A 55783-nucleotide genomic window follows, 5' to 3' on the forward strand; every position below is an offset into this window, starting at 1 on the left:
CCCGGCGGCACCACCTTCATGGAGGACTACACCTACCACCTCGGCCCCGGCACCCCACGCGTCCTGGGCGCCCACATGCTGGAGGTCTGCCCCTCGGTGGCCGCCGCCCGCCCCAGCTGCGAAATCCACCCGCTCTCCATCGGCAACCGCGAGGACCCGGTCCGCCTGGTCTTCGACGCCGCCCCCGGCCCCGCCCTGGTGGTCGGCCTCTCCGACCTCGGCGACCGGTTCCGGCTGACCGCCAACGCCGTCGACGTGATCGCCCCCAGCCAGCCGCTGCCCCTCCTGCCCGTCGCCCGCGCCGTGTGGGAGCCACGCCCCTCACTCGCGGAGTCGGCCGAGAGCTGGCTGCTGGCCGGCGCCCCGCACCACACCGTGCTCAGCTCCGCCGTCGGCCTCGAGACACTCACCGACTACGCCGCCATGACCGGCGTCGAACTGCTCACCATCGACGAGAACACGACCACCGGCCAATTCGCCAAGGAAATCCGCTGGAACGCCGCCTACCACCGCCTCGCCCAGGCCCTGTGACGTACGACCAGCACGAAGGAGACCAGCGATGACCGTACCCGTCCGTGACGGCCTGCGTCAGGAGGTCCTGGCGGCGAACCTCGCCATCCCCCAGGTCGGCCTCGCGACCCTGACCTGGGGCAATGTCAGCGGCGTCGACCGCGAGGCAGGCGTCTTCGTCATCAAGCCCTCCGGGGTCCCCTACGAGGACCTCGCCCTGGACCACCTGGTGACCGTCCGCCTGTCCGACGGCGAGGTCGTCGACGGCGAACTGCGCCCCTCCACCGACACCGAGACCCACCGCTGCCTCTACCAGGCCTTCCCCTCCATCGGCGGCATCACCCACACCCACTCCACGCACGCCGTCGCCTTCGCCCAGGCCCGACGCGACATACCCGTCCTCGGCACCACCCACGCCGACACCTTCAACGGCCCCATCCCCTGCACCCCCGACCTCACCCCCGAACAGTGCGCCACCGACTACGAGTACAACACCGGCCGCATCATCGTGGACCTGCTCAAGGAGGACGACCAGCGGGCCATCGAGGTCCCCGCCGCCCTGGTCGCCAACCACGGCCCCTTCACCTGGGGCCCGAACGCCCGAAAATCCCTCGAACACGCCATCATCTGCGAGGCCGTGGCCGACATCGCCCTCCACACCCTCGCCCTCGCCCCCACCGCCCCACCGCCCCCACACCTCCTGAACCGCCACTACACCCGCAAACACGGCCCCGACGCCTACTACGGGAATCCGGACATGCCGGCAGCCACCGGCTGACGCTGAACGGGGGCACAGTTTCGCTCCGGTACGGAAACGGTCCTCACCCTGGACGTCCCACTGACCCGGTCCGACGGTCGGACGGTCAGACGTCGTCCAGGCGGCGAATATCCTCCTCGTCCCAACTCGAGGAGGATGGTGCCGGCCATGGTCCCGTAGTTCTTGTCGTACGAGGCGAAATTGGCGACGTAGAACGCGAACCCGGCGGACGCTGCCAGCCCGATCCCCAGGGCCAGCACACTGCCGGGGATGATCCACCGGAAGACCTTGACCTCGGCGATCGACCACGCTGTCGGTGAAGACCACGAGCAGTGCGCTGATCGCCGACAGCAGCATGAGCACCACCGTCACACCGACCCGCACCGGCAGGACCTTCCACACGGGGCGGCCCTCCGACATGTCGTGGACGATGTCGCGTGCGGAGCCAGGGGCAAGCTGTCCGAGATTTCGACAGCACCTTGTCGGTGGCCGACTTCCCGGTCTTCAAGCTGCCGTTGAGCACCGCGGCCCAGACACCCTTCGGAGGCCTCGTCTCGTCCGTCCTCTCGTCGGGCAAGCCCGCCCACGCCCCGTGGAGGTGTGGCCTGCGGGGCGGGCCGCCCCTCGCCGGAGTCGGGTCTGGTGCGACAGGCGCCGGATGGCGGTCAGTCGGCCTGGTGGGCGGTGAAGTCGTATGTACCGGGAGGTAGTTCGGAGATCGTGACACGTCCGTCGACGATGCCGACCGTGTCGTCCGGGCCACGGTGGCCGTCCCACACCGGGCGACCGCCGCCCCGCACGGTCAGGCGACGGCCCTCCCCCGGCAGGACGACCGTTGCCCGTGTCCCTCCGGGGACATCGAGGGTGAGGCGGAAGGTCCGTGTGGAGTTCTGCCAGGCGACGCGCAAGGCGCCGTGCGGGGTGGGGAGTTGGCCCTGCGCCCAGGCGACGTCGCCGGGATGCGGACGCACCTCCCAGGTGGCGTATCCGGGGGATGTCGGTCTCGCGCCCAGCAGTTGGTGGGTCAGCGCCGGCAGGACACCGGTGGACCAGCCGTGCGCCATGCTGGTGTAGGCGTCCTCGTACAGCGATCCGTCGGGGCCGATGCCTTCCCAGTGCGTGATGCCGGGGTCATGGTCGTCCATCCAGCCGTAGGTGCGCCGGATCTGGTCGAGTGCGGAGTCGATGGGCCCGGCGGTGAAGCGGGCCACGATCTCGGGATAGGAGGTGAAGGCGTACACCCGCTGGGAAGCGCCGTCGAAGAGTGTGTCGTTGTCCATGAACGCGTTGCCGTAGGGGCGTTGGGTCGTGGCGTCGAAGTGGGCGAGGGCCGATGCCGAGCGGTCGGCGTCGGCGACGCCGGTGGTGATGGCCAGGGCGTTGCCGTCCTGTGCGTGACGCACCGGGCCGGTGGCCGAGTCGAGGTAGGCGCCCGCCGCCGCGTCCCAGAGGTGCGTGTTGATCGCGTCGGTGACCGCGTCGGCGCGTTGCGTCCAGCGCTCCGCGTCGGACGCGTGGCCCATCAGCCGGGCGAGCCGCGCGGCGTCCCTGAGCGCCTGTACGTACAGGGCGTTGTAGTAGGTGACCCTTCCGCCGCGTCCCAGGAAGGCGTAATCGCCGTATCCCCCGGTGTCGTTGAGTCCCTTGTTGAGCAGTCCGGCCTCGTCCGTGACGCTCGGGTACCAGACGTCCAGCACCTTCAGCAGGTTCGGGTAGTAGCGGGCCGCGTACGCCCGGTCGCCGGTGTACAGCACATAGTCCCAGCTGCAGGTGACCCACCACAGCGGATAGTCGAACAGCGGAAGTGCGTAGGCGGCGATGGAGGCCGGTGGGATCCAGCCGTCGGCGCGCTGGTGGTCGGCGAGGTCGGCGAGCACATTGCGTGCGGCGGCCGCCGCGTCGTCATGGGTGAGGTACAAGGTCCTTGCCGATACGGCCAGATCGCCCACGTAGGGGTCGCGGTCGCGCTTGGCCCCGTCGTGCAGGACGAGCTTGCCCTCGAGTGAGGCGCTCCAGGCGTTCCGCGGATCGACGTCGTCCTGGCGGAAGGTGTCGGTGACGAGTTCATTGGTGTACGCCGCCCCGTACCAGAAGCGGTTGAGATCGTCGTCGGAGCAGAGGAACCATCCGCGGTAGGTGCTCGGTGTGCCCAGATAGGCGGTGAAGTCCAGGCTGACGGAGTCGATTTCGACCGTCCCCCAGGGCTGGGCCGCCGGGGCGTCGGAGTCGAGGGCGTCGAGTGTGATCCTCAGGTAGCGGAAGCCGTGCAGTCCGTCGGCGTAGACCTTGTCGTCCGTCTGGAAGCCCTTGCGGTCGGTCCAGTCGGCACCCTGGGCCGGGACGGCGAACTGGTCGGTTCCCCGGCCGGCGCCGCCGGACTGGTCGGAGCGCGTGAAGTCGGAACGCTCGGTGAGGAACTGGCGTGTCTCGGAGAACGCCAGGCGCACTCCGGGCGAGTTGTCCGAGGCGGAGGTGAAGCGGACGCGCGGATACCCTACGACGACCTTGCCGAAGTCGATCGTGACGCTGGGCGGTGTCGGCGGTTCGACGGGCTCGGGCCACACTTCGTTGATCCGGGTGAACGCCCCGCGAGGGGTGTCCTGGACGGCCGTCACGCTGATGCGCACCCTGCTGGTCGACACCGGGGTACGGAAGGGCACCGCCCGCTGGATGACATCGTTGTCGGAGATCGTGGCCACGGTCGTCCAGGCGCCCTCGGTCCAGGTGTCGACCGTGAAGGCGGTGGGCACTCCGTCGCTGTTGGAGATCACCGTGATCCCGGACATCTGCCGAGGCTCGGGCATGGTGATGGTCAGGGTGTCGGGGAAGGCGGCCGGCGTGTCGTCGTTCCAGAAGGTGTCGGCGTCGCCGTCGATGGCGTTGGCCGCGTCGTAGGTGCGCGGTCGTCCGTCGTTGCCGTTGTTGCCGGCGTGCGCGGTCGAGGCTTCCGCCGTGCTGCCTTCCGGCCAGCGCGGTGCGGGGCTCGGCTGGGGACGGTGCAACACCGTTCTGGCGCCGCCCGGCTTCAGCAGTGCCTCGGGGCTGCGCACGTCACCGGCCGAGTCGAGGACGCGCTCGGGCCGCACGGTGCGGGACCCGGGCCCTTGGACGTAGCGCTGCCAGCCCGCACCGACGCGTGGCGCGCCGGGCGCGGGAGCCGTCCGCGCGCCCGCCCTCGGGGCCGCGACGGCCGGGGTCGTACCCGCGGGCCCGACGGCCATGGCCACGGCGCCGGCCACGATGACCGTGCGGCGGCGGGGGTTGGGGTGTGCGGGGCCCTGCGATGTACTGCTCGATGTCATGGCACCTCGTCCCTCACAGACGACTTGAAACGATTCAATACGTGGGAGCAGGGCGACGCTATATCAAGACGGGTACGGCGTACAGATTCCTGGCAACTTCTCTGCCCTGACCCGGCGTTGCGCGGTCAGCGTGCGATGCGGTGCTTTCGGCCGCCGCGGCGGAAGCGCACGGCGGCGTAGGCGAGGTCGGCGAGCAGCACGACGGCGCCGATGACCAGGAGATAGAACAGGCCGTGTGCGGCGAATCCGATGATGCCCAGGACGAGGGCCACGAGGACGAGGAAGAGGAAGACACTCATCAGCACTCCCGGCGGCTCGGTTCGTACGTCGTGGGTTCGTTCAACGGCGGGCCAGACGGCGTTCGCCGCCGGCTCCCGGTACGTAGTCGAGTTCGTAGTGCGCGAAGATGGCCGGCTCGTCCGAGGCCGGCAGCTCGCCGTCGGTGTCGATCGCCGGGGCCTGCTTCACCACGTCCCTGGGGTGGGTGATCTTGAGGTAGCCGGGCCCCACGGTCGCACCGGTCAGAGGCACGAACACCAGCCGCCGGCGAGTGGGAAGACCCACCGTCACGGTCGCGAAGAAGGGCTGATCGGTCGCGGTGTCCACGTAGATCGCCTCCAGGACACCGATCTTGCGACCGCGCGGGTCGACCACGTCGTGACCCCGCCATTCGCGAATGTCGCCTGCCTCGAACATCATGGGCCTCCGTGGTGGGGGTACCCCTGATCGCGCTCCTGATGTCTCGGAAGCCGTACGTGGAGGCTCACTCGTCGGAGTCGATGCCCGTGATCACCGCCGGGCCGAGAGGTGCGTCGTTCCGGTCCAGGCCCACGGCGTCCAGTGCGGCCTCCGCATACCTACGGGCCTCCCGCTCGGCCTCGGGGCCACTGTCCGCGTCGATCGTGACACGAGCGGTGAAGGTGCCGTCGTCGTTGACGCTGAGGACATCGAGATCCGCCTCGTTACCCAGACGCGTGTGACGCGGATCCGCCGGGCGCAGCGCCCGGACCAGCTCGGCCTGCGTGTCCTGTCCGACGGCGCCGGTGAACGTTCCCGGCACTGAGATGACATACGTCGTCATTGCGGTCCTCCCTTGCTCCCTTCCCGCCTACCCCGCAAGAACGACAAGATCCCGGAGGAGACGGGCGCGCCGGCGTTGTGCGGGCCCGTGCGCGCGACCGCGTCAACAGCTGGGCAGCGGGGGGCAAAGGCAGGGGCAAGGAAGGCGGCTGCGGCCTGCCACACGTGGCTCAATGGCCAACTGGCAACGCAGCGTTCACCCCAAGGCCGCCAGGGAACGCCAGGGTGCCGTCGTTGACAGCTCAACAGCTCGTCAGGGAGGGCATCATGACCGCAGGGGCGGGGACAACGGGCGGGTCGCAGAGGTCTTCCGAGGGGGTCAGCCGTCGTCACGCGCTGGGTCTCCTCGGCACGGCGGGGGCCGGTGCGGCCGTCACTCCGCTGGTGGGAGCGGGCACGGCAGAGGCGGCCCCGCTTGCCGCCCCGGCCTTCCATCTCACCGCGGACTCGTCCGGGGCGCCCCCGGTCCAGGGACTGCACCTGACCTTCGGGGCCGATCCGCGCACCCAGATGACGGTGTCGTGGATCACCGACAGACCGGTGAACAGACCCGCGGTGCACTACGGCACCCTGGAGGGCGGCTTCGGCTCCAGCGCCAAGGCGCGGACCGTGACCTACGTGGACGGCACCTCCAGCCGTACCGTCTACGTCCACCACGCCGAGCTCGACCGGCTCGCTCCGGGCACGGAGTACGTCTACTTCGCCACACACGAGGGCACCACACCCGACAGCGGCTCGTTCCGTACCGCTCCGCGCGGGCGGTCGCCGTTCACCTTCACCAGCTTCGGCGACCAGTCCGCCCCGCAGGTGACCTGGGCCGCCGACGGCACCGTCGCGCTCGACGCCAACTCCACCCCGGCGACGAAGGACATCGTCACCGGCATCGAGCAGGTCGCCCCGCTCTTCCATCTCCTCAACGGCGACCTGTGCTACGCCAACCTCGACGTCGACCGGGTCCGTACCTGGAACAACTTCTTCGCCAACAACAGCCGTTCCACCCGGTTCCGTCCGTGGATGCCGGCGGCCGGCAACCACGAGATCGAGAAGGCCAACGGCCCGCTCGGGCTCGGCGCCTACCAGACCTACTTCGACCTGCCCTCCACCGAGACGGACGCCGAACTCGCCGGGCTGTGGTACGCGTTTACCGTCGGATCGGTCCGGGTGATCGTGCTGCAGAACGACGACAACTGCCTCCAGGACGGCGGCGACGTCTATATCAGCGGCTACTCCGGGGGACGCCAACTCGCCTTCCTCGAAAAGGAGTTGAAAGCCGCGCGTACCTCCGGTGACGTCGACTGGGTGGTCGTCGCCATGCACCAGGTCATGATCAGCTCCTCGGACGCCAACGGCGCCGACCTGGGCCTGCGCCAGAAGTACGGGCCCCTGTTCGACCGCTACGGCGTGGACCTGGTGCTGTGCGGCCATGAGCACAACTACGAGCGGTCGCTCGCCGTGCGGGGCGTCGTCAACGGCAGCGAGACACTGACCCCCCACCCGGTCTCCCAGGCCACCGACTCCATCGACACCGGCCTCGGCACCGTGCACATGATCCTCGGCGGCGGAGGCGTCTCCGGCACCACCAACCAGAAGTTCTTCACCGACGGCACCGCCAAGGTCATCACCGCCGTCTCGGCCTCCCCCGGTGCCAACGGCAAGCGCACCTCCACGTACACCAAGGAGGAGGCGGTCTGGACGGGCGTACGGGACGTCGAACACCCCTATGGCTTCGCCGCCTTCACCGTCGACCCCGGCCGGCACCCCGGTGACACCACCCGCATGCACGTGACCTACTACAACGTCGACAAACCCCACGGCGAGCTGTCGGTCTTCGAGACCTTCACCCTCCACCGCCGCCGCTCCGACGGCCACGCCGGGTAACGGCCGCACAGGCGGCTGGTTCACTGCGCACGCGCGTCGATGTCGCCGTTGACCGTGGTCAGCGTCATCGTCGGGCCACGGCCGGCGTTCCGCTCGGGGACGGCGGTCGTGGCGCGGCCGTTGACCGTGTCCGCGGTGACCCGGTAGGCGGGGGCGGTGTGCGGGACGGTGACGTCCACCGAGCCGTTGGCGGTCACCGCCGTCACGCTCGACGGCGCCGTGGTGCAGGCGAGGATCACGTCCCCGTTGGTGGTCGCCGCGCGCAGTCGGCCCGCGTCCAGGTCCGTCGCGCGCACCGAGCCGTTGCGTGTGGACAGCAGTACCATCGCGTCGCCGTGCCCGGAACGGGTCACCGTCACATCGCCGTTGACCGTCGCCAGGTCCAACGCGGCGTCGACGCCCGCTGCGTCGACGCCCGCGTTGCGGGCGCTGACTGTGATGCTGAAGCCGTCCGGGACCTTCACGTAGGGCATGCGGGGGCAGGTCGTACCGCTCCGGGTCCGGTCGGGGCACGAGAGGTCGAGGGTCCATGTCCGGCCCTTGCGGGACCAGGCCGCGTCGACACGGTCGTCCACGGTGACCCGCCGGCCGTCGGTCGGGCGCAGCCGCAGCCCGGCGTCGGTGGTGACGACAAGGCGGGACGCGCCGGTCGCGGAGGCTTCCGGCGCGGTCAGGGCGCCGGAACCCGTGCGATCGTGACCGCGACACGCCACAGCGGCGCCGAGCGCGCTCAGCACAACGGCCGGAACCAGCACCCGCCTTGTCCGCGTCGCCTTCATGCCGGTACGACTGCCCCGATCCGGCGCCACATCACCCCTGCCGACGCCGGCCGGCGGCTCACCGTGATTGGCTGGCCCAGGTCACTCCCCACCGACACGCAGAAGGACACCGCAGCCATGAGCAACGCCTATGCCTACGAGTACAAGGTCGTCACCTTCAGGGAGTCGCTGATCGGCGACGCGCTGGACAGCGACAAGCTGGAGAAGGTCCTCAACAAGCACGCGGAGGACGGCTGGGGGCTGAAGGCCATCACCTCGGCCGACGTCAAGGGCCGTATCGGGCCCGGGTCGGTCGAGGGTCTGCTCCTCACCTTCGAACGCCCCCGCGCGTAGCCCTCCGGAAGGTGCCCCACACCTGTGGGGCACCCCCTCCCCCGGTCACGAGCGCCCGTCCGCGCCGGCTCCCCACACCAAGCATGGCGTGCGCCCGTGTCTGAGATGCCCGTGGCATCCGGTTCGCCGGCCGTGTCCGGCACAAGGAACATAAGGCCGAACGGGCGTACCGCCGCGATTTATTGCATGCTTCCGCCACTCGTTACGTATCGGTGGAAAACATCTACCATTCCCGTATGGCAGAGGGCGCGACAGCGCGCACACGGGGGCGGCCGCCGACATCTCCCTCCCGAGCGGGCAACTCCCTCACGCTCACCTCTCGATTACGGTGCGCATGGCTCCTGCGGGTGTGCCGCCTGCACGGCCGGCGGCGGTGGCGCAACCAGACGGCGTTCGCCCAGGCGCTCAGCGCGCTGCGATTACAGGGGGTCCACCCGGCCACCGTCTCCCGTTGGGAACGCGGGCTCAGCGCCGTGCCGTACGACGCCGTGCGCGGCTACGAACTGCTCCTGGAGCGTCCGAACGGCTCCTTGACGGCCGTCTTCGACACCGTGCTGCGGTACTACGCGCCGGTCTCCCGCACAGCTCTTCCGCTGTCCCGGCTCCATCCCGACGAGCGCACGGCCTGGCGGCGGACCGAGGAGATCCTGCGCCGCGCGGCGGGCGGGGAGGTCCTCGACGGGAGCGCGTGGGACGAGCTGACCGCGCTCACCTTCTCCGCCCCGCGCTTCTCCTACGGGACCAGCGAACTGTGGCAGACCGCGGCCCAGCGCCTCCTCGGCGAGGTGCTGATCACGGACGGCGTGGACTGGATGGAGCGCTTCGAGGCGTTCAACCGCATGCTCGCCCATCCCGTGCTGGGCGCCGAAGCCGTGGAGGTGCTGCGGGCCGTCGTCGCCGACCGCAGCGTCCAGAGCCTGATCGGCACGGTCTGTATGTACGACGGAAGCGAGCGTGCCGACGCGGGACTTCAGGTGATGCGCCATCTGCGTTCTCCCGCGGACGACCGCGTGTTCAAGGGCGCGCTGATGGCCTGCGTACGAAAGATTCACTACGGGCATTTCAACGGCGCGCAGCTCACCGCCCTGTCGCAGACCCTCGCCGGGGTACTGGCCGATTCCGGCGCGGATCTGAACGCCGAGACACGGGAACTCGTCGTGTCCGTGCTGCGCCAGATACCGGCGCCCCGGCAACACCGGCACGCCGTGCACGTGCTCACCGAAGAGCAGCAGGAGAAGGCCCTCCCCGCTCTTCGGCCGGCGGCTCGCGACAACGCCCGGATCGTCTCCCAGCGTCTCGCGCATGAGGCGTGCGCGCGCATGGACACCCCGCCGGACGGCTACCACGACCTCATCCTGCCCGCGCTGATCGAGGAAGCCCTCTTCCATCCGGTCTTCGACGTGCGCCTGTACGCCGCCACCCTGATCCACGCCAGCCCCTACCGTGCTCCTGTGGCGCGCACGCTGCTGAAAGAGCTGTCCGCGACCTGGCTTCTCGGTGACGAGCTGTGGGTGACCACCCTGCTGCAGGCACTCCGCAAGCTGGGAGGGCCCACCGAGCGGTGGGCGGTGGAGGCCCTGGTCGTCGATCCCCGCGCCTCGACGACCATCACGGATGTGGCCGCCCACGCCCTGGGGCACATAGGCGGCACGAGTCCTCCCGCCTTCTGGACGCGGGCTCTGGGGCGCCACCGCACCGCCTGGCACCAAGGAAGCCGTCCGGGTCATGCCTCCGTGCTGGACCGGCTGGTCTACGCGATCGGCAGAGCGGGCGAGTCGGGGATTCTGCACACCGTGCGGAAGGACACCGCCATGCCTCCTGCCGTACGGGTGTCCGCTCGCTGGTGGCTGCAGACTCCTCGGACATGACCGTCGATCGGCGGGGCGGCCGGGCCCTGTCGTGGCACTGTGGGGGTGCAGCGCATGTCAGGGAACGGGACCGGGGAGCCCGCTGGCCGGAGGGAAGCACATGGCCGTCCTCGTATGGATCGTCGAAGGCACCTGGACCTCGTGTGTGGACGCCGCCCGTACGCACGTCGGAGCGGACACGGACGTCGTCCTGCTGCATGTGAGCGGGCACGAGGTCCCGGACATCGCGCATGGTGCCTTCGCCGGTCTGCTCGGGCGCGGTCATCCGGAGCGCGATCCCGGTATCCAGGTGGAGCATCTGGCCGCCGAGTCCGCCGACCGGCTTCTGCGGGCCGCGGCCGACCGGCTGGGCCGACCGTGCAGCCGCATCGAGCGCGGTGGCCGCGTCGAGCGGGAGGTCGTGCGGGCGGCCGAGGGCGCGGAGTTGCTCATCCTGGCCCGGGACGGGGACCGCGGCCGGCTCGGGCCGAAGAGTCTGGGTCCGGCGAGCCGTTTCGTCGTCGACCACGCGCCCTGTCCCGTCCTTCTGGTCTGGCCCGAAGCCGCCCCCGACGTCGCCGAGCTTCCGCCTCCTCCCCCGCCTGGTCGGTAGACGTGTGATGAACGGTCGCTCCACCGACGGGTGCCGCTAAAGTGAGCGGTCCATGCCACAAGCATGTTCATGACCGTCCAGGCCAGACCCGGTGAAGGAGCTTCGGTGACCCTGCGCGAGGACGATCCGCGGTCTGTCGGCGGATACCGGATCGAAGCGCGCATCGGGACCGGCGGGATGGGAGTCGTCTACCTCGGCAGGTCGGTGTCGGGCCGGTCCGTCGCCGTCAAGGTGGTGCACGCGCGGTACGCGGACAACGCCGAGTTCCGGGCCAGGTTCCGGCAGGAGATCGCGGCCGCGCGGCGGGTCAGCGGCGCGTTCACGGCACCGGTCGTGGACGCCGATCCCGAGGCGGCGCGGCCCTGGATGGCGACCGCCTTCGTGCCGGGCCGTACGCTCACCGACCGTGTCTCCGAGTCGGGGCCGCTGGACTGGTCCACGCTGCGCCGGCTCGGCACCGAACTCGCCGAGGCGCTGCGGGAAATCCACCGTGCGGGGGTCGTGCACCGTGATCTCAAGCCCGGCAATGTGCTCCTGTTGGAGGACGGCGGCGAGGACGGCGCGGTGCGCGTCATCGACTTCGGCATATCGCGTGCGGCCAGCAGCGACGTCCGCACCCAGACCGGGGTAGTGATGGGTTCGCCGCCGTTCATGGCGCCGGAGCAGTTCAACCGCCCTCGCGAGGTCGGTCCCGCCGTGGACGTCTTCTCCATGGGCGCGGTGCTGGTGTACGCGGCCACGGGGCACAGTCCGTTCGAAGCGGAGAACGCCTATCTCGCCGCGTACAACACCGTCCACAGCGAGCCCGACCTGGGCGAACTGCCTGCGCCGCTGCGCCCGTTGGTGACGGTCTGTCTGGCCAAGGACCCGGCGGACAGACCGACGTCGAGTGAGGTGTTGGGGGCGCTGGCAGCCCTGCCGGAGGAGCTGCCGGAGGACGAGCCCGCCGACCAGCCGGCCCCGAGCCCGGCGATCGAACTGTCGGAGACTGCGCAAGTGCCGTCCCCGACGGCCGCCGTGGCGGCGGAGCCGAAACCGCGCGGGAAGCGGTGGCTGTGGGGGGCCGCGGCCCTCGTCGCCGTCGCGGGAACGGTCGCCGCGCTGGTGGTCGCTTCTCCGGCGGACCGGAGCGACGCACGGAACCCGGCGGGCGCGCGGGCGAGTTCCTCGGCGCCTGCGGGGTGGAAGCCGTGGCACAACGCGCTGAAGGTGGACGACGACAAGGCGATGGACATCAAGCCGACGTGTACGCCGGACGCGCTCGGTGTCTTCTGTTCCTCCCCGCAGGTGGCGTTGATGCGGCTCAGTCCCGCGACGGGCCGTACGGACTGGACGAAGCCGATGAGCAAGAAGCGGGTCAGCGGTTTCTCGCTGAACGCACCCGTGGTGCTCGACGGGGTGGTGTACGTCAACAGTGCCGACCGTTCCGAGGGAGTGGACGCCTTCGACGGCCGGACCGGGAAGCGGCTGTGGCATCTGAAGGGGCCGTTGGGCGGGTTCTCGGCACTGGGCGGCGTGCTCCTCGTGCGACTCGACGCGCTCGGGCCCGCCAAGAGCGCGCGCTATGCGGCGTACGAGCCGCGCACGGGTGAGGAGTTGTGGCGGCGGACGGTGGCCGCTTCCTCGGCCGAGCCGTTCCACGAGGGGTCCGCGGGGGTGCTCTACGCCGACCTGCGCGGCGGATCCGGCGGTATCGCCCGCGTCGACGCCCGTACGGGCCGGACACTGGGGACGGTGGACGCGCCCAAGGGTGACCTGTGGCTGGCCACGGTGCACGACGGCACGGCGTACTACGCACGCTGGGAGAACGACAGCGGGGTCTCCGCCGCCTTCTTCATCCAGGACCTCGGCAGTGGGAAGACCCGCCGTATCGACTTCCCGTGGAGCGTCGAGCCGGAGGCGCCGCCGCTCGTGCGCGGCGACACCATGTACATCTTCGACTACGGCAACGAGACGCTGCTCGCCCTCGACCTCAAGCGCGGCAAACCGCTGTGGACCAGCTCGAGGGACCTGCGCATCTTCAGCGAACCGGCCCTCCACAACGGCCGGTTGTACGTCAACCTGCCCAACACCAGCGTCCTCGCCCTCGACCCGCGCACCGGCAGGGAGATCGGCCGCACCGCCCCGTCCTTCGACACCGAGGGCGAGTCCTTCGAGCAGCTGTCCCCGAGCGGCGTGCCGCCGCTGCTGGTGGGCAAGGTGCTGTACGCGGTGAGCGGGCCGGGGGTGTTCTCGGTGGCCGACGTCGCCTGAGCACCGGGGGTTCCAGGGTGCCCCTTACGCCCCCCTCGCCCGTGCCATGAGGCTCGTCGGTCGGGTGCGCAGCACGGCCTGGACGGAGGAGAGCGCGAAGCGGACCGCGCCGGTGAGGACGGCGTCGTCGCCGAGGGCTGACAGCTGCCAGCGCGGCGGATCGATCAGGAGGCTCGCGGCGTGCCTGCGTGCGGCGTCCATCAGGAGGGCGGCGGCCGGGTCGGCGTCGGCGGTCCTGAACCGTCCGGTGCCCAGCACGACCAGGGCCGGGTCGAGGGCGAGCAGGACGGGGGCGAGCCCCGCGGCCAGGCGTCGGCCGTACGACTCGACGGCGGCCACCGCGTCGGCATCACCTGCTGCCGCACCGGCGATCACGGAGTTCGCCAGGGGTTCCAGACCGGGACCGGCGGCAGATCCGGAGCGGGACCCGCGCGCGAGGTCCGCAGCGTCGGGGAAGCGGATGAAGCCGATCTCGCCGGCTGCCCCATGATGGCCGCGCAGGAGCCTGCCCCCGGTGATGACACCGGCGCCGAGACGTTCGCCGAGGAGGACGAACAGCATCTCCTCGGCCGTCTCACCGTTGTCCTCGTCGGCCTCACCGGTGTCCGGCGGCTCAGCACCAGTGCCGACGGACGCCTGTCCGACACCGCGCCACTGCTCCCCGAGCGCCGCGAGGTTGGCGTCGTTCTCGACGGCCACGGGGCAGTGCAGTTCCTCGCGGAGGATCCCGACGACGTCGGTGTCGGCCCAGCTGTGCAGATTGTCGGCCTGGCGGACGCGGGCGTTGAAGCGGTCGACGAGCCCGGGGGTGCCGATCGTCGCCGCCCAGACACGGGTCGCGTCCACCTCGAGGCGGACCATGGCGGACCGGACAGCCGAGGTGACGGCATCGGCGCGGGCCGCGCCCGGGATGTCCGCGCGGACTGTCAGGCGATGCACGGCGACCTGTTCCCCGTCCAGGTCTGCGAGACAGGCGGTGACAGACTGGGGACGGACGTCGACGCCGACGACGAAGCCCGCGTGCGGGCGGAAGCGGAACCGGCGGGCCGGGCGGCCCGGAGAGCGCTGGCCCCGGGCGGAGAGCGCGGGCGCGACCTCGATCAGGCCGCAGTCCGCCAGTTCCTCGGCGATCGCCTCCACCGTCGGGCGTGACAGGCTCGTCGCCTTGACCAGCTCGGACAGCCGCGGGTGCGGATCCGCCGATCGTACGACGGCGAGTACGGCCGCCGCGTTCGTCGCGCGTAGATCCGCCACGCCCACCACGGCCGGGGCCCCGGTCGCCACCGGTCTGTCGGCCCCACTCAGCGGCCAGAGGACCGTCTCCGGCTCCGGAACTGCCACCGCCACCTCCGCAAGAAGTCTTGACGCCCCACGACGCCGTGTTGATTATAAAACGCAACTGCTTTATTAAAAGCCCTCGTGTCACGCTGCCTCTCCGTGTCCCCCACGGCATCGCTCCGGGCCGGCCCCCCACCCGACGCCCTGCACCCCTCCTTCTCCTCTCCGTCGCCCCAGGAGATAGCGCCATGACCCACAGCCGCCCTCCCCACCCCGTCCACCTGCCCAGACGAATCTTCCTCGCCGCCGCCGGATCCTCGGTGCTGGCCGCGTGCGGCAGTTCCCTCACCCCCGGCGCCACCGGGTCCTCCGCCGACAGCGCGTCCGGTCCCGTCGCCACCGCCGTTCCGACCGACAAGAAGATCACCCTCGTGGTCGCGGACGCGGACGACACCACGATGACCCCGGATCTGCTCGCCGCCTTCCACGCCAAGCACCCGAACGTCACCTTCAAGCGCCAGTACACGGGCTGGGACGACTACCTCAAGAGCATCGACACCACCATGTCGGCCGACACCGCCCCGGACATCGCCCAGTTCGTCTCGGGTATGAACAACCTGGTCAAGGGCCGGTTGCTGCTCGACCTCGGCGCGTACGGCAAGGCCTACGGGTGGGCGGGGAAGTTCCCCGGCCTCGACCAGATCACCTTCAGCTCCGACGGCCGGACCACCGGCACCGGTGCACTGTACGGTGTGCCCGGCGGGCTGTCGTTCGAGGGCGTCTACTACAACAGGGCCAAGGCGAAGAAGCTCGGGATCACCGTCCCACCCGCCACCATCGGCGAGTTGGAGGCGATGTTCGCCAAGGCCAGGGCGGCAGGCGAGACCGCGCTGGTCGCGGGCAACCTCGACGGCGGCCTCAACCACCCGTTCAACGTCCTGCTGTCGGTCCATATGAAGCCCGCCGACCGCGAGGCATGGGCCTTCGGCCACAAGGGCGCCAGGATCACCGGAGCCGAGGCGGTCGCCGCGGCGGCCACCCTCAAACGCTGGGTGGACAAGGGCTATGTGACACCGAAGGTCAACGGCGTCAGCGACAACGACGCCACCGCCTCCTTCGCCAAGGGCACCGGCGTCTTCCGCATCAGCGGCAACTGGGCCGCGTCCGCGGTCGCCAAGGGGCTCGGCGACGACGCGGGCCTGTTCAACGCCCCGCCCGCAGACAAGGGCGGCACCCCGCGCACCACGGGCGCCGGTGTCTACTACTGCGTCTCCAGCAGGTCGAAGAACGCGGCCGCGGCCGCCGCCTTCCTCGACTTCTGCGCGAGCGCCGAGGCCGCGCCCCTCGTCGCCAAGTCCGGCTTCATGGCCCCCGACGCCTCTTCCATGCCGCGGCAGAGCAGGCTGCTCGGCGATGTGAGCGGCGGCTGGCAGGCCGTCGTCAAGGACTCCGGTCTGGAGCCGTTCATCCAGAACGCCTCCACTCCGACGATGCCCGACACCCTCACCACCCAACTGCAGCTGCTGGCCGGCGGAAAGGTCAGCGTGGAGAAGTTCCTCGCCAACCTGCAGACCGACTTCGACCGTTACCACGCGTGATGACCGTCGCCTCACACCGTCCCCCGCCCGTGACGGCCGACCACGCCCCGGCCCCGCCCGGACGTCCGGGCGGGGCCGGTCGCCGGCACCGGCGCAGGCGGCGCGCCGTGGCGCTGCTCTACGTGCTGCCCGCCCTGCTGCCGTACACGCTGTTCGCCGTGCTACCCGCCTTGCACGCCGCCTACCTGTCGCTGTACGCCTGGGACGGGGTGACCCTGCCGTCCTTCACCGGGCTCGCCAACTACCGCCAGGTCTTCGCCGATCCGCAGCTGCGGGCGGCGGCCTGGCACGCGGGCGCGCTGATCGTCTTCTTCTCCGTGCTGCCCATCGGCCTGGGCCTGGTGGCGGCGGCCGTCGTCGCCCGCCGATCCGGCCGACGCGGCATCACGGTCGTACGGACGCTGCTCTTCCTGCCGCAGGTCGTCCCGCTGGTCGCGGTGGCCATCATCTGGCGCTGGGTGTACGCCGAGGACGGCACCCTCAACCAGGCACTGCGCGCCGTCGGTCTCGGCCGCTTCGCCGACTCCTGGCTGGGCAGCTTCACGTGGTCGCTGCCGGCCGTCGGGCTGATCGGCACCTGGGTGGTGGCCGGGCTGTGCATGGTGCTGTTCCTGTCCGGCACCCAGCGCATCGACCAGGAGATCTACGAGGCCGCACGGATGGACGGCGCGGGCCCGCTGCGGGAGTTCTGGTCGGTCACCGTGCCCCTGCTGCGGCCGGAGATCGCCGTGGCGCTGTCCATCACCGTGATCGCGGCCCTGTCGAGCTTCGACCTGATCTACATCACCACCGGCGGCGGGCCGGGCAACAGCACCGTGGTGCCCGGCATCCTCATCTACCGGCTCGCCTTCGGGGGCGGTCAGGTGGGGCTGGCCAGCGCGCTCGCGGTGGTGCTCACGGCGGTCATCTCCGTCGCCGTCCTCGTCGTCAACCGCCTCGCCAGGGAGACCCCGTGACGACTCCCGTGCCCCGGCGTGCCGGGCGAGGGCTCGCCGCGCCCGCCGTGCTGGCGGTGTTCTGCGCCGCCGTCCTCGTCCCGTTCCTGTCGCTGCTGCTGGCCTCGGTGCAGCCTTCCGGAACGCCGCTGACCGGGCTTGCCCTGCCGACTCACGGCATCCACCTGGAGAACTTCGTGCACGCCTGGTCGCGGGCCGGGTTCGGGCCGTTGCTGCTCTCCAGCGCGGTCATCGCACTCGCCGTGGTCCCGGCCGCGGTGCTGTGCGCCACGCTCGCGGGGTACGCGCTGGCCACCATGGACGTCCCCGGCGGCGGGAAGCTGTACGGCTATCTGCTGCTCGGCCTCGCCATCCCGACCGAGGTCACCGTCATCCCGCTCTACTACGACCTGCGGGCGCTCGGGCTGACCAACACCGTGCCGGGGCTGGCGCTCGCGGAGATCGCCGCCTTCATGCCGTTCGGCGTGTTCTGGATGCGGGCGCACTTCGCGACCATGCCGCGCAGCCTCGTCGAGGCCGCACGGCTGGACGGGGCCTCGCCGTGGACGACTCTGTGGAGGGTGCTGATGCCGAGCTCCCGCCCGGCCGTCACCACCCTCGGTGTCCTGTACTTCGTGTGGAGCTGGAACCAGTTCCTGCTGCCGCTGATCCTCGTCCAGGACCCCGGCAGGCGCACCGCGCCGGCCGGACTCGGCTTCTTCACCGGCCAGTACGACGTCGACGTGCCGCTGCTCGCCGCGGCCACGCTGATCGTGATCGCGCCGGTCGTGGTCGTCTACCTCTTCTTCCAGCGGCACTTCATCAACGGCGTGCTCAGCGGCGCGCTCAAGGGCTAGGAGGCCCACAGCAGATGGCACAACTCGACGTGGCGCTGATCGGCGCGGGCGGCATCGCGCGCGCCCATCTATCCGCCTGGAGCGCGCTCGGCGCCCGGGTCCGCATCTTTGCCCCCGACGGCCAGGCCCCCGCTCTGGCACGGGAGTTCGCGGCCACCGCCGTCTCCTCACGGGAGGAGGCCATGGCCGGCGCCGATGTGGTGGACGTGTGCACCCCCACCGACACCCATCCCGAAATCGCGCTGTCGGGCCTCGCCGCAGGGGCACATGTGCTGTGCGAGAAGCCGTTGGCGCTCACCGAGGCGGACGCCGAACTGATCGCGGGCACGGCGGAGGCGGCGGGTCTGCGTCTGTACCCCGGTCACGTGGTGCGCTTCTTCCCGGCCTACGCCCGGCTGCGCGAACTCGTGTCCGTCGGCACGTTGGGCCGCGTCGCTGTAGCCCGTTTCACCCGCACCGGCCGCTACCCCACCTGGAGTCCGTGGTTCGCCGACCCCGCCCGCTCCGGCGGCATCCTGGTCGACCAGATGATCCACGACTACGACATCGCCCGCTGGCTGTTCGGCGAGGTGGTGCGCGTCCACGCCCGGCCGTGCGGTCACCTCACCGCGCCGGCGCCCGAGGGCGCCGTGGCGACCGGTACCGCGGTCCTCACGCATCAGACGGGCGTGATCACCCAGGTGGTCGGCGTGTGGGCGCCGCCGGCCACCCCGTTCCGCACCACCTTCCACGTCTCGGGCACCGACGGCAACGCCACGCACGACTCGGTGGCCTCGACGGGGCTGCGGATCACCGGCGGTCGGGGCGGCGACGCCGAGGGCATCCCGTCGGGGGACTTCGGTGAGTCCCCGTACACCGTCCAGATACGTGAGTTCGCCGCCGCCTTCGCCGGGACGGGACCCGAACCCCGGGTGAGCGCCCGGGACGGTGTGGCGGCCGTCCGCATCGCCGCAGCCGCCGCCGAATCGGCCCGTACGGGCCGTGCCGTCGAGTTGAACGGGAGCGCCGTATGAGGGTCGCCGTCCTGTCCTTCGCGCACGTCCACGCCGCCACGTACCTGAGGCTGCTGCGTGAGCGCGACGACGTGGAGCTCGTCTCCGCCGACCCGGGCGCCCCGCCCGGTGACCCGGACCGGGGCCCGCTCCTGGCCGAGCGGCTCGGGGTGCCGTATGTCGACACCTGGGACGAGGTCTTCGACCAGCCGCTCGACGCGGCGATCGTCACCAGCGAGAACGCCCGCCACCGAGAACTGGTCGAACGTGCCGCGGCGGCCGGTGTCCCTGTGCTCTGCGAGAAGCCGCTGGCCACCACGGAGGCCGATGCCCGGGCGATCCTGGACGCCTGCGCACGCGCCGGAGTGGGCCTGATGACCGCCTACCCGGTCCGCTTCGCCTCCGCCTTCGGAGCGCTGCGCCGGGCCGTCCACGACGGATCCCTGGGCCGTCTGATCAGCGTCAGCGGCACCAACAGCGGCCGGAACCCGGCCCGTTCCCAGCCATGGTTCGGAAACCGCGAGCTGGCCGGCGGCGGGGCGGTGATGGATCACACCGTGCACATCGCCGACCTGATGGACGTGCTCCTCGACGGCGCACAGGCGACGGAGGTCTATGCCCAGGCCAACTCCGTCCTCGACGCCGACCTCGGCCTGGACGTGGAGACCGCGGGTCTGGTCACGATCCGCTACCCGGGCGGCACGGTCGCCGCCGTCGACTGCAGCTGGAGCCAGCCCAAGGACCACCCCACCTGGGGCGGGCTCACGCTGACGTGCATCGGCGAGCGGGCGATCGTCGAGTTCGACGCCTTCCCCCGGCTCCTGGGCGGGTTCGACGCCTCCGTCGGCCGGGCCCGCTGGGAGCCCGGCGGCGAGGACCTCGACGCGCTGATGCTGGACGCCTTCCTCGACACGGCCAGGACCGGGCGACGTCCCTCACCGGACGGCGAGGCGGGCCTGCGCTCGCTGCGGATCGTGCTCGCCGCCTATGAGTCACTGCGCACCAGGCAGCCGGTGGCACTGCCGACACCCAGGTCCGGAGCGGAGGCGACGCCGTAGCCACCCGTCCTGGCGACCGGCGGCGGGACGACGTACGAAGAACACGAGTCGCGGCCCTCGCGTTGCGGGCACTGAGTGTGGCCACGGATCGAGGGTGCGACTGCCGTCGCGGTCGGACCGGTCGGCAGCGCCTTGGACCCCGGTCACCCCAGCAGGGCGAGAAGCTGCTGCGCGGGCAGCGGGTGGCGTGTGTCTCCCCGCGGGCCCGTGGTCGTGGTGGCGGTCAGCAGCGAGTTGAGGACGGCTTCCTCCACGGCGTCCAGGACGGCGAGGAACAGGGGGTCGAGTTCGTGGTCGGGTACGACGGCGGGGGTGCCCTCCGGCCGAGTGCCGAACGCGAGCCCGTAGTCGCCGCTGCCGTGGCCGTACGCCGCGCCGACTCGGCCCAGGGCGTAGACGGCGCGGCGGGCGAGCCGGGTCAGCCGGCGGGCGTCCAGGGGTGCGTCGGTCGCGGCCACGACCATGCACGAGCCGTTGTCGGGTCCGGGTGCGGGGGTGGGGAGGCCGACGTCGGCGGGGGTGAGTGTGCGGCCCCCCACGCGTAGCGTGCCGCCGAAGTTCGCCTGGACCAGCACTCCGAGGGTCACTTCCCGGCCCGCGAGGTGCAGTCGTCGTGACGAGGTGCCGATGCCGGACTTGAAGCCGAGGGCGGTCGTGCCGGTGCCCGCGCCGACGCAGCCCTCGGCGACCGGCCCGTCCGACGCGGTGTCGAGTGCCGCGCGGACGTGTTCCTCGCGCACCGGCCGGGAGCGGATGTCGGACAGGAGCCCGTCGTTGCACTCCCCCACCACCGGGTTCAGACTCCGTACGCCCGCGCCCTCGGGTCGTTCCAGCATCCAGCCGACCAGGGCGTCCGCGACCCGGAAGGCGGACAGGGTCGAGGTGAGCAGGATCGGGGTCTCCAGGGCGCCGAGTTCGGCGATCTGTGTGGTGCCGATCAGTTTGCCGTAGCCGTTGCCCGCGAACACGCCGGCCGGGAGTGGGGCGGCGGGGCCCACGCCGTCCGGGACGATCGCGGTGACTCCGCTGTGCACCCCTGGCGGACGGATCAGCGTGGTGTGCCCGACGCGGATGCCGGGGACGTCCGTGAGGGCGTTGTGCGGTCCGGTGGGCAACTCCCCGATCACCAGGCCCAGTTCGCGGGCTCTGCGGGGAGCCGCGGGCGACGGGGACGGTTCCGGTACGGGCACGTGCATGACCGGCACACTATCGCCGCCGCCCGACGTCCCGCGCCGCGTCGCCCGCGAGGGACACCCTCCGTCAGTCGGTTGCGAACTGCTTCAGTTTGTCGGCGGATCCCTTGAAGCGGTCGTGGTCACCGACCGTCAGTCCGGACGAGGTGTACTGCCACATCGTGTACGACGACCAGCCCGCCGGCAGCGCCCCGGCGGACGAGGCGTAGCGGGCGATCCACAGGGGGTTGGTGGAGCCGAAGTCGGTGCTGTCGTCCGTGCAGCTCGTCCACCAGGAGGTGGACGTGTAGATGACGGCCTCGCGGCCGGTGCGGGCCCGGTAGCGGTTCAGGAAGTCATGGAGCCAGCTGACCATGGAGCCGGGGGTCTTGTCGTAGCAGGAGTCGCCGTACGGGTTCCACTCGATGTCGAGGGCCCCGGGCAGGGTCCGGCCGTCGCCGGACCAGGCGCCGCCGTGGTCGACGAAGTAGTCGGCCTGGGCGCTGCCGCTGCTGGTGTCCGGCGTGGCGAAGTGGTACGCCCCGCGGACCATCCCGACGTCGTGGGCGCCGCCGTACTGCCCGCCGAAGTAGGGGTTCTGGTAGCTCGTGCCTTCCGTGGCCTTGGTGTAGGCCCACCGGGTGCCGCTGCTCCACAGGGTGGACCAGGCGACGTCGCGCTGGTAGCTGGCGACGTCGACGCCTTCGGTCTGCGCGGCGCGGGTTGTCGGGGACACGGCGTCGGGGCTGCCGTCGACTCCGTCATGGGCCATGACACCGATGCCCATGTAGGCGCTGCCGCGCTCGGGTATGGACCCGTCTGCGGCGGTGGCCGCTGCGGACAGACAGGACAGGAGGGTGAGGAGGCCCGTCAGGGCGGCTGTCAGCGGCAGGCGGCGACAGCGGGATATGGATCTTGGCATGCACCCATCTGACCCCCGGTCGAGTCGCACCGCACGTCATGTACCGCCCAATGAATGGGTCCATCACCCGAACCGGGCACGGTCGCGCTCAGGCAAGGGGCAGCCCCCAGCGGGGCGCGTCCCCGTTCGGGGGTACGGGGGACACGGACACGTCCGGGTGGTCGCCCTTGGCGGTGATGAGGGCCGACTCGCCCTTGCGCAGGCGAATCTCGATCGCGCCGTCGCCGGCATCGGTGTGGTGCAGCGGGCGGCCCCGTCCGTCTCGAACGTCGAGCGGGCCCGCGATCCCGTGGCGTACGACGCAGGGCGCGCCCGCCTCGCTGAGCAGCCGTACCCAGCGGGTGGTGCCGCCCTCGCGGCGTGCGCTCAGCAGGAAGGCGCCCTGGGTGCGGAAGTCGTGCAGGGCCAGGTCCGCCCAGGCGGCCGGCAGGGCCGGGAACACCCTGATGATCCCTCCCCAGGACTGGCAGACCATGTCGTGCAGGGACTGGGCCGCCGACAGGGGCGTTTCGATGACCGGCCCCGACTCCTGGTACATGGTGTTGGGCTGGATGAAGCGGGTCATGAGCTCGCCGAGGTAGTTCAGGGCGTCCTCGCCCTTGCCGAGCAGTGCGGACATCGACGCGGCGCCCGTGAAGGTGTAGCCCTGCAGGGCGCCCTCGAAGCCGACCCAGTGCGCCAGGGACTTCTCGATGAGGGCGCGTTCGTCGGGGGTACGGCCGGTGACCTCGTAGAGCGGGTAGACCGCGAGCAGGTGCGAGTAGTGGCGGTGCGACTTCGCGAAGGGAATGTCCGCGCCGATCATGAAGCCGTTCGCGTCCGTGGGATACGGGACCCGCTTCGCCAGGACTTCACGCCAACGGGGCGCCAACGGGTCGTCGATGCCGAGGAGTTCGGCCGACTCGACGAGGGTGCGGCAGCCCCAGGTCAGGAGCATCAGATCGTAGTTGCAGTCGCGTGAGTCGCCGCCGTACTCGGGGGAGAAGGTGGCGGGCAGGTGGAGTCTGCCGTCCGGGCCCGGTTCGAGGAAGTGCAGGTAGTAGTTGATCGCCTTCCGGAGGAGGGGGAAGAGGACGTCTGCGAGGATCGACCGGTCCATGGTGTGGCGGTAACTGAGCCAGACGTTGTGCAACGCCCAGGTGAGATCGCCGACTTCGGGAGTGGGCGGGTCCTGACCGGGGATGCCGACGCCGTAGCCCATGAGCGTGCTGGCCGCGCCGTTGACCAGGTGGGGGTCGGTGGTGCGGGGGATGCCGAGCGAGTCGGTGCGGTACGGCTGCGCGAGCTCGGCCGCGAGATTGTCCCGGAACTCACTCAACGCCCTGGTGATCGCGTCGAGTTCGAGGTGGTTGGAGCCGTGGATGAGCCAGTACTCCAGCTGGGCGTTGAGGTTCCACCAGGTGTTGGGCCACGGGGTGGGCTCCAGCCAGGGGCCGCTGGTCGCCATCACGGGGGCGTCGCGGCGGGCGGCGGAGGCGGCCTTGTAGAGCTGGATCCAGTAGAAGCGCTGGATGCGGGCGTCGGGGAGGGACAGGAAGCTCTTGCGGTAGTAGGCGTGCCACCAGGCGCGGTGGGTCAACGCGAGGGTGGAGTAGGGAAGTTGGGCGGTGGTGCGGATCGTCTTGAGCGCTCGGGGCAGGGCCGTGGTCTGCGGGTACGAGTGCGCGCCATGGACGTACAGGGTTCGCGCACGGCCTCTGGTGCGCTCCTGCCACGCGGTGACGTGCTGTCCGCCCGACAGCAGCGGCTGCACGGCGGCGGTCACCCCTTCGTGGTCGGCGACTTGGGCCGACGGGTTGCCCTGGTAGCCGTCGGGCAGGGGTTTGAAGGCGGCTCGCGGGCTGATCGCGTCCGCCGGGTGGAACACCCAGCGGAAACCGTGCTCTCCCTCGGTCGGGGTGACCTCCACGGCGAGCACCGAGCGGTCGTTGTGGACCAGGGCCCGGAGGGTCAGAGTGCCTTTGTCGGTGGTGAGCGTGCCGGTCAACTCGGCGTCGTGCAGCGCCAGTCGCCAGTCGACGCCGGTGATCGCGCCCACCGGCTCCAGGGTGAAGTACCCGATGGGCAGGCGTGCCAGGCCGAAGAGGGAGCCGAACTCGGGGCGGTGGTCCTGCACTTCGGAGTGCTGGATGTTGAAGCGCACGGCCGTCGAGGCGGCGCCCGGCTCGGCGTAGATGCCGGAGCCGAGGAAGCCGTTGCCGAGGAAGGGGCCCTCGTACCAGGCCGTGGGCATGCGCTGCCAGACCAGGTCGGCGTCGTCGAGGACGGTGCGCCAGGGGTCGGCGACGGGACCGGGTCGGTCGGCCGCCGTCGCCCGGCCGGCCAGACCCGGCGTCAGAAGTGCGCCGCCCAGGGCGGATCCGGTGGCGAGGACGGTGCGTCTGGACGGGTCGGGCACGGAGGGGCCGGGCATGGAGGGGCTGGGCATGGAGGGGCTGGGCACGTTACCTCCAGGTGGATCCGTGATTCATCGGAGCTATCCCGCGTTGCAACATAGGCATGGGCCGCATGCACGTCAATGCAGCGGGAGAGATCCGAGGTATCGGAGAGAGAGTCAGGAAGGACGGTGGAGGGCGAGGGTCACCGTCCCGCCGCTCACTCCTCCAGCATCCAGGCCCGGGTCCCGAAAGAAGCGCACGCCCGCGAGGCCACCTCGGCCGCGTCACGCAACGCCTCGGCGAACCCCTCCGCCGTCAACTCCCCCTGCACAGCGAGGTGATGCGCGAGGGCCCCGTGCAGGACGTCACCCGCGCCGAGCGTGTCCACCACGCGCGCCGGAGGGATCTCCACCGTGCCACCCCCGTCGGGGCCCGCCCACAGGATGGGGCCCCCTCCCCCGCTGACCGCCGTCCAGGTCACGCCGTGCGCGCGCAGGAACCGCAAGGTGTCGGCCGGTGTGCTCGTCCCCGGCGGATGGAAGTCGGCCGAACAGACGGCCACGTCGATCAACGGCAGCAGATCCTCCGTGCCGTCCTTCCAACTGCCGCCGTCCAGCAGGGTTGTTCGGCCGATCGAGCGCGCGGCGCGGGCGGCGGCCAGGGCCAGTTCGCTGTGGTGACCGTCGAACTCGACGATGTCGCAGGCGGCCACCAAGGCGTCGAGGTCGCCGGGAGGCGAGAGCTTGCGGCCGGTCGCGTTGGTCGAGGCCACCGCACGGTCGCCGCTGGACGCGGTGACCAGGATGGACGACACGGCGGGCGGCTCCGGCGAGTCCGCGGCCAGGTCGGAGACCGTCACGCCCAGCCGCTCCAGGTCGGCCACGACCGCCCACCCCAGCGGATGGGAGCCGATCGCGCTGAGGAGCCTCGCCGTGCCGCCCAGATGGGCGAAGGTGACGGCCGCGTTCGTCGCCGGACCGCCTGCGGCGACGGTCTGCTCACGGGCCGTCAGTTTCTCGTTGGCGCCCGGAACCCGGTCCACGAGCTGGATGACGTCCAGCGTGCACAGGCCGACGAACAGCCCAGCGGGGCGTGCTCCGGTCACCGGCACCTCCTCCCGCCCGAACCTGCGGTCAGTGTAGGGACCGAGGGGCGGAGAGCTGATCATCCTTGGCCAGTTGTTCGCGCGTGTCGGCCCTCGGCCGCCGGGCGTTGGCGTACGGCTCCCACCGTTCTTCTCCCGGCATCCACGCCGAGGTGCATCCGGCGGGCCTGGAGACCGGGCGAGGGGGGAACTGCTCAAGGCTGTTGCTCAGTAAGCGCGTTGAGAGCCGAACCTTCTCAGGGCTCCTTGGTCTCGGACTCCAGGGAGGCTCGGGTCGCGGCGCCGTAGACGCCCGGCTCGTCCTGGAGGATGACGCGGGTGAGCTGGTAGCCGCGGACGGCGCTCTCGACGTCACGGTCGTAGGTGCCGTCGGCTTCACCGTCGTAGAAACCGACCTGCCGCAGCCGCAACTGGAGTTCGACGACTTCGGGACCCTTGTCGCCGTAGCGCAGGACCGGGGGTTGTCCGCTCGATGTGCTGGGTGCGGGGGCGCCGGTGGCCGTCGCGGTGGGTGTGGTGCCGCTCGGGTCGCCAGTACCGGTCGGGGCCTGGCCGGCGGTCGCGGTCTCGCTCGTTGAGGAGGTCGCGGACGGCCGCGCCGAGGACGTCGTCCGGGACGGGTCCGGCGTCGACGGGGCGTCCCCGGAGGGCGTCCCCTCCGGCAGGCCCGCCCGTACGCCGCCGGAGACGGAGTCGTCTCGCGACGGACTCTCGTACCAGAAGACACCGCCGATCACCGCGCCCGTCATCAGGACCGCAGCGGCGGCTCCGGCTCGGGTGACCAGCAGGGCGCGGGATCTGCTGCGGCGTTCCGGGGCGCCGCCGAACGGCGGCTCGGGAGGCGCTTCGCCGATGACCGACTCTTCCTCGGTGACGGGCGGGAAGACGTCGTCCAATTCGCTCGTGGAGCTGAGCCGTTGGGGCTCCTCGACCTCGGCCGGAGGCGTATCTCCGTCCACCGGTGCGGAGTCGGCGTCGATTTCCACGAACGGCCGTATGCGCACCGGGTCGAAGTCCTCCGCGGCCGCCGCCTCCGCCGTACGCGTCTCACGGTGGGCGTCGGAGGCGCGACGGGCGCAGGAGCACGTCGGAGTGCCGTCCGCCGCCCTGGGTTTGCCGCATTCCGGGCAGCCGGGGTCTGCCGGTTCGCTCACACGTTCTCCCTCTCCGTACAAGCTCCAGATCTTAGACAGGTTTCCCACACGAGATCTTCAAGATCTGTTGAAAACGGAATCAGGAGCGTTTGGAGAGTCGAAAAGCAGCCACGTCGGCAAGTGGGCGCGTGGGCAGGCGAGTTGGGGCTATCGGGTCGGCAGGCCGCCCCGGTGGGCGACGGCGAGGACCGCGGCCGCGGCGCCGGTGCCGAGTACGGCCCCGGCGATGACATCACCCGGGTAGTGGACCCCGGTATGAACGCGCGAGTAGCCCACGGCACAGGCGAGCAGGCCGAGCGGGATCGTGGCGGCCGGGAAGGCCGGGCCCACGGCCGCGGCGAAGGCGACCGCCGAGGCCGTGTGACCCGAGGGGAACGAGGCGGATTCCGGCATCGGGACGTGCCGTCCGGGGAACGGCGAGTCCTCGGCGCGGTGGGGCCGTGGCCGTCGTACGAGACGTTTGCCGAGCAGGTTGGCCGTCGCCGAGGCGACGCCGATCGCCGCGACGCCGAGGGCTGCGGCGCGGCGTGAGCGGCCGGGACAGAGGGCCAGAGCTCCGGCGACCGCGAAAGAGATCTTGGAGTGGTCGGCCGCCGCGGACAGCCGGCGCAGCGCGGAGTCCAGCGCGGGTGTGCTGGTGACCGTCACGGCCTCGTAGAGCGCCTGGTCGAGGGCGGCGAGATCGCGCAACAGGCCTCGCGGGACGCGTTGTTCGCGCGGCGGGAGGTCAGTCATCGGTGTGCTCCTGGTGGTTCTCGCGCGGGTGGGGGGAGCGGTCGAACGCGAGGCGGACCACGCGCCGCCAGTCGACGGAGGGGGCGATGTACGGGGCGCCGGGGCGGTGGCGGGGCACCCGTACGCGCAGTGCGCCCGGCCGTATCGCGCAGACGACCGGTGGGGGCAGGGTGAGTGCTTCGCCGTCCACGGCCACCGGGATGAGGTCCTCGGCGGACTCGATCACCACCTGACGGGTCGTCCATGCGGTGATGCTGCTGGACCGTTCGCCGAGCAGGGCCAGCTCGGCGGCGTGTGCAGCGCCCTCCACACGGACCGCGATCACGCCGAGGGTGCCCGTGTCGAGCCGTGGTCTGCGGCCGCCGCCGATCGGATCGGCGCGCGCGTAGGGGTTGTTGCTGACGAGCACCGCCTGCGGGGCGTCGAGCCGCTCGCCGTCGGTGTGGGCGGTCAGTGCGGCGGCCGGGTCGCCCGTGAGCAGGTCGGGCAGCTGGTCGAGGGCCGTGGCGGCCTTGGCGTCGCGGTAGTCGGGGTTCTGCACGATCTGCGCGTACGCGCCGAAGGAGGCCGTGTTGACGAACGGCCGGCCTGCCACCTCCCCCAGGTCGACGCGGAGTTCGACGCCGTCGGTGAGCGCCTCCAGGCTGCGTGCCGGATCGTCGCGGTCCAGGCCGAGGTCCATGGCGAAGTGGTTGCGGGTTCCGGCGGTCACGACCATGAACGGCAGGCCGTGCTCGGCGGCCACTCCCGCGACCAGGGCCTGTGTGCCGTCGCCGCCGGCCACGCCGAGCAGGTCGGCGCCCTCGGCCACGGCCCGGCGGGCCAGTGCCACCGGGTCGGGGCGGGTGTCGACGTCGAGGAGGATCACCCGGGCGCCCAGCGCCTCGGCCTTCTCCACCAGCCCGTAGCGGCCGACCTTCCCGCCCCCGGAGCGCGGGTTCATGATCAGCACGGCCCGGCGGGGCGGCCGGGCCGAGCGGGACCTCATGCCGTGCGGTGTGCGCAGTCCGCGCAGCGCGCTTCTGGCGCAGGCCAGCGCGACCGTCCAGGCCGCGACAGCCGCCACCGCCACGATCCACAGGCCCGAGACCGCGTACAGCACCAGCACACCGACGGGCGCGGCGATCGCCAGCAGCGCGCCGCAGAGTCGGGCGACTCCCCGGTGCGCCAGGGCCCACCAGAGGCCGGCACCGGCCAGGGCGAGGCCGACCAGGCCGAGCAGAAGGACCAGCCAGTGGCCCGCTCCGACCGCCACCACGGCCGCGACGGCCGCGGCCACACACAGCAGGGCGAGCCGGGCCAGGGCACGCGGGGACCGCACACCTCTGCGGGGCCGGTCCCGCTCCGTCTCACTCGTCGTTCGGGTCGCGTTCAATGTCGATTCCGCCCACCGGTGATTGACTGAGTCTCCCAAGACTGCGCCACAGAGTGGATCAAGGATACAGGGCAGTTTTTTCCCGGGGGCCGGTGCACGACCTCGTGTATGTCGCATCCGAGGCACGGCAGGCCGCCGACGAGTTCGGGATGCGGGGCCTCGACATGCTCGGCTCGCAGCCGACGCCGCACGAACCGACGGCCTCCGCGGACGAACCCAGGTCGTCCTCCGCCTGAGCCCGCGCAGCGCTCCCCGCGCGGACCGGAAGGTACCCGGCGGCAGGCAGCAGGTGTCCGTCAGAACTGTGTGCGTCGTCCCGGCTCGGCGGTCGTCTCGGGATGCGCGGCGGACTGGGGCACCGTCATGTCGAGCAGGAGCATGGCGTCGTGGTCGGGGGTTCCGGGCTCGGCGGTGTAGACGCCCAGGCGTTGGCCGGGGGTGCCTTCGAGGTGCATGCTCTGGCCGCTGAGGGTCAGGACTCCGGCCCGCGGATGATGGAAGGTCTTCTGGATCTTCTTGCGTCCGACGACGTCGTAGCGCTCCCACAGCTTGGCGAAGTCCGGGCTCTTCAAGAGGAGTTCACCCACGAGGCTGGTGAGATCGGGGGCATCGGAGTCGGTGCCGGCCACCGCGCGGAGCCGGGCGACGCAGCCGCGGACCTGGTATTCCCAGTCGTCATGGAAGAGGGTGCGCGCGGTGGGGTGGAGGAAGAGGTAGCGGGCGAGGTTGCGCTGGGGGGCGGGCCAGTCGGCGAGGCCCGCGTACAGAGCGAGGCCGCCGGGGTTCCAGGCGAGCAGGTCCATGCTGCGGCTGATGACGTAGGCCGGGCTCGGCCGCAAGGTCTCCAGGACCAGCTGCAGGTTCGGGGGCACGGTTCGGCTGGGCGGCGGCAGTTCGGGGGCGTAGCGGGCGGCCTGGGCGGCGAGGTCGCGCAGGTGCTGGTGCTCGGCCTCGTCGAGGTGCAGGGCACGGGCCAGGGCGTCGAGCACGGAGGGACTGGGGCGGGTCTCCTTGCCGCGCTCCAGACGGACGTAGTAGTCGATGCTGATACCCGCCAGCGTGGCAATCTCCTAACGGCGCAGTCCGGGAGTGCGGCGCAGACCGGCTCCTACGGTGAGGCCGACCTGGTCTGGGCTGGTCTGAGTGCGACGCGCGCGCAGGAACCGACCCAGTTCCGTGTAGGCGCTACTGCTGTGCTCGGATGCCATAGCCGCCAGTGTCACACCGCGCTGACCTGCGTGGCAGGCGCGTGGGGGGCCCTGTCACACCCCTGAACGTCAGTGCCTGGCAGATCCCGGCCTGCCACCGGGGCCGGAAAGGCGCGAGGCTCGATCTCCGACAGCACCCCCGGCCTTCCCTGTGCAGGAGATCATCCCTTGTCCACGTCCGCCTCGCCCGCATCGCTCCAAGTCGGCGCGGCCGGTCCACCGCCGCAGAGCACGCCCGGCGCACGTCCGGCGCTGGCCGCCGTACTGCTCGGCTTCTTCACGATCATGGTCGACGCGATGATCGTGAACGTGGCCCTGCCCTCGATCGGACGCGGCTTCGACAGCGGCATGACGGGGCTGCAGTGGGTGGTCGACGGCTACACCCTCGCCTTCGCCGCGTTCCTGCTGTCCGCCGGCGCGGTCAGCGACCGTATCGGTGCCCGCCAGGCGTTCGCCTGCGGCCTCGGCCTGTTCGTGGCCGCGTCCGCGGTCTGCGCGCTGGCGTCGAACCTGGGCGTTCTGGTGGCGGCGCGGCTGGTACAGGGAGCCGGGGCCGCAGTCGTCGTCCCGTCCTCCCTGTCCCTGCTGCGCGAGACCTTCCCCCACCGGGCGGCCCGAGCGAGGGCGATCGCCCTGTGGGGCGTGGGCGGCTCCGTCGGCGCCGCTGCCGGGCCCGTGGCCGGCGGGCTGCTCACCCTCGTCGACTGGCGGATGATCTTCTTCGTCAACCTGCCCGTCGGCGCGGTGGCCCTGGCACTCCTCGAACGCGCCCCGCGCTCGCCGCGCCAGGAGGTGCCGTTCGACTGGACCGGCCAGGTGGCCGCCGTCGCCGCCATGGGCGCGCTGACCTACGCGGTCATCGAGGCCGGTGCCGACGGGTTCGGCGCCGGGCAGGTCCTGGCCGCCTTCGCGGTCGCGGTCGTGGCGGCCGTCGTGTACCTGGTCGCCCAGGCCCGCGGACGGCATCCGATGACGCCCCTGCCCCTGCTGCGCTCCCGCACCATGTCGCTCTCGGTAGCCGTCGGGTTCGCCCTGAACATCGGCTTCTACGGCATGATCTTCCTGCTGGGCCTGTATCTCCAGCAGGTGCACGGGCTGAGCGCACTCGCCACCGGCGTGGCCTTCCTGCCGATGACCGTGCTCACCTCCTTCATGAGCCCCGTCGCCGCCCGCCTGGCCACCCGTTTCGGTGCGCGGATGCCGGTGATCACCGGCCAGTGCCTGATGGCCGCGGGCCTGCTGGCGATGGTGGCCCTGCCCGCCGGCGCGCCGGTATGGCTCACGGTGGTGCTGATGGTGCCCGTCGGCGCCGGGGGCGCGATGGCCGTGACCGCGCTGGTGTCACTGCTGCTGGAAAACGTGCCCGCCGAACGCGCCGGTGTCGCCAGCGGTGTGCTGAACGCCGCCCGCCAGCTCGGCGGCGCCCTGGCCGTCGCGGTCTTCGGCGCACTGGTCGCCGACCGGACCGGGTTCGTGTCCGGCCTGCACACCGCTCTCCTGATCGCCGCGGCAACCGTGGCCGCGAGCGTCGTGGCCACCGCGCTGCTGCGTACGCCAGTCCCTCGTCCGATTCCGGCCCCCGCCGCCGAGGCGAGCCCGCGCCCGCTCGAACGCTGACCGGTCACCTGACCCACCCCGTCCCGCACAGAGAGAAATCCCCATGCAGAACGTCACCCTCAACAACGGCGTCGAGATGCCGATCCTCGGCTTCGGCGTGTTCCAGATCCCACTGGAGGAGACCGAGCAGGCCGTCACCGACGCCCTGGCGGCCGGTTACCGGCTGCTCGACACCGCCGCCTCGTACGGCAACGAGGAGGCCGTCGGCCGCGCCATCAAGGCGAGCGGCATCCCGCGCGCGGAACTGTTCGTCACCACCAAGCTCTACGTCCAGGACGCGCCTGCTGAGGAGAACACCAAGCGTGCCTTCGAGACCTCGCTGAACAAGCTCGGCCTGGACTACCTCGACCTGTACCTGATGCACCAGCCCTACGGTGACGTGTACGGGCAGTGGCGCGCCATGGAGGACCTGAACCGCGCGGGCCGCGCCAAGGCGATCGGCGTCGCCAACTTCTACCCCGACCGCCTCCTCGACCTGATCATCAACAACGAGGTCACTCCCGCGGTCAACCAGATCGAGACCCATCCCTTCTTCCAGCGCGCCGACTACCAGGAGCTGATGCGCGAGCACGGGGTCCAGATCCAGTCCTGGGGCGGGTTCGCCGAGGGCAAGAACGATCTCTTCACCAACCCGGTCCTGAGCGGGATCGGTGAGAAGCACGGCAAGTCGGTGGCGCAGGTCACGCTCCGCTGGCTCACCCAGCGCGGCGTCGTCGCCATCCCCAAGTCGGTGCGCCCCGAGCGCATGGCGGAGAACCTGGACATCTTCGACTTCGACCTCACCGACGACCAGATGGCCTCCGTCGCCACCCTGGAGACCGGCGGCACGCTGTTCTTCGACCACCACGACCCGGCCATGGTCAACTGGCTCAGCGCGCGACGCCTGGACGGCTGACCTCACTTTCTCGGGTGGGAGCCGGTGTCCGGACGCGCCCTCAGGCACCCGCCCGAGAGGACCCTTCCGCGCGTTCTCGCGGCAGCACCCACCGACCGGCAGCATCGGACAGCTCGCCGTGCGCGCGGCGGAGCGGCGCGGCCTGCGCCCGAAGGCCCTCGTACGGGGCCTGCGACGAGCCGAACACCTGCTCCTCGGCGTCGAACTGAAACAGGGCGACCTCGAGGACCCCGCCTCCCTGCGGCGCGCGGTCGGCGGGGCCGACGCTCTCGTCCTCACCCACGGATCCGGTGGCGACTCCCACCCGGACGCCCGTGCGCACGTCGACTACGGCGGCGTACGCAACATCCTGCAAGCCCTCGACGGCGCCCAGCCGCGCATGGCACTCATGACCTCCATCTACGCCACGCGCAGCGACATCCCCGGTGCCACCCCGTGGAAGCGGCGCTCCGAACGCCTCCTGCGAGCCAGCGGCCTGCCCTACACCATCGTCCGGCCCGGCTGGTTCGACCACGCCGGCCCCACCCAGCGGCGTCTCGTCCTGGAACAGGGCGGTACGGCCGACGGCGGGATCGCCCGCGACCAGATCACCGAGACGCTCGTACGCAGCCTGCTGACATGTCGCCACGCTGGTGGGCCAGAGGCTCCCCCGTTCAGGCCATGGTGCTCAAGGCGGCCGCCGGTGAGTCCGACGCGACGGTCCTGCGGGAGGGGTGCAAACGGGGCGCGGAGGAGTGGCGGGCGGGGGTTGCGGGAGCGTGGCCGGCTCGACGGGAGCGGGCAGTTGACCGCTGCGGGCACGGTCGGGCGGATCGTCGTCGAGGCTCGGACCGATGCGCTCGCCGAAGGGCCGTGGGCGGCGCTGGGTCAGGAGCGCATCGCGCGTCTCGCCGGGCTGCTGGAGCTGTTGGCCGCCGCGGTGCGGGAGTCCGGGTCGCTGCCCTCGGGCAATCCGGTCGGGGTCACCGACTCAGGGCGGGGCTCTGATCGCGGTGGGTGCGTTAGCCCGCGCAGGGCCAGGGCACTCGGGGCTCCGTGGCGGATCCGGACCGGGAACCGCCGCTTCCTGACTGGAGGTGAAGGGCATGGGGCACGGCGGGAACGTCATCGACGAGCTGATGACCGACCATCGCGAGGTGGAGGAGATGTTCGGCCGGATCGAATCGCTGCCGATCGGGGACAAGGACCGCAAGGTGTACGCCGACCAGGCCACGATGGAGCTGGTACGGCACTCGGTCGCCGAGGAGGCCTATCTCTATCCGGCGGTGCGCGAGCACGTCGCCGGTGGGGACGGCATCGCGGACAAGGAGATCGAGGACCACTCCACGGCCGAGCGGATCATGAAGGACCTGGAGAGCTGCGAGGCGGACCACGCCGAGTTCGATCGGCTCATCGGCAGGCTGATGGCCGAGGTCCGTGCGCACATCGCCGACGAGGAGGAGAACCTCTTCCCGAAGCTGCGGGCCGCGTGCCCTCCGGAGGCGCTCGACAAGCTGGGGGACAAGGTCCGCCAGGCCAAGAAGGTGGCGCCGACCCGGCCCCACCCCTCGGCACCGTCCACCCCTCCGGCCAACAAGCTGCTGGCGCCGGGAGTGGGCCTGGTCGACCGGCTGCGGGACACGTTCAGCGGCCGGGGCAAGCTGGACTGACGGGACGGCGGCTCACAGGAAACGATCGAGGGCCTCGGTCAGCTCCGCCGGCTTCTCCACCGGGAGTTCATGACCGGCGTCGATGATGCGGACCACGGCGTTCGGGTACGCCTTCGCCATGCGGAGCATCTGCTTCAGCGGGAGCTGGATGTCGTGGTAGCCGTGAACGATCAGGGTGGGCGCCTCGATCTCGCCGACGCGGTCGAGGACGTCGAAGGCCCGCATGGCGCCGTAGTCGGTCATGACCACTTCCTTGGGCGTGGCGGCCGAGGCCTCGATGTACTTGCGGATCTCCTCGCGCGGGTAGCCGGGCGCGAAGGCGCGCTGGATGTTGGTGGCGACGAACAGCTTGAAAGGCACGAGGGTGGAGGCCGCCATCAGCAGGCCGCGGCCCCGGCTGTAGGCCATGCGGCTGATGGAATCGACGAGGACGAGGCGTTCGACGAGGTCGGGCCGGGCGAGCGTGACGGTCTGGGCGATCATGCCGCCCATGGAGTGACCGACGAGGACGCATCGCTCGACCTTCAGGTGGTCGAGGAGGGCGAGGACGTCCTGGGCGAGGTCGTCGACGGCTCGTACGCCGGCTCCGGTGCTGTCGCCGTGGCCGCGCAGGTCCAGCCGTATCACCCGGCGTTTCGGCGAGAAGTGCGCGATCTGGTGGTCCCAGCGGTGGCGGTTGGCCGTCCACCCGTGGACGAAGACCAGGGGCACGCCCTCGCCGTCGCGGGGGCCTTCGTCGTCGTACGTCAACACCGCGCCCTCGATGTCGAGTTGCGCCATGTCTGCCTCCAAGGTCCGGTCCATTACCGACCAGTAGGCTAGTCGGCCGCGGGGTCGCCGTCACCGTCGAAGGCAGGACAGAGGGCCGATCAACCCACGTCCCAGAGGAAGCGGTGGGTGTGGATGCCGAAGTACGGGAACGACTGGATCTGCCGGACGCCTTCGACGGGCCGTACGACGTCGTTGACGAAGCCCAGGAGTTCGCGCGGGCCGGGGGCGACCACTTCGACGAACAGGTCGAAGCCACCGGAGGTCAGCACGGAGTAGACGACCTCGTCGCGCCGGGCGAGTTCGTCGGCGACCGTGCGGGGGTCGCCGTCCACGGTGATGCCCAGCAGGGCCATGGCCTGTCCGCCCATGGCCATCGGGTCGGTGACGCCGACGACCTGGACGGCCCTGGAGTCCAGCAGCCGCTGGAGGCGCTGCCGCGCCGCCGACGCGGACAGGCCGACCTTGGGGCCGAGGTCGGCGTAGGCGATACGGCCGTCGGTCTGCAGTTCGCGCAGGATGGCCCGGTCGATCTCGTCCACGGTGTCGGTTCTCCCTCTCCGGTCGGCTGCATCGACCCTATCGGCACTGCTCAGCCGGTCAGTTCGGTCAGGGCGGCGGCGAAGACCTCGGTGTGGGTGTCGACGTCCTGTGCGGTGGTGTCCGGGCTCATGAGGGCCATGTTGTGGAACGGGGTCAGCAGGATGCCCCGGTTGGCCAGGTAGAGGTGGAGGAAGTCCTCCAGGTCGGGGTCGGCCGCCGCGGCGGACTCGGTGCCGGTGCGGGGTGCCGGGGAGGCGAAGCGGTACTCGGTGCGGGCGCCGAGGCGGCTGACCGACCAGGGCAGGGCGTGGGCGTCCAGGCCGGCGTGGACGCCCGCCTCGAAGCGTTCGGACAGCTTGGACATGTGGGCGAACGCGTCGTCGGTCAGGACGTGTTCGAGGGTGGCGCGCATGGCGGCGACCGAGAGGGCGTTGCCGGCCAGGGTGCCGCCGACGCCGCCCATGTCGACGAGGTCGAGGTCGGTGCGGTCGAGGAGGCGGTCGGCGAGTTCGGCGGACAGTCCGTAGGCGCCGGCCGGGATGCCGCCGCCGATCGCCTTGCCGATGGTGAGCAGGTCGGGCTCCAGGTCCCAGGCCGCGGTGCAGCCGCCCGGGCCGGCCGAGAAGGTGTGGGTCTCGTCGTTGACGAGCAGGGTGCCGTGCCGGCGGGTCAGCTCGCGGACGCCTTCGAGGTAGCCGGGTTCGGGGAGCACGATGCCGATGTTGGTGAGCGCGGGTTCCATGAGGACGGCTGCCACGTCGCCGTGGGCGAGTTCGCGCTCCAGCTGCTCCAGGTCGTTGAACTCGGCGACCCGGCTGGTGAGTGTGACGTCGCAGGGGGCGCCGACGTTTCCGGGGCGGGCCTCTCCCCCGCCGTCGGGGCCGACCACGATGAGGGACTCGTCGACGCTGCCGTGGTAGCTGTAGCTGTTGAAGAGGATCTTGGGGCGGCCGGTGACGGCTCGGGCGAGCCGGATCGCCCAGCGGTTGGCGTCGGTCGCCGTCAGCGAGAAGCTCCAGCGGGCCAGACCGAAGCGGCGGGTGAGTTCCGCGCCGACCCACTCGGCGTCCTCCGTCGGCAGCATCGCGGTCGCCCCGCCCAGGTCGGCGAAGCGACGCTGGACCGCCTCGGCCACCGGCGCCGGCGAGTGGCCGGTCATCGCGCCCGTGTCGCCGAGGCAGAAGTCGACGTACTCATGGCCGTCGATGTCCGTGACCCGGGCGCCGCGGGCGGTGGCCAGGTAACGGGGAAACGGCCCCGCGGTCTTGTTCATCCACGTCATCGGCACCCGCCCGAAGAGGTGGTCGGCGCGCGCGTAGGCGTCCCGGGAGCGCGGGCAGCGGCGCACGGCCTCCGCCCTCTCGCGGGCCAGCAGGTCCTGCAGGCGGGAGCGGTCCATGGGTCACCTCGGTACGTGGCGTGATGCGATCGAATGGATGGACCATACGACTGAAACAGCGACTAGCACAAGCACAGAAAGCGGAATCGCGTGTCGCTACAATCGATTCGTGTGCACTGTAGCGTGCCGTCATGACCATGACCGACCGCATCGTCTTAGACCCTTTCGGCGCCGACATCGCGGGCGAGAGCGCGCGGCTGCGGGCGCTCGGTCCGATCGTGCCCGTCGAGTTGCCGGGCCGGATACCCGCCTGGGCGCCGACCGGCTATGACACCCTCAAGGGGCTGATCCTCGATCCGCGGGTGAGCAAGGACCCGCGGCTGCACTGGAAGTTGTGGCCCGAGCTCGGTGAACACCCCTCCTGGGGCTGGATCCTGGGCTGGGTCGGGGTCGTCAACATGCTCTCGACCTACGGCGCCGACCATGCCCGGCTGCGCAGGCTGGTGGCGCCGAGCTTCACGCACCGGCGCACCGAGGCCATGCGGCCACGGGTGGAGGCGATCACCGCGGAGCTGCTGGACCGCTTGGCCGCGGCCGGAGCGGGCGGCGAGGTCGTGGACGTACGCGCTCTGCTCGCGCACCCTCTGCCGATGCGGCTCATCTGCGAACTGTTCGGCGTGCCCGACGAGTTGACCGACGACACGGCCCGGCTGATCGCGGCCATCATGGACACCTCCGATCCCAGCCCGGAACATGCCGCCTTCGTGCAGCAACAGATCGGCACGGTGCTGCCCGCACTCATCGCGCATCGCAGCGAGCATCCCGGGGACGATCTGACGACCGAGCTGATCCGGGTGCGGGACGAGGGCGGCGACCGGCTGGGCGACGAGGAGCTGCTGTACACGCTGTTGCTGGTCATCGGTGCGGGGTTCGAGACGACGGTGAACCTCATCGGGAACGCCGTGGTCGCTCTGTTGCGGCGTCCAGCGCAGTTGGCGGCCGTGCGGGCCGGGGAGATCGGGTGGGAGGCGGTCGTCGACGAGACGCTGCGGGTGCAGCCGTCCATCGCCTCGCTGCCGCTGCGGTTCGCGGTGAGTGACATCGAGGTCGCCGGGGTCACGATCCCGGCGGGCGACGCCGTCATCACCACCTTCGCCGCCGCGGGCCTCGATCCGGAGCACTACGGGGCGGACGCGGGCGACTTCGACGCGGCGCGCGGGGCCGACGACCATCTGGCGTTCGGCATCGGTGTGCACCGGTGCATCGGGGCGCCGCTGGCCCGGCTGGAGGCGCTCACCGCGCTGCCGGCCCTCTTCGGGCGCTTTCCCGGGCTGCGCCTGGCCGTCGGCGAGGACGAGTTGCGGCAGGTGCCGTCGTTCATCGCGTTCGGCTGGCAGGAGGTGCCGGTGCGGCTGAGGGCGTGAGGCACCACGGGGCGCGACCAGTCCCCCGTTCCGGTCGCGCCCCCGCGGTCCGTCGAACTTACGTGACCTGCGGTTCCATTGGGTATCGCGTCGGTGCCCGCTGCGAGGGCCGTGGGGCTCACCCGTGCACAGGTGAGTCCGGATGGTCCCGGTTCGACCGGCCGAGGTCGGGCCCGCTGAGGTCGCCTAGGGCCAGGTGGGCGAGGACGACCTCGTAGAGGTCGCTGCCCGCGGCGAGCAGTTGGCGTTCCAGGACGGGTTCCGCGCTGCGGACGTGCTCACGGACGGTCTGGGCGTGCATACCGAGGGTCTGGGCGGCGCGTTCGGCATTGCCTCCGGCGGCGATCCAGGTCCGCAGGGTGCGGCGCAGGTCGCGGGCGTCGGCGTCCAGGCGGGCGAGCAGGTCGTGGGCCCAGGCGCGCAGGGCGGGGCCGGCCAGCAGGTCGCCGAGGCCGGCCTGGACGGGGTCGGGGGCGTCGTCGGCCAGGCCTATCTGGGTGTTGAGCGCGAGGTGGACGACGGCGCGGGCGGTGAGGTCGGAGAAGTCCGTCCGGAGCAGGGTCTCGACGCGCTCCATGCGGGCGCGGACGGTGTTGCGGCTGACGCCGAGGATCTTGGCCGCGTTGACGGCGGTGAACTCCAGGCCGAGCCGGGAGGTGGCGAGGAGTTCGGCGCGGGTGTGGTGCGCCAGGGTGTCGAGCGGGTGCAGCAGCTGGGCGGTCCAGCCGCGCAGGGCGGCCGGGTCCATCAGGCGTTCGGGGCGCGTGCGTTCGGCGTAGACGGCCTGTTTGTCGGGGCGGAAGCGGGCGACGGCGAGGGCGCTGACGGCCTGTCCGTACGCGGTGGCGGTCCGGGCGAGGCTGTGCGGGGCGCTGCCGCCGAGGAGGGTGCCGGGCCGTCGGCCGATCAGCGAGCGCAGGGCGTCGGCGGCCGCGTCGCGCGGAGTGACGACGATGACGTGCGCGTCCACGGCGGGGCAGCGTACGACCAGGGCCCGCTCCCCCGTCGCGTCGAGGCACTCCTCGGCGATGCGGTCGCGGTCCTCGACGCAGCCTTCGAGGACGTAGACGCAGGCACTGTCGGTGTCGAGCAGGCCTGGCCAGAGGCCCGCGGCGACCCGGCGGGCGGCGACCGTGTCCTCCACCATCAGCAGTTGCAGGATGGCCAGGCGCAGGTCGGACGTGGCCCGTTCGAGCCGACAGGCGGCCTCGGTCGTCTCGCGTGCCCTGAGCAGGAGCTCGACCACCTGCGCGGTGTGGGTGACGATGTCGGAGGTCCGCCGGTCGAAGGGGGTCTCGCGGGCCGCGGCCAGCACGGCGGCCGCGCCCGGCCGCGGCTGCCCCACACCGACCAGGCGCAGGTGGCGGCCCGTGTCGTCCCACGCGGCGGAGGCGATCCGGCCGGTGGTGATGTCGGCGACGAGGTCGTCGTCGAGCGGGATCCGGGTGCCGGCCAGCAGCGTGCCGGTCTCGTCCTGGAGGCAGGCGGTGCCGTGCACGGCGTCCGCGAGCCAGAGGACGACCCGGCGCACGTCACGCCCGGTGGGCCGCAGTTGCTCGAGCAGTTCCTGTGCCCACGTCGGGTTGTCGGCGCCCGTCACCTGCGTGGGACGGGCCCCGTCCGTTCGGCCAGCCATCTCGGCCTTCTCCTCGTGCATCGCATCGACCTCGGCGTGTCGCGGGGACGTTACCTCACGAGTGCCCGAGGGTCGTACGACTACGGCCCTGCTGAACGCAGGGTCAGGCGTCTGGGTCGGCGAAGGCGCCGCCCTTCGTGAAGGCCAGCTCGGCGAAGCGTTCGCCGATGCGGCGGTGGGTGGCGGCGTCCGGGTGAAGGTCGTCGGGGAGCGGCAGTTCGGCGCTGTCGGCCTCGCCGTAGAGGATGCGGCCGTCGAGGTAGTACAGGTTCGGGTCGTCGGCGGAGCGCTGCTTCACGATCCGGGACAGTTGCTCGCGTATGACGTTCAGGGTCAGTTTTCCGCTCACGCGGTCCGCCGGGTCGCCCATGGCCCTGAAGCGCAGCCGGCCCTCGGCGATGGCGCCGAGGTCCCAGGCCGTGGGGCCGGGGGTGTCCTCGTGGAGGGGACACAGGATGGGTGAGACGACCAGCAGGGGCGTGGTCGGGTGGCCTTCGCGGATGGTGTCGAGGAAGCCGTGGACGGCGGGGCCGAAGGCGCGCAGGCGCATCAGGTCGGTGTTGACCACGTTGATGCCGAGTTTGACGCTGATCAGGTCGGCGGGGGTGTCGCGCAGGGTGCGGGCGGTGAACGGGTCGAGCAGGGCGCTGCCGGCCAGGCCGAGGTTGATCAGTTCGACTCCGGCGAGGAAGGCGGCGAGCGCGGGCCAGGTGGAGGTGGGGCTCGCGGCGTCGGAGCCATGGCTGATCGAACTGCCGTGGTGCAGCCAGACCTTGCGGCCGCCCTCCGGTGCGGGTTCGACGGGGGCGTCGGTGCGCAGGGCGACGAGTTCGGTGATCTCGTTGTGCGGGAGCCAGATCTCGATGTCCTTGCGGCCCTCGGGCAGGCCGGTGAAGCGGAGCGTGCCGGGTGTGCCGCGTCGGAGTTCGGTGGCCCCGGTCGTCAGGTCGACGGTCGCCGTGTCGCCGCCCTTCACGACGCCCTGACCGGCCGGGCGGCCGTCGACGAGGAGGTCGTACACCCCGTCGGGGCGCAGTGGAGCACCGACATAGACGCGCTTGACGGGCACCGTGTCGAGCTCGACAGCGGTGGCACGGGTGCGCAACACCAGCCGTACGCCGGAGGGCTGGGCCTCGGCCATGGCCAGCTGCCCGTCGTCGCACTGGGCTCGGGCCCGTGCGGGCAGCCGGTGCGGCAGCAGACCGCGGTCGGTGCGCTCGACATCGAGGGCGCCGCGCAGCAGGTCGGCGGTGAGGGGCGTGGTGATCCAGTCGTGCTCGGTGTCCATGTCCTCTGCCTGTCGGTCAAGGGGTGGGGGTGGCGGGCCAGTTGCGCAGCAAGGCGTCGAGGGCGTCCAGGATCCGGGTCCAGCTCTCCTCGGAGTCGGGGGAGCTGTGGCTGAAGCCGCCGGCCAGCTCCAGGCTCGAGTAGCCGTGGAAGACACTGCCCAACAGGCGTACGGCGTGGGTCTGGTCCGGCTCCGTGAGGTCGTAGCCGCGCAGGATCGCCCGGGTCATCTGGGCGTGCCGGACGCCCGCGCTCACGGCGGCCGTCTCGGGGTCCAGCCGGGACCGGGCCGCGGTCGCGCGGCCGGGGTGTTCCCGGCTGTAGTCGCGGTAGGCGTTGGCGAAGGCGACCAGGGCGTCCTTGCCGGCCCGTCCGGCGAGGGCGTCGGCGGCCCGGTCGGCGAGTTCCTCCAGTGCGAACAGGGCGATGCGGGTCCTGAGGTCCTGGGAGTTCTTCACGTGCGAGTACAGGCTCGCGACCTTGACGTCGAAGCGTCTGGCGACCTCCGAGACGGTCACCTGGTCGAAGCCCACCTCGTCGGCCAGCTCCGCCCCTGCCCGGACCACACGTTCCGTGGTCAGCCCTACGCGTGCCATGACGACCCTCTCACTTGCCTGAACTAATTATGCATTTGCCTAAAGCCTTTAGGCAAATTAGCGTGGCCTTATGGAACCGCTGACCGAGCAAGAAATCCGCGCCGCCTTCGTGAACTGCACCAAGGGCGAGGCGAAGCGGCTGCACATCCCGCGCGATCTGGCCGACCGGCCCTGGGAGGATCTGGACTGCCTCGGCTGGCGCGATCCTCAGGCGCCCGACCGGGCCTACCTCGTGGTGGAGCTGGACGGCCTCCCCCGGGCCGTCCAGCTCCGCAGCTCCCCCGCCGGGTCCTGGCAGACGCGGCGCAGCATGTGCTCGATGTGTCTGACCACCCTCCCCCACTCTCGGCTTCGCTCGAGCGGGGGGACCCCCATCGGTGGCGTCTGCCTGATGGTCGCGCCGAAGGCGGGGAAGGCCGGACAGCAGGGCAACTCGGTCGGCGCGTACATGTGCAGCGACCTCGCCTGCTCGCTGTACGTCCGGGGCAAGAAGGACGCGGGCGTCGGCGGGCGGCTGCACGAGACCATCACGCTGGAGGAGAAGATCCGGCGCACCGTGGCGAACCTCGCCGCGTTCGTCGCCAAGGTGACCACGGCATAAGCTCGGCCAATGGCGAAGTACTTCGACGTTCACCCCGACAACCCCCAGCCGCGCACCATCTCGCAGATCGCGGAGAGCATCCGGTCGGACGCGCTCATCGCGTATCCCACCGACTCCTGCTACGCGCTCGGCTGCCGGCTGGGCAGCCGTGACGGCATCGAGCGGATCAGGACCATCCGTCACCTGGACGACCGGCACCACTTCACTCTCGTGTGCCAGGACTTCGCCCAGCTCGGGCAGTTCGTGCGGGTCGACAAGGACGTGTTCCGCGCGATCAAGGCGTCGACGCCCGGCAGTTACACCTTCATCCTGCCGGCGACCAAGGAGGTGCCGCGGATGCTGCAGCACCCGAAGAAGAAGACGGTCGGCGTCCGCATCCCCGATCATGTCGTCACCCAGGCCCTGCTCGCCGAGTTGGGTGAGCCGCTGCTGTCCAGCACGCTGCTCCTGCCCGACGAGGAGGAGCCGATGACGCAGGGCTGGGAGATCAAGGACCGGCTGGACCATGTCCTGGACGCGGTGGTCGATTCCGGGGAGTGCGGCACCGAGCCGACGACGGTCATCGACTTCTCGGGCGGCGAGGCGGAGATCGTACGGCGGGGTGCCGGGGACACCACGCGGTTCGAATGAGCCGTTCCGCTTGGGCCGGGGGTCGTGCCGGCCGGGTCGATGGCGCGTGCAACGATGATCCCACCCGGCCCGTCGGGCCGCGGAGTTCGCCGGCGCCGAGCGCGCAGAGAGGTAGTCCCCCATGGCCTCCGTACAGGGAACAGCCGTCGACATCACCACCGAGGACGGCGTCGCCGACGCCTACCTGGCGCATCCCGATGACGGCCTCCCCCGCCCCGGCGTCCTGCTCTACCAGGACGCCTTCGGAATTCGTCCGCACCTGAAGTCGATGGCAGACCGGCTCGCGGCCGCGGGCTACACGGTCCTGGTGCCGAACGTCTTCTACCGGCACAGGCGCACACCGGTCTTCGACCTGCCCGAGTTCATCGATCCGTCGGCCCGGCCGGAGATCTTCCGACAGATCGGTCCGGTGATGCAGACGCTCACCCCCGAGCTCGCCATGCGGGACGCAGGCGCCTACCTCCAGTGGCTGGCCGACTCCCCCCTTGTCACGGACGGCCCGGTCGCACTGACCGGCTACTGCATGGGTGCCCGGCTGGCCCTGTTCACCGCCGGCACCTATCCGGACCGGGTCGCCGCGGCGGCCGGTTTCCACGGCGCGCGGCTGGCGGCGGACACGCCGGACAGCCCGCACCTGGTGGCGGAGAAGGTCACCGCCGAGCTGTACTTCGCTCACGCCGACGAGGACCCGTCGATGCCGCCCGAGCAGCAGCAGCTGCTGGAGGAGACCCTGACGGCGGCGGGCGTACGGCACCGCTGCGAGGTCTACCCGGGCGCGCACCACGGATTCACGCAGGCGGACACGGCCGCCTACCAGAAGGAGGGCGACGAGCGGCACTGGGCGGTGCTGCTCGACCTGCTGGAGCGGACCTTCTGACAAGTCGCCGAAGACGCCCGTGGGTTGTGGCCCGCGGGCGCCTTTCGTTTCCACCCTGTCCCGCTTATTGACATGCACGCAACCCCGGTGCCAGTTTGAGAGCGCTCTCAGAAGAGGTACGGACCAATCCCCTCGAGTGACCCCACACACGGAGGTGGAGCGTGCGCCACAAGCTCCCTCGCCGGCTGCCGGCCCCCACAGCCGCAGCCGCAGCCGCGCTGATCGCCGCGGTGATCGCCATCCAGGCACCCTCGTCCGCCAAGGCGGCGGTGCCCGAAACGATTCCGCTGAAGGTGACCAACAACTCGGGCCGCGGCGACGCGGTCTACGTGTACACCATCGGCACCCTGCTCTCGACGGGACAGCAGGGCTGGGCGGACGCGAACGGCACCTTCCACGCATGGCCGGCCGGCGGCAACCCGCCGACGCCCGCGCCGGACGCGTCCATCGCGGGGCCCGCGGCCGGGCAGTCGACGACGATCCGGATCCCCAAGTTCTCCGGGCGGATCTACTTCTCGTACGGGCAGAAGCTCGTCTTCAAGCTGACCACCGGCGGTCTCGTCCAGCCCGCCGTGCAGAACCCGAGCGACCCGAACCACGACATCCTGTTCAACTGGTCGGAGTACACACTCAATGACTCCGGTCTGTGGCTCAACAGCACGCAGGTCGACATGTTCTCCGCGCCCTACGCGGTCGGTGTGCAGCGGGCGGACGGGACCACGCTCACCACCGGGCACCTCAAGTCGGGAGGCTACAACGGTGTGTTGACCGACCTGCGCGGCCGGTCGGGCGGGTGGGCCGGGCTGATCCAGACCCGGTCCGACGGTACGGTGCTGCGGGCACTGGCGCCGGGGCACGGCCTGGAGTCGGGCGCCCTGCCCGCGTCCGTGATGGACGACTACATCAACCGCGTCTGGCAGAAGTACGCGTCGGCGACGCTGACCGTGACGCCGTTCGGCGACCAGCCGAACACCAAGTACTTCGGGCGGGTGTCCGGTGATGTCATGAACTTCACGAACAGTTCCGGAGCGGTCGTCACCAGCTTCCAGAAGCCGGACGCGGACAGCGTGTTCGGCTGCCACAAGTTGCTCGACGCCCCCAACGACCAGGTGCGCGGCCCGATTTCCCGCACGCTGTGCGCGGGCTTCAACCGCACCACGCTGCTGGTCAACGCCGACCAGCCGGACACGTCCTCGGTGAACTTCTACCAGGACGCGGTGACCAACCAGTACGCCCGCGCGATCCACGCGCAGATGGCCGACGGCAAGGCGTACGCGTTCGCCTTCGACGACGTCGGCAACCAGGAGTCGCTCGTCCAGGACGGCAGTCCGCAGCAGGCGTATCTGACGCTCGACCCGTTCAGCTGACGCCGAAGGGCCTCACCCCGCGGGGTGAGGCCCTTTTCGTGCGGGGTGGTCAGCTGGTCGTCAGGGCGGTGTCGTCCACGACGAAGCTGGTCTGGAGCGAGGAGTCCTCGACACCGGAGAACTTGAGGGTGACGGTCGAGCCTGCCAGGGACGACAGGTCGAAGGACTTCTGGGTGTAGCCGGAGGCGGCGTTGAGGTTCGAGTACGTCGCCAGGGTGGTCGAACCGGCGGTGACCGTCAGCTTGTCGTACGCGGTGCTGGTGGTGGTCTCCGCGGTGTCGATGTGCAGATAGAAGGTGAGCGTCGCCTTGCAGCCGCTCGGGATGGTCACCGACTGGGAGAGCGTGTCGGTGTGGGTCGAGCCGTACCCGTCCAGCCAGGCGTAGTACGAGCCCGCGTGCGCGCTCTCGCTGCTGGAGTTGGTGATGACCCCGCTGGACGCGGTCCAGGTGGTGTTGCCCGACTCGAAGCCCTGGTTGCCCAGGAGTTGGGCCGAGGTGCAGGTGCCGCCGCCTCCGCTGGAGCTGACCGTCCAGGTGAAGGAGGCCGTGCCGGTGGCGCCGGTCGAGTCGGTCACCGTGACGGTGCTGCTGTACGTGCCGGCCGTCGTCGGCGTACCGGAGATCACGCCGGTGGAGCTGCTGATCGACAAGCCCGTGGGCAGTCCGGTCGCGGCGTAGGTCAGGGAGCCGCTGTTGGTGCTGCTCGCCGAGATCTGCAGGCTCACGGCGGTGCCGACGGTGGAGGACTGGCTGCCCGGGTTGGTGACCGTGACACCGCTGGTCGGCACGGTGATGTGGCTGCCGACGTTGATGCCCGCGAACGCGTTGCCGACCCCGGCGTACTGGGCGGAGCTGGTGCCGTAGAGCGCTGCGGCGGCGTTCAGGGCGGCGGTGCGGGCTCCGGCGTAGTCGGTGCTGGACGTCATGTACGTCGTCAGCGCCTTGTACCAGATCTGCAGGGCCGCGGCGCGGCCGATGCCGGCGACGGCGACGCCGTCGGAGGTCGGGCTGTCGTAGGTGACGCCGTTGATGGTCTTGGAGCCGCTGCCCTCGGAGAGCAGGTAGAACATGTGGTTGGCGGGGCCGGAGGAGTAGTGCACGTCGAGGTTGCCGACGCCGGAGTACCAACTGTCCGCGGAGGAGCCGTCCTTGCTGGGCTTGTCCATGTAGCGCAGCGGCGTGCCGTCGCCGTTGATGTCGATCTTCTCGCCGATGAGGTAGTCGCCGACGTCGGTGGAGTTGGCGGCGTAGAACTCCACACCGGTGCCGAAGATGTCGGAGGTCGCCTCGTTCAACCCGCCCGACTCACCGGAGTAGTCGAGGCCCGCCGTGTTGGAGGTGACGCCGTGGCTCATCTCGTGGCCGGCGACGTCCAGCGAGGTCAGGGCGTGGGTGCCGCCGGAGCCGTCGCCGTAGGTCATGCAGAAGCAGCTGTCGTCCCAGAAGGCGTTGACGTACGCCGAGCTGTAGTGGACGCGTGAGTAGGCCGCGACGCCGTCGTTCTTGATGCCGCTGCGGCCGAAGGTGTTCTTGTAGAAGTCCCAGGTCTCCTGGGCGCCGTAGGCGGCGTCGGCGCCCGCGGTCTGGGTGTTGGAGCCGGAACCGGTGCCCCAGACGTCGTCGGAGTCCGTCATCAGGGTGCCGGTGCCCGAGGTGCCGTTGTTGAGGTTGTACGTCTTGTGGCCGCCGCGGGTGGTGTCGTACAGCTGGTACGTCGACCCCGACAGCGTGGTGCTGAGGCTGACCGTGCCGCTGTACTGGGTGTTGCCGGTGCCCGTCTCGACCGCCTGATAGCGGTGGAGCTCCTTGCCGGTGGTGGCGTCGGTGATGACGTGCAGCTTGCTGGGCGTGCCGTCGTCCTGGAGGCCGCCGATGACGGTCTCCCAGGCGAGTTTCGGGGTGCCGGTACCGGCCCAGATGACCTTGCGGACACTGTCCGCCTTGGACTGCTTGGCGTGGAGGGCCTTGGCGGTCTTCAACGCCTTCGTCTCTGCGGCCGACTTGGCGAAGGCCGCGGTGGTGGAGGCGACCTTGACGGTGTGCTTGTTGTTGAAGGTCGTGCTCACCGTGCCGGCCGCGAGAGAGGCGGGCGGGGTGTGCACCACCAGGTCGCCGCCGAGGACGGGGAGGCCGGCGTAGGTGCGCTCGTAACGCGTGTGCAGGGTGCCGTCGTTGTCCTTGACGACATCCTTGACGATCAGCTTCTCCTTGGCGCCGAGGCCGATCGTGCGGGCTGTCGCGGCGGTCTTCTGCTGCGCGCTCTTGATGAGTGCGGAATGCTGCGCCGGGCTCAGCTTCGCCTCAAGTCCCCCGGTGCGCAGGGTGCTTGGATGGGGCGCGGCGGGTTTGGCGCTGGCCGGAACCGACTGGATGCCGACGGCGAGGAAGGCGGCGGTGGAGAGCAGGGCTCCTACCGCGGTCCGCTTGCGGGGGATGCGTCTCACTCGTTCTCCTACTGCGTTGGCCGCGTGGGGCGGCCGGTGCCAGCCGGACAGCCGGGTCTGCTGTCCGGGACGAGCCGAGCTGTGCGGGACCGTCTGTGTGACGAGAACGTGGGGGGTGTGTGCGGCAGTTGGGGGGAGAATGGCACGTTGACCGGGGCATGTCAGCTGTGTCTGTGCTAATCGAGGGTTATCCCTCTGTGCGGCTGCCGACAGGGCGGAACGCCTCTGAGCCGGCCGTCGAGCCGGTCACATCATGACCGCGAGGATTCCCGAGGCTGCAGTTCGTGGCGAGCCCGGTCGGCCTGACGCCGATCCGCGTCCTCGGCTTCGTCCTCGACACCGAGCAGGCCCGAGCCGTGGTCCGCCGTCTGCGGGGAGACGACGACCGGGGCGGAGATCGTGCAGGTCACGCAGGCCAGTGGGGCGGCCGGGGAGCCGTCGGGCTCGAACCTGTCAGCACCCGTTCACCGGCCGGATCCCGGGTGCGCGGGCGCCGCAGGTCCCGCTGTCCGTGCCCTGCGGCCGGTCGCCGCCACCAGGGCGATCAGAGCCAGCGCCGCCAGGAGGATCAGCACGAGCAACAGCACCGTCAGGACCGTGGGGTGGTTCCACAGGGCGAACCACAGGGCCAGGAGCAGCAGGACGCCGATCGTGAGCCAACGCCGGTTGTCGGCCGTCCAGGTGCCCGCGCGACCGGTGCGGATCTCGTGGGTGTCCGCCCACCGTGCCACGGAGTCCGCGGCGCGTTCGGAGGTGGACCGTGCGGCACGCGCCAACCGGCCCGGCCCGACGAAATAGGCGCCGAGGGCGACGACCACGCCGAGCACGATCACGGTGCGCAGGGTGACCCGCAGGAAGTGCAGGAGTTGGTCGAAGACCGCTGCCGCGGCCGCCTCCGACTGCACCTGCGGGGGCAGGTGGTCCAGGTAGTAGTGGCGGGCGACGACAAGGCCGATGACGACGATCAGGGCCGCCGCCGCGGCCCCCAGAGCGGTCTTCACCAGAGCGCGTCTGCGCCGGTACGCGAGGAGTACACCTGCCGCTGCGATGACCACCGTCAGCACCGGCAACCAGGTGCCGACCACGTCGAGGGCGTGCGCTGCTCCCTGAATCCGCTTGAGCTTGTCGGACTTGAAGAGAACCATCTGCTTGTTGACGTCCGGGATGTGCGACGCCGGGGTCACACCGGCGTCGACGAGCTCCTGCTTGACCCGGTCGACCGCGGCGCCGACATCCAGGGTCACGGTGCCCTCGTCGACGCCGATCGCCCCGCGTCCCTTTCCGGTCAGGGCGTGCACGACGGCCGCGTGGGCGGCCCGGTTGGCGTTGGTCCACACCTTCTCGAACCGGTTGCTCTGGACGAAGCGTGTCGCCACCTTGTCCGCGGCGCTGTTCACGGCCGCGTTCAGCTGGGGGGCCAGCCCCTTCACCGCCTGGGCCGCTGCGGGCGGCAGCCCCTGCGACTGCAGCCAGGCCGCGAGCTCGGCGGTGACCCGCTTGCCGTCGACCCGTACGTCGACGGCCTGGACGATGCGGTTGCGCGCGGCATCCTCGATCGCGGGGTTGGAGGCGAGCGGTCCGACGGTCTCGACATAACGGTCCGTGTCGAGGGCGATGTCGTGCACCCACACGGTCAGTACCGACACCGGGACCAGGACGCACGCGAGGACGATCAGAACCGCCGAGGCCACCTTCCGCACGATCCGCCCGGCCGGGTGCGATGTGCCACCGGCCGGTGGACTCTGCTGGGCAGCATCCGGCGCTGGTTCCCGCGGGCTGGTCATCCGTCCTCCAGGATTGAGGCGCGGCCTGTCGTGGCTGCCGTTGGGTCCATTCCCCCCGACCACTGCGGATGCGGCATCCCGGGGTGCGCCATCCGGGGTGCCCCCGGGATCCTCCGGCGCCCTGGTCGGAGGTCGTGTCGATGCCGGGCACGGACGTGACGGAGTCCGATCATGTGCAGGTCGACGCATTCCATCCCGATTGGTACTGGATGCCGGAAAACGAGTCAGTCAGACGGTGCTGCACCCCGTCCCGAGGCGAACCACCGCCGCGCGTGACCGTGGGCGCTCCCTCCACGCCGTCGGCGGACGCGTGGGCGGTCGGCATGGTGCACCTTCCCGGCGGTGCGTTTCTGATGGCCGCGGAGGACGACTGGGTGGTACCCGGGGACGGAGAGGGCCCCGTGCATCCGGTCCGGCTCGCGCCCTTCTGGGACGCCACCGCCTACGCCGCCTGGGCGGGCAAACGGCTGCCGACCGAGGCGGAGTGGGAGTACGCCGCCCGTGGCGGCCTCGAACAGGCGATGTTCCCCTGGGGCGATGAGCTGGAGCCCGGCGGCGAGCACCGGATGAACGTGTGGCAGGGCACCTTTCCCGACCACAACACCCGCGCGGACGGCTGGTACGGAACGGCGCCGGTGACCACGTACCCGCCCAACGGCCACGGCCCGCACAACATGTGCGGCAACGTCTGGGAATGGTGCGCGGACTGGTACTCGCCCGCCTACTACCCATACGGCCCGCAGGACGGACCGCGCGGCCCGTCGTTCGGCGTGCAGCGGGTGATCCGCGGCGGGTCCTATCTGTGCCACGCGTCGTACTGCCGCCGCTACCGCGTCGCCGCCCGCAGCTCCAGTACACCCGACAGCAGCACCGGCAACCAGGGCTTCCGCTGTACCCGCGACAACACACCGGCGCGGTCGCGGTGAGTGGCGGCAGTACATGGGCCGGGGCTGCCATGGCCGCCGTCACGGCAGGCTACGCACTCGTCTCCCGGCGGCTGGCCACGACCGCCGTGTCGGCACCCATGGTCTTCGCCGGCTTCGGCGTGGCCATCGGCCCGGTCGGGCTCGGCCTTGTCGACCTGGGGAACGACACGGGACCGGTGCTCACCCTCGTCGAAGCCGCCTTGACACTCGTCCTGCTGACGGACGCGATGACCGTACGCCGCAATGATCTGCGCGTCGGTGGATTCCTCCCCGGCCGGCTCCTGGGAATCGGGCTGCTGTTGACCATCGGAGCCGGCTGGCTCCTCGCGTGGCCCCTGCTGCCGGGGCTGACCGCGTGGGAGCTCGCGCTGCTCGGGACGATCCTGGCCCCGACCGACGCGGCCCTGGGCAAGACCGCTGTCTCCAGCCCGCGTGTCCCCCCGCTCGTGCGCAGCGGCCTGAACGTCGAGAGCGGCCTCAACGACGGTATGGCGTTGCCCTTCTTCGTGCTGTTCCTCGCGGCTCTGCCCGGGACCCACGCCTCTCAGGAGGGAGTTGCCGGAGTCTTCTGGCGCGCCCTCGTGGTCAGCACCGCGCTGGGGCTGGCCGTCGGCGGGCTCGGTGGCTGGCTGTTGTCCTGGTCGCGCGCGAGGGGCTGGGTCGGTGACATCTGGCGACAGGTGTTCGTCCTGGCGGTGGCCGCGGGTTCGTACACGGTGGCCGTCGTCGTCGACGGAAGCGGGTTCATCGCGGCCTGGGTGGCGGGGTTCGCCTTCGGTGTCTCCCAGCGGCGGGCCAAGACTGCGGAGGCACCGGCCGACAGCCTGCACACCGCCGTCCTCGCCGAGCAACTCGCGGAGCTGCTCGCGTCCTTGAGCTTCCTGCTGTTCGGCGCGGTCCTGCTCGGTCCGGCACTGGAGCACCTCGACTGGCGGGTCCTCACCTACGCCGTGCTCAGCCTGACCGTGGTCCGGATACTGCCCGTCGCGCTCTCCCTGGCCGGCAGCCGCCTGGCCCTTCCCACCGTCGCCTACATCGGGTGGTTCGGGCCCCGCGGACTCGCCTCCGTCGTCTTCGGACTGCTCGTGGTGGAGGAACACGTGCCGGGTGTCCAGCTCCTCGGCCGGGTGATCGCGGTCACCGTCGCCCTGAGCATCCTGCTGCACGGGACATCCGCCGTCGTTCTCGCGGAGCGATACGGCGCCTGGCACAGGAAGGCTGCTGCCGCGCGGCCACGGCTGCGTGAGGGGGCGCCCGAAGGGGAAGTCGCCGGGCCCTCACCCACGGCGCGGTAGCACCCGGACGAGTTAGGGAGGAACCATGAATGACGAAGTCGCCGGGCAGCACACCGGAACGACACAACAGTGGGCGGCCCGACTGGCGATCACCGCGGCGGTCGCCGCAGTGGTTCTGCCGCTCGTGGTCGCCGGCCTGAAGAGCCTGGCGCTGGCCGCCGTCGCTCTGGCCGGGCTCGCCGTGAGCGCGGCCGGGCTGTGGTGGGCCCTCAGCCGCAAGGGCCCCGTCAGAGTGCTCGCGGTCGCGCTCGCGGTGGCGGCGCAGGCGGCGATGATCGCGCTCTTCGTCGCGGTCGGCCTGTTCTGGCTGGTGATCGTCATGCTGGTGCTGTGGGCCGTGGTGTGCTTCGAAGGCTGGGCCGCGCTCGCCGAGGACGGCGGCCGGGCCGCTCCGGTCGAATACCGCACCCCGCCGCCCGTGCGCCCCTTCCTCATCATGAATCCACGCTCGGGTGGCGGGAAGGTCGGGAGGTTCGGGCTGAAGGAGAAGGCCGAAGCCCTGGGCGCCCAGGTCGCGTTGCTCGACCCCGCACACCCGCAGGACGTCGCCGCGCTGGCACGCCACGCCCTGGCGGACGGCGCGGACCTTCTCGGTGTGGCCGGCGGCGACGGGACACAGGCCCTCGTCGCCGCGGTGGCGGCGGACCACGGCGTCCCCTTCATGGTGATCTCGGCCGGGACACGGAACCACTTCGCCCTCGATCTCGGACTCGACCGCGAGGACCCGTCCACAGGCCTCGCCGCGCTCACCGACGGTGTCGAACTCCGCGTCGACCTCGGTCGCATCGGAGAACGGACCTTCGTCAACAACGTGTCGTTCGGCGCCTACGCGGAAGTGGTGCAGAGCCCCGCCTACCGCGACGACAAGCTGCACACCATCCTGCGGATGCTGCCGGACGTCCTGACCCATCACGTCGGCTCCCGCCTGACGGTTCAGGGCGCGGGGGTGAGCATCGACGCCCCGCAGGCCGTGCTCGTGAGCAACAACCCGTACCGCACGAACGACCCGGCCGGTCTCGGACACCGGGAGCGGTTGGACACGGGTTCGCTCGGCGTGCTGGGCATCAAGGTCGACAACGCGGTCCAGGCGGCCGAACTGCTGCGTGGCAGGCGCTCGTCGGGGCTCACCTTCGCGACCGCTCACGAGATCGTCGTCGATGCCGATACGCCCGAGGTGGAGGTCGGCGTCGACGGCGAGGCGCTCCGCTTCCCCACGCCCGTTCACTGCGTGATCCGTCCCCAGGCCCTGCGGGTGCGTGTCCCCCGTCACCGCCCCGGTGTACCGAGGGGACATGCGCGCCTGGACTGGCGCCGACTGCGCGATCTGGCTCTGTCGCACGGTTGAGTCAGGCCCGCCGCAGGTAACTGTGACCAGGACAAGACCCGGGCGGAACCCGGACGAACGGCACCGCGATGCCGATGAGGACCAGTGCGAACGTCCCCGCCCGCACCGCGGCCTTCCGTGCCTTCAACCTGCCGCACGCCAGCCAACCGATCACCGCTTCCGCCCTGTCGATCCGGTTCAGCTGCCGATTCACCCGGATGAGGCACACCTGACGCGAGCCACCGAAGGCGGTGACGACTTCTGTGTGCGAGGAATGGACTGTGGATCGAAAGCGGCTCGGTGACTGGGCCAGGACGGCTCGTGAGATGCCCGGGCGGACACCGGTGATCGGGCGGATGCTCGGCAGACTGATCAGTATGAACTGGATGGACGCCAGCGCACGGCTGGCGGCCCAGACGTTCCTGGCCGCGCTGCCGATGCTCATCGTTGTGGCCGCGTTCGCGCCGAAGCCCATCCAGGACCTGCTGACCAAATCCGTTCAGGCCCTGCTCGGCAAGGGCGCGCCCGTCAACGACATCAAGGACACATTCTCCGCCCAGGGCGTGACCAAGCAGACCTACGGAGGTGTCGGGGCCTTCGTCACACTCGTTTCGGCGACCGCGCTGAGCCGGGCGCTGCAGAGTGTCTGCGAACGCTGCTGGGATCTGCCCAGGGCCGGCACACGGATGTCCGCCTGGCGGTGGCTGGTCTGGTTGCTCGGGTGGCTGGCGGCGCTGTTGTGCCAGGCTCCGCTGCGCCACGGCTTCGGAGGCGGGACCTGGCTGGGTGTGCTGCTCTCTCTGGTGACCGCCGTACTGCTGTGGTGGTGGACGCAGCACCTGCTGCTCGGAGCGCGCATCGGCTGGCTTCCGCTGCTGCCCGGAGGCGTTCTGGCGGGCGTCGGCATGGCGACGTTCGGCTATCTGTCAGGCCTGTTCCTGCCCGCGGCCCTGAAACGAAGCACCGCCCAGTTCGGGTCGCTCGGCTACGTCTTCACCATCCTGTCCTGGCTGATCGCGGGCTGCTGCGTGATCGTCGCCGGAGTCGCCCTCGGCCAGGTCACCGCGGTCTCGGGGCCGTTCCCGCAGTGGCTGGGAACTCCGGTGGCCGACGACGAGTCGTAGCTCCGTCAGCCCCTGAGGATGCGGTCCTTCTGGACCGCGAACTCCTCGTCCGAGAGCACGCCCTGCTCGTGGAGTTTCCCGAGCCGTTCCAGGTTGCTGATCTCCTCGTCCGTCAGCCCCGAAGTGGCTCCGGGGCCTGCGGGCGCCTGCGTGGACGCACCCGCGTCCGGCACGGTCTGCTGTGCGGCGGCACGCTCGGCCTGGTGCCGGGCGACACGGCCGGAGACCGCGCTCGCGGTGCCGGCGGCCACCGCCGTGCGGGCGGCCACACCGACGAGACCGGGACGTCCACGACGCGCCAAGGGACGACCCAACATGGCCCTCACCCATCCTTCCGATCAAAGACGCCGTCTCAGGCTTCCTGGTACGCGCGCTCCACCGCCTCGGCGGGGATGCGCTCATGGGCGACCAGCCGTCCGCCGGCACGACGGACGGCGCCCGAGATCCCGGCCGCCCAGGTGTCCTCCCACAGGAGGACGGCCGCCGACGAGTCCGGCACGAGTTCCTCGGCGATCAGTTCCAGGTCCTCCTGGCTGAACAGTCCGCCGACCTCCCCCTCGATGTCATCGAAGACCGATGCCTCCATGGGGTCGAGAGCATCGAGTTCGACGTAGGAGACCACGCCGTCCGCGTCCTTCTTGACGAAGGTCAGATCGAGGATCCGCACGGTGCCGCTGGCCACCAGAGCTCTCAGCTCCGGGGCGATCTCGCCCCGGAAACGGTTGCCCGGAAAGGCGACGACGACGTACTCGACAGGTCCCACGTCCATGACAGCTCTCCTTCCTCGCACCGTCAGCCGGCGAGCACCTTCTCCTTGGCGCGCTCGTACTCGGCGTCGGTGATGTCGCCGTGGTCGTGCAGGCCGGCGAGCCTCGACAGCTCGTCGACGTGACCGGTGCCCGTGTCCTGCCCCGTAGCGGCGGCGTCCCGCACGTAGGCACGGAATTCCTCTTCGTTCCTGCGTGCCCTGCGGGCCTCGCGTTCGCCCATGCCCTTTCCGCGGGCGATGAGGTACACGAAGCAGCCGAGGAAGGGCAGGATGACGCAGAAGACCGACCATCCGGCCTTGCCCCAGCCGCTCATCGAGTCGTCCCGGAAGATGTCGCCGAAAATGCGGAAGAGCAGCATGAACCACATGACCCAGAGGGCGACCCACATGATGGTCAGGAAGGCGTTCAGCAGCGGGTAGTCCATGGTCCTTCTCCCTTGTTCTGACGGACGTCCGTTCTCACTGACGTCCCATGGCGATACGGATCCGGTCTTCCGGCCGGATGAGGTGGTCCGCGTCGTTGGGCCCGGTGTCGACCTGGACCCGGTGGATGTCTCCGGTGAAGGCGCCGTCGGGGCTCTCGTAGTCGAGGGCGACCGGCGTACCGGCGTCCGGCGAGCACAGGGCGGTCGAGTGGAACCGGGTGTCGCGCAGACCGTTCCGCGCGAGACGGTCGAAGACCGGGGTCTCGCAGGGGCCGCCGAAGGTACTCGGGGCTCCGAAGCCGACGTCGTCGAGCATGATCAGCATCACGTTCGGTGCCTGCT

50 protein-coding genes and 4 pseudogenes (1 of these 54 cut by a window edge) are annotated in these 55783 nt (G+C 70.9%); 26 read left to right on the forward strand and 28 right to left on the reverse strand.

Going from position 1 to position 55783, the window contains the following annotated elements; genetic code table 11:
• Positions 1-531, forward strand: a pseudogene (locus ACWC09_RS28415) (L-arabinose isomerase); the annotation flags it as partial.
• A 28-nt stretch (positions 532-559) separates the two neighbouring features.
• Positions 560-1288, forward strand: a complete 729-nt coding sequence (araD, locus tag ACWC09_RS28420; RefSeq protein ID WP_450853665.1) for an L-ribulose-5-phosphate 4-epimerase AraD — start codon at positions 560-562, stop codon at positions 1286-1288.
• Between the two features lie 131 nt (positions 1289-1419).
• On the opposite strand, the pseudogene ACWC09_RS28425 reads toward araD, so the two are convergent.
• The 5 genes and pseudogenes from ACWC09_RS28425 to ACWC09_RS28445 all read right to left on the reverse strand — a co-directional run.
• Positions 1420-1790 (reverse strand): annotated as a pseudogene (locus tag ACWC09_RS28425) (ribonuclease BN); the annotation flags it as partial.
• A gap of 142 nt (positions 1791-1932) precedes the next feature.
• Positions 1933-4569, reverse strand: a complete 2637-nt coding sequence (locus tag ACWC09_RS28430; protein ID WP_450853667.1) for an alpha-L-rhamnosidase-related protein — start codon at positions 4567-4569, stop codon at positions 1933-1935.
• A 125-nt stretch (positions 4570-4694) separates the two neighbouring features.
• Positions 4695-4868 carry a hypothetical protein gene (locus ACWC09_RS28435; RefSeq protein WP_450853668.1) on the reverse strand — a complete coding sequence of 58 codons (174 nt, stop codon included), beginning with the start codon at positions 4866-4868 and terminating at the stop codon, positions 4695-4697.
• Between the two features lie 40 nt (positions 4869-4908).
• Positions 4909-5265, reverse strand: a complete 357-nt coding sequence (locus ACWC09_RS28440; RefSeq protein ID WP_450853794.1) for a PRC-barrel domain-containing protein — start codon at positions 5263-5265, stop codon at positions 4909-4911.
• A gap of 67 nt (positions 5266-5332) precedes the next feature.
• Positions 5333-5650: a hypothetical protein gene (locus tag ACWC09_RS28445; protein ID WP_450853669.1), complete on the reverse strand. Its 318-nt coding sequence runs from the start codon at positions 5648-5650 to the stop codon at positions 5333-5335.
• A gap of 266 nt (positions 5651-5916) precedes the next feature.
• Here ACWC09_RS28445 and ACWC09_RS28450 point away from each other — a divergent pair, with 266 nt between their 5' ends.
• Positions 5917-7527 carry a purple acid phosphatase family protein gene (locus tag ACWC09_RS28450; protein ID WP_450853671.1) on the forward strand — a complete coding sequence of 537 codons (1611 nt, stop codon included), beginning with the start codon at positions 5917-5919 and terminating at the stop codon, positions 7525-7527.
• Between the two features lie 20 nt (positions 7528-7547).
• Here the strand turns inward: ACWC09_RS28450 and ACWC09_RS28455 are convergent, their stop codons facing one another.
• Positions 7548-8306 (reverse strand): DUF4097 family beta strand repeat-containing protein, encoded by a 759-nt coding sequence (locus ACWC09_RS28455; protein WP_450853673.1) that lies wholly within the window; start codon positions 8304-8306, stop codon positions 7548-7550.
• A 117-nt stretch (positions 8307-8423) separates the two neighbouring features.
• Between ACWC09_RS28455 and ACWC09_RS28460 the strand changes: the two genes are divergently transcribed.
• From ACWC09_RS28460 to ACWC09_RS28475, 4 genes are all read left to right on the forward strand, one after another.
• Entirely contained in the window at positions 8424-8639 is a 216-nt protein-coding gene (locus ACWC09_RS28460) for a DUF4177 domain-containing protein (RefSeq protein ID WP_450853674.1), read from the forward strand.
• Positions 8640-8875: 236 nt separating this feature from the next.
• The gene (locus ACWC09_RS28465; RefSeq protein WP_450853676.1) at positions 8876-10507 is read left to right on the forward strand and encodes a hypothetical protein; all 1632 of its coding nucleotides are present in this window, start codon (positions 8876-8878) and stop codon (positions 10505-10507) included.
• Positions 10508-10607: 100 nt separating this feature from the next.
• Positions 10608-11099, forward strand: a complete 492-nt coding sequence (locus tag ACWC09_RS28470; RefSeq protein ID WP_450853678.1) for a universal stress protein — start codon at positions 10608-10610, stop codon at positions 11097-11099.
• 105 nt (positions 11100-11204) lie between these two features.
• On the forward strand, positions 11205-13352 hold the full coding sequence (locus ACWC09_RS28475; RefSeq protein WP_450853679.1) for a serine/threonine-protein kinase: 2148 nt from the start codon (positions 11205-11207) through the stop codon (positions 13350-13352).
• Between the two features lie 24 nt (positions 13353-13376).
• Here ACWC09_RS28475 and ACWC09_RS28480 read toward each other — a convergent pair whose 3' ends face one another.
• On the reverse strand, positions 13377-14693 hold the full coding sequence (locus ACWC09_RS28480; RefSeq protein WP_450853681.1) for an ROK family protein: 1317 nt from the start codon (positions 14691-14693) through the stop codon (positions 13377-13379).
• Positions 14694-14878: 185 nt separating this feature from the next.
• Between ACWC09_RS28480 and ACWC09_RS28485 the strand changes: the two genes are divergently transcribed.
• From ACWC09_RS28485 to ACWC09_RS28505, 5 genes are read left to right on the forward strand one after another with little or no spacing between them, the layout of a single operon-like run.
• Complete coding sequence (locus ACWC09_RS28485) at positions 14879-16228, forward strand: ABC transporter substrate-binding protein (protein ID WP_450853683.1); 1350 nt, start codon at positions 14879-14881, stop codon at positions 16226-16228.
• 29 nt (positions 16229-16257) lie between these two features.
• Entirely contained in the window at positions 16258-17184 is a 927-nt protein-coding gene (locus ACWC09_RS28490) for a carbohydrate ABC transporter permease (protein ID WP_450853685.1), read from the forward strand.
• On the forward strand, positions 17181-18020 hold the full coding sequence (locus tag ACWC09_RS28495; protein ID WP_450853687.1) for a carbohydrate ABC transporter permease: 840 nt from the start codon (positions 17181-17183) through the stop codon (positions 18018-18020). Before ACWC09_RS28490 ends, ACWC09_RS28495 begins: the two co-directional genes overlap by 4 nt.
• Before the next feature lie 14 nt (positions 18021-18034).
• Complete coding sequence (locus ACWC09_RS28500; protein ID WP_450853689.1) at positions 18035-19033, forward strand: Gfo/Idh/MocA family protein; 999 nt, start codon at positions 18035-18037, stop codon at positions 19031-19033.
• A complete protein-coding gene (locus ACWC09_RS28505; protein ID WP_450853691.1) occupies positions 19030-20070 on the forward strand; it encodes a Gfo/Idh/MocA family protein in 1041 nt (346 codons plus the stop codon). Before ACWC09_RS28500 ends, ACWC09_RS28505 begins: the two co-directional genes overlap by 4 nt.
• Before the next feature lie 143 nt (positions 20071-20213).
• Here the strand turns inward: ACWC09_RS28505 and ACWC09_RS28510 are convergent, their stop codons facing one another.
• The 7 genes from ACWC09_RS28510 to ACWC09_RS28540 form a co-directional block, all read right to left on the reverse strand.
• Positions 20214-21266, reverse strand: coding sequence for a P1 family peptidase (locus ACWC09_RS28510; protein WP_450853693.1), 1053 nt, complete (start codon positions 21264-21266; stop codon positions 20214-20216).
• Between the two features lie 64 nt (positions 21267-21330).
• On the reverse strand, positions 21331-22164 hold the full coding sequence (locus tag ACWC09_RS28515) for a lysozyme (RefSeq protein WP_450853695.1): 834 nt from the start codon (positions 22162-22164) through the stop codon (positions 21331-21333).
• A gap of 88 nt (positions 22165-22252) precedes the next feature.
• Positions 22253-24577 carry a glycosyl hydrolase family 95 catalytic domain-containing protein gene (locus ACWC09_RS28520; RefSeq protein ID WP_450853796.1) on the reverse strand — a complete coding sequence of 775 codons (2325 nt, stop codon included), beginning with the start codon at positions 24575-24577 and terminating at the stop codon, positions 22253-22255.
• A 182-nt stretch (positions 24578-24759) separates the two neighbouring features.
• Complete coding sequence (locus tag ACWC09_RS28525) at positions 24760-25647, reverse strand: PfkB family carbohydrate kinase (RefSeq protein WP_450853697.1); 888 nt, start codon at positions 25645-25647, stop codon at positions 24760-24762.
• 236 nt (positions 25648-25883) lie between these two features.
• Positions 25884-26801 carry a peptidoglycan-binding domain-containing protein gene (locus ACWC09_RS28530; protein ID WP_450853699.1) on the reverse strand — a complete coding sequence of 306 codons (918 nt, stop codon included), beginning with the start codon at positions 26799-26801 and terminating at the stop codon, positions 25884-25886.
• Between the two features lie 147 nt (positions 26802-26948).
• Entirely contained in the window at positions 26949-27536 is a 588-nt protein-coding gene (locus ACWC09_RS28535; RefSeq protein WP_450853701.1) for a phosphatase PAP2 family protein, read from the reverse strand.
• Positions 27529-28911, reverse strand: coding sequence for a diacylglycerol/lipid kinase family protein (locus ACWC09_RS28540; RefSeq protein WP_450853703.1), 1383 nt, complete (start codon positions 28909-28911; stop codon positions 27529-27531). The genes ACWC09_RS28535 and ACWC09_RS28540 overlap by 8 nt, the downstream gene beginning before the upstream one ends.
• A gap of 104 nt (positions 28912-29015) precedes the next feature.
• Between ACWC09_RS28540 and ACWC09_RS28545 the strand changes: the two genes are divergently transcribed.
• Complete coding sequence (locus ACWC09_RS28545; RefSeq protein ID WP_450853705.1) at positions 29016-29147, forward strand: hypothetical protein; 132 nt, start codon at positions 29016-29018, stop codon at positions 29145-29147.
• A 60-nt stretch (positions 29148-29207) separates the two neighbouring features.
• Here the strand turns inward: ACWC09_RS28545 and ACWC09_RS28550 are convergent.
• Positions 29208-30119: pseudogene (locus tag ACWC09_RS28550) on the reverse strand (helix-turn-helix transcriptional regulator).
• 168 nt (positions 30120-30287) lie between these two features.
• Between ACWC09_RS28550 and ACWC09_RS28555 the strand changes: the two are divergent.
• The 4 genes and pseudogenes from ACWC09_RS28555 to ACWC09_RS28570 all read left to right on the forward strand — a co-directional run bounded on the left by ACWC09_RS28555 (position 30288) and on the right by ACWC09_RS28570 (position 34280).
• Positions 30288-31736 (forward strand): MFS transporter, encoded by a 1449-nt coding sequence (locus ACWC09_RS28555; protein ID WP_450853707.1) that lies wholly within the window; start codon positions 30288-30290, stop codon positions 31734-31736.
• A 43-nt stretch (positions 31737-31779) separates the two neighbouring features.
• Complete coding sequence (locus ACWC09_RS28560; protein ID WP_450853709.1) at positions 31780-32631, forward strand: aldo/keto reductase; 852 nt, start codon at positions 31780-31782, stop codon at positions 32629-32631.
• Between the two features lie 118 nt (positions 32632-32749).
• Positions 32750-33514: pseudogene (locus ACWC09_RS28565) on the forward strand (NAD(P)H-binding protein); the annotation flags it as partial.
• A gap of 202 nt (positions 33515-33716) precedes the next feature.
• The gene (locus ACWC09_RS28570; RefSeq protein ID WP_450853711.1) at positions 33717-34280 is read left to right on the forward strand and encodes a hemerythrin domain-containing protein; all 564 of its coding nucleotides are present in this window, start codon (positions 33717-33719) and stop codon (positions 34278-34280) included.
• A gap of 12 nt (positions 34281-34292) precedes the next feature.
• Here the strand turns inward: ACWC09_RS28570 and ACWC09_RS28575 are convergent, their stop codons facing one another.
• From ACWC09_RS28575 to ACWC09_RS28585, 3 genes are all read right to left on the reverse strand, one after another.
• Positions 34293-35060, reverse strand: a complete 768-nt coding sequence (locus tag ACWC09_RS28575; protein WP_450853713.1) for an alpha/beta fold hydrolase — start codon at positions 35058-35060, stop codon at positions 34293-34295.
• 89 nt (positions 35061-35149) lie between these two features.
• Positions 35150-35590, reverse strand: a complete 441-nt coding sequence (locus ACWC09_RS28580) for an Lrp/AsnC family transcriptional regulator (protein WP_450853715.1) — start codon at positions 35588-35590, stop codon at positions 35150-35152.
• A 50-nt stretch (positions 35591-35640) separates the two neighbouring features.
• Positions 35641-36990: a transaminase gene (locus ACWC09_RS28585; protein WP_450853717.1), complete on the reverse strand. Its 1350-nt coding sequence runs from the start codon at positions 36988-36990 to the stop codon at positions 35641-35643.
• Between the two features lie 131 nt (positions 36991-37121).
• Between ACWC09_RS28585 and ACWC09_RS28590 the strand changes: the two genes are divergently transcribed.
• Positions 37122-38354, forward strand: a complete 1233-nt coding sequence (locus ACWC09_RS28590) for a cytochrome P450 family protein (protein WP_450853719.1) — start codon at positions 37122-37124, stop codon at positions 38352-38354.
• Positions 38355-38472: 118 nt separating this feature from the next.
• On the opposite strand, the gene ACWC09_RS28595 is transcribed toward ACWC09_RS28590, so the two are convergent.
• The 3 genes from ACWC09_RS28595 to ACWC09_RS28605 form a co-directional block, all read right to left on the reverse strand.
• Positions 38473-39990: a helix-turn-helix domain-containing protein gene (locus ACWC09_RS28595; RefSeq protein ID WP_450853721.1), complete on the reverse strand. Its 1518-nt coding sequence runs from the start codon at positions 39988-39990 to the stop codon at positions 38473-38475.
• Positions 39991-40093: 103 nt separating this feature from the next.
• Positions 40094-41278: a GDSL-type esterase/lipase family protein gene (locus ACWC09_RS28600; RefSeq protein WP_450853723.1), complete on the reverse strand. Its 1185-nt coding sequence runs from the start codon at positions 41276-41278 to the stop codon at positions 40094-40096.
• A gap of 16 nt (positions 41279-41294) precedes the next feature.
• Positions 41295-41873: a TetR/AcrR family transcriptional regulator gene (locus ACWC09_RS28605; protein ID WP_450853725.1), complete on the reverse strand. Its 579-nt coding sequence runs from the start codon at positions 41871-41873 to the stop codon at positions 41295-41297.
• Positions 41874-41943: 70 nt separating this feature from the next.
• On the opposite strand from ACWC09_RS28605, the gene ACWC09_RS28610 reads away from it, so the two are divergent.
• The 4 genes from ACWC09_RS28610 to ACWC09_RS28625 all read left to right on the forward strand — a co-directional run bounded on the left by ACWC09_RS28610 (position 41944) and on the right by ACWC09_RS28625 (position 45348).
• A complete protein-coding gene (locus ACWC09_RS28610) occupies positions 41944-42474 on the forward strand; it encodes an FBP domain-containing protein (RefSeq protein WP_450853727.1) in 531 nt (176 codons plus the stop codon).
• Positions 42475-42483: 9 nt separating this feature from the next.
• Entirely contained in the window at positions 42484-43104 is a 621-nt protein-coding gene (locus tag ACWC09_RS28615) for an L-threonylcarbamoyladenylate synthase (RefSeq protein WP_450853728.1), read from the forward strand.
• Positions 43105-43225: 121 nt separating this feature from the next.
• Complete coding sequence (locus ACWC09_RS28620) at positions 43226-43981, forward strand: dienelactone hydrolase family protein (protein WP_450853730.1); 756 nt, start codon at positions 43226-43228, stop codon at positions 43979-43981.
• Positions 43982-44142: 161 nt separating this feature from the next.
• Positions 44143-45348: a glycoside hydrolase family 64 protein gene (locus ACWC09_RS28625; protein ID WP_450853732.1), complete on the forward strand. Its 1206-nt coding sequence runs from the start codon at positions 44143-44145 to the stop codon at positions 45346-45348.
• A 49-nt stretch (positions 45349-45397) separates the two neighbouring features.
• On the opposite strand, the gene ACWC09_RS28630 is transcribed toward ACWC09_RS28625, so the two are convergent.
• The 3 genes from ACWC09_RS28630 to ACWC09_RS28640 all read right to left on the reverse strand — a co-directional run bounded on the left by ACWC09_RS28630 (position 45398) and on the right by ACWC09_RS28640 (position 49485).
• Positions 45398-47794: a M4 family metallopeptidase gene (locus ACWC09_RS28630; RefSeq protein ID WP_450853734.1), complete on the reverse strand. Its 2397-nt coding sequence runs from the start codon at positions 47792-47794 to the stop codon at positions 45398-45400.
• 251 nt (positions 47795-48045) lie between these two features.
• A complete protein-coding gene (locus tag ACWC09_RS28635) occupies positions 48046-48204 on the reverse strand; it encodes a hypothetical protein (protein ID WP_450853736.1) in 159 nt (52 codons plus the stop codon).
• 54 nt (positions 48205-48258) lie between these two features.
• Positions 48259-49485, reverse strand: coding sequence for a hypothetical protein (locus ACWC09_RS28640; RefSeq protein WP_450853738.1), 1227 nt, complete (start codon positions 49483-49485; stop codon positions 48259-48261).
• A 302-nt stretch (positions 49486-49787) separates the two neighbouring features.
• Here ACWC09_RS28640 and ACWC09_RS28645 point away from each other — a divergent pair, with 302 nt between their 5' ends.
• From ACWC09_RS28645 to ACWC09_RS28660, 4 genes are all read left to right on the forward strand, one after another.
• Positions 49788-50504, forward strand: coding sequence for a formylglycine-generating enzyme family protein (locus ACWC09_RS28645; protein WP_450853739.1), 717 nt, complete (start codon positions 49788-49790; stop codon positions 50502-50504).
• 29 nt (positions 50505-50533) lie between these two features.
• Complete coding sequence (locus ACWC09_RS28650) at positions 50534-51799, forward strand: cation:proton antiporter domain-containing protein (protein WP_450853740.1); 1266 nt, start codon at positions 50534-50536, stop codon at positions 51797-51799.
• Between the two features lie 25 nt (positions 51800-51824).
• A complete protein-coding gene (locus ACWC09_RS28655) occupies positions 51825-53144 on the forward strand; it encodes a diacylglycerol/lipid kinase family protein (RefSeq protein WP_450853742.1) in 1320 nt (439 codons plus the stop codon).
• Between the two features lie 365 nt (positions 53145-53509).
• Positions 53510-54247, forward strand: a complete 738-nt coding sequence (locus tag ACWC09_RS28660) for a YhjD/YihY/BrkB family envelope integrity protein (protein ID WP_450853743.1) — start codon at positions 53510-53512, stop codon at positions 54245-54247.
• Between the two features lie 5 nt (positions 54248-54252).
• On the opposite strand, the gene ACWC09_RS28665 is transcribed toward ACWC09_RS28660, so the two are convergent.
• The 4 genes in view from ACWC09_RS28665 to ACWC09_RS28680 are tightly spaced (at most 35 nt apart) and all read right to left on the reverse strand, a layout consistent with a single transcriptional unit that may run on beyond the window.
• A complete protein-coding gene (locus ACWC09_RS28665; RefSeq protein WP_450853745.1) occupies positions 54253-54564 on the reverse strand; it encodes an SHOCT domain-containing protein in 312 nt (103 codons plus the stop codon).
• Between the two features lie 35 nt (positions 54565-54599).
• Positions 54600-55016, reverse strand: a complete 417-nt coding sequence (locus ACWC09_RS28670; protein ID WP_450853746.1) for a DUF6325 family protein — start codon at positions 55014-55016, stop codon at positions 54600-54602.
• Positions 55017-55039: 23 nt separating this feature from the next.
• Positions 55040-55441 carry an SHOCT domain-containing protein gene (locus ACWC09_RS28675; protein WP_450853748.1) on the reverse strand — a complete coding sequence of 134 codons (402 nt, stop codon included), beginning with the start codon at positions 55439-55441 and terminating at the stop codon, positions 55040-55042.
• 34 nt (positions 55442-55475) lie between these two features.
• Positions 55476-55783, reverse strand: the 3' portion of a protein-coding gene (locus tag ACWC09_RS28680) for a sulfatase-like hydrolase/transferase (protein WP_450853749.1). It continues 121 nt past the right edge of the window; only the last 308 of its 429 coding nucleotides appear in the window; its start codon lies off the right edge, out of view — the gene reads right to left on this strand; the stop codon is at positions 55476-55478.

Source organism: Streptomyces sp. NPDC001617 (assembly GCF_053596855.1).

Excerpts from the sequence above, each read along its gene's own strand:
- ACWC09_RS28665 (WP_450853745.1), bottom strand. The coding sequence starts at position 54,564 with ATGTTGGGTCGTCCCTTGGCGCGTCGTGGACGTCCCGGTCTCGTCGGT.
- ACWC09_RS28510 (WP_450853693.1), bottom strand. The coding sequence starts at position 21,266 with ATGCACGTGCCCGTACCGGAACCGTCCCCGTCGCCCGCGGCTCCCCGC.
- ACWC09_RS28455 (WP_450853673.1), bottom strand. The coding sequence starts at position 8,306 with ATGAAGGCGACGCGGACAAGGCGGGTGCTGGTTCCGGCCGTTGTGCTG.
- ACWC09_RS28595 (WP_450853721.1), bottom strand. The coding sequence starts at position 39,990 with ATGGCTGGCCGAACGGACGGGGCCCGTCCCACGCAGGTGACGGGCGCC.
- ACWC09_RS28450 (WP_450853671.1), top strand. The coding sequence starts at position 5,917 with ATGACCGCAGGGGCGGGGACAACGGGCGGGTCGCAGAGGTCTTCCGAG.
- ACWC09_RS28465 (WP_450853676.1), top strand. The coding sequence starts at position 8,876 with ATGGCAGAGGGCGCGACAGCGCGCACACGGGGGCGGCCGCCGACATCT.
- ACWC09_RS28535 (WP_450853701.1), bottom strand. The coding sequence starts at position 27,536 with ATGACTGACCTCCCGCCGCGCGAACAACGCGTCCCGCGAGGCCTGTTG.
- ACWC09_RS28585 (WP_450853717.1), bottom strand. The coding sequence starts at position 36,990 with ATGGACCGCTCCCGCCTGCAGGACCTGCTGGCCCGCGAGAGGGCGGAG.
- ACWC09_RS28440 (WP_450853794.1), bottom strand. The coding sequence starts at position 5,265 with ATGTTCGAGGCAGGCGACATTCGCGAATGGCGGGGTCACGACGTGGTC.
- ACWC09_RS28575 (WP_450853713.1), bottom strand. The coding sequence starts at position 35,060 with ATGGCGCAACTCGACATCGAGGGCGCGGTGTTGACGTACGACGACGAA.
- ACWC09_RS28430 (WP_450853667.1), bottom strand. The coding sequence starts at position 4,569 with ATGACATCGAGCAGTACATCGCAGGGCCCCGCACACCCCAACCCCCGC.
- ACWC09_RS28650 (WP_450853740.1), top strand. The coding sequence starts at position 50,534 with ATGGCCGCCGTCACGGCAGGCTACGCACTCGTCTCCCGGCGGCTGGCC.
- ACWC09_RS28570 (WP_450853711.1), top strand. The coding sequence starts at position 33,717 with ATGGGGCACGGCGGGAACGTCATCGACGAGCTGATGACCGACCATCGC.
- ACWC09_RS28605 (WP_450853725.1), bottom strand. The coding sequence starts at position 41,873 with ATGGCACGCGTAGGGCTGACCACGGAACGTGTGGTCCGGGCAGGGGCG.
- ACWC09_RS28660 (WP_450853743.1), top strand. The coding sequence starts at position 53,510 with ATGGACGCCAGCGCACGGCTGGCGGCCCAGACGTTCCTGGCCGCGCTG.
- ACWC09_RS28515 (WP_450853695.1), bottom strand. The coding sequence starts at position 22,164 with ATGCCAAGATCCATATCCCGCTGTCGCCGCCTGCCGCTGACAGCCGCC.
- ACWC09_RS28645 (WP_450853739.1), top strand. The coding sequence starts at position 49,788 with ATGCCGGAAAACGAGTCAGTCAGACGGTGCTGCACCCCGTCCCGAGGC.
- ACWC09_RS28505 (WP_450853691.1), top strand. The coding sequence starts at position 19,030 with ATGAGGGTCGCCGTCCTGTCCTTCGCGCACGTCCACGCCGCCACGTAC.
- ACWC09_RS28615 (WP_450853728.1), top strand. The coding sequence starts at position 42,484 with ATGGCGAAGTACTTCGACGTTCACCCCGACAACCCCCAGCCGCGCACC.
- ACWC09_RS28485 (WP_450853683.1), top strand. The coding sequence starts at position 14,879 with ATGACCCACAGCCGCCCTCCCCACCCCGTCCACCTGCCCAGACGAATC.
- ACWC09_RS28460 (WP_450853674.1), top strand. The coding sequence starts at position 8,424 with ATGAGCAACGCCTATGCCTACGAGTACAAGGTCGTCACCTTCAGGGAG.
- ACWC09_RS28675 (WP_450853748.1), bottom strand. The coding sequence starts at position 55,441 with ATGGACTACCCGCTGCTGAACGCCTTCCTGACCATCATGTGGGTCGCC.
- ACWC09_RS28655 (WP_450853742.1), top strand. The coding sequence starts at position 51,825 with ATGAATGACGAAGTCGCCGGGCAGCACACCGGAACGACACAACAGTGG.
- ACWC09_RS28600 (WP_450853723.1), bottom strand. The coding sequence starts at position 41,278 with ATGGACACCGAGCACGACTGGATCACCACGCCCCTCACCGCCGACCTG.
- ACWC09_RS28520 (WP_450853796.1), bottom strand. The coding sequence starts at position 24,577 with ATGCCCGGCCCCTCCGTGCCCGACCCGTCCAGACGCACCGTCCTCGCC.
- ACWC09_RS28445 (WP_450853669.1), bottom strand. The coding sequence starts at position 5,650 with ATGACGACGTATGTCATCTCAGTGCCGGGAACGTTCACCGGCGCCGTC.
- ACWC09_RS28560 (WP_450853709.1), top strand. The coding sequence starts at position 31,780 with ATGCAGAACGTCACCCTCAACAACGGCGTCGAGATGCCGATCCTCGGC.
- ACWC09_RS28435 (WP_450853668.1), bottom strand. The coding sequence starts at position 4,868 with ATGAGTGTCTTCCTCTTCCTCGTCCTCGTGGCCCTCGTCCTGGGCATC.
- ACWC09_RS28610 (WP_450853727.1), top strand. The coding sequence starts at position 41,944 with ATGGAACCGCTGACCGAGCAAGAAATCCGCGCCGCCTTCGTGAACTGC.
- ACWC09_RS28470 (WP_450853678.1), top strand. The coding sequence starts at position 10,608 with ATGGCCGTCCTCGTATGGATCGTCGAAGGCACCTGGACCTCGTGTGTG.
- ACWC09_RS28670 (WP_450853746.1), bottom strand. The coding sequence starts at position 55,016 with ATGGACGTGGGACCTGTCGAGTACGTCGTCGTCGCCTTTCCGGGCAAC.
- araD (WP_450853665.1), top strand. The coding sequence starts at position 560 with ATGACCGTACCCGTCCGTGACGGCCTGCGTCAGGAGGTCCTGGCGGCG.
- ACWC09_RS28590 (WP_450853719.1), top strand. The coding sequence starts at position 37,122 with ATGACCATGACCGACCGCATCGTCTTAGACCCTTTCGGCGCCGACATC.
- ACWC09_RS28620 (WP_450853730.1), top strand. The coding sequence starts at position 43,226 with ATGGCCTCCGTACAGGGAACAGCCGTCGACATCACCACCGAGGACGGC.
- ACWC09_RS28500 (WP_450853689.1), top strand. The coding sequence starts at position 18,035 with ATGGCACAACTCGACGTGGCGCTGATCGGCGCGGGCGGCATCGCGCGC.